Origin of the sequence: Pseudonocardia sp. NPDC046786 (assembly GCF_040645415.1) — a bacterium.
Lineage (GTDB): Bacteria > Actinomycetota > Actinomycetes > Mycobacteriales > Pseudonocardiaceae > Pseudonocardia > Pseudonocardia kongjuensis.
Genome location: NZ_JBEYYF010000018.1, coordinates 56,064 through 112,744, shown reverse-complemented (window position 1 = coordinate 112,744; position 56,681 = coordinate 56,064). Strand labels below are relative to the sequence as shown.

At 73.5% G+C, this 56,681-nt stretch carries 53 protein-coding genes (2 of these 53 cut by a window edge); 28 read left to right on the top strand and 25 right to left on the bottom strand.

Translation table 11 applies throughout. From position 1 onward, the window contains the following. A protein-coding gene (locus tag ABZ881_RS21485) for an acetyl-CoA C-acetyltransferase (protein WP_358487049.1) crosses the window boundary here: on the bottom strand, positions 1–433 show its 5' end (the start). The gene continues 788 nt to the left of window position 1, outside the view; only the first 433 of its 1,221 coding nucleotides appear in the window; its start codon is at positions 431–433; its stop codon lies beyond the left edge, outside the window. Between the two features lie 206 nt (positions 434–639). On the opposite strand from ABZ881_RS21485, the gene ABZ881_RS21480 reads away from it, so the two are divergent. Beyond that, entirely contained in the window at positions 640–1,377 is a 738-nt protein-coding gene (locus tag ABZ881_RS21480; protein WP_358487047.1) for a MerR family transcriptional regulator, read from the top strand. 29 nt (positions 1,378–1,406) lie between these two features. Next, positions 1,407–1,838, top strand: a complete 432-nt coding sequence (locus tag ABZ881_RS21475; RefSeq protein ID WP_344018265.1) for a thioesterase family protein — start codon at positions 1,407–1,409, stop codon at positions 1,836–1,838. Positions 1,839–1,847: 9 nt separating this feature from the next. On the opposite strand, the gene ABZ881_RS21470 is transcribed toward ABZ881_RS21475, so the two are convergent. Beyond that, a complete protein-coding gene (locus tag ABZ881_RS21470; RefSeq protein WP_358487045.1) occupies positions 1,848–3,053 on the bottom strand; it encodes a fumarylacetoacetate hydrolase family protein in 1,206 nt (401 codons plus the stop codon). A 189-nt stretch (positions 3,054–3,242) separates the two neighbouring features. Between ABZ881_RS21470 and ABZ881_RS21465 the strand changes: the two genes are divergently transcribed. Together ABZ881_RS21465 and ABZ881_RS21460 are read left to right on the top strand one after the other, a co-directional pair. Next, positions 3,243–4,331 carry an S-(hydroxymethyl)mycothiol dehydrogenase gene (locus tag ABZ881_RS21465; protein WP_344018270.1) on the top strand — a complete coding sequence of 363 codons (1,089 nt, stop codon included), beginning with the start codon at positions 3,243–3,245 and terminating at the stop codon, positions 4,329–4,331. Next, positions 4,331–4,969: an MBL fold metallo-hydrolase gene (locus ABZ881_RS21460; protein WP_358487041.1), complete on the top strand. Its 639-nt coding sequence runs from the start codon at positions 4,331–4,333 to the stop codon at positions 4,967–4,969. The genes ABZ881_RS21465 and ABZ881_RS21460 overlap by 1 nt, the downstream gene beginning before the upstream one ends. A 93-nt stretch (positions 4,970–5,062) precedes the next feature. On the opposite strand, the gene ABZ881_RS21455 is transcribed toward ABZ881_RS21460, so the two are convergent. Genes ABZ881_RS21455 through ABZ881_RS21445 form a run of 3 tightly spaced genes read right to left on the bottom strand, consistent with a single transcriptional unit; the run spans position 5,063 to position 8,697 of the window. After that, positions 5,063–6,232, bottom strand: a complete 1,170-nt coding sequence (locus tag ABZ881_RS21455) for an MFS transporter (RefSeq protein WP_358487039.1) — start codon at positions 6,230–6,232, stop codon at positions 5,063–5,065. A 22-nt stretch (positions 6,233–6,254) separates the two neighbouring features. Then, positions 6,255–7,265 (bottom strand): iron-siderophore ABC transporter substrate-binding protein, encoded by a 1,011-nt coding sequence (locus tag ABZ881_RS21450; RefSeq protein ID WP_358487036.1) that lies wholly within the window; start codon positions 7,263–7,265, stop codon positions 6,255–6,257. Between the two features lie 49 nt (positions 7,266–7,314). After that, positions 7,315–8,697 (bottom strand): carotenoid oxygenase family protein, encoded by a 1,383-nt coding sequence (locus tag ABZ881_RS21445; RefSeq protein WP_358487034.1) that lies wholly within the window; start codon positions 8,695–8,697, stop codon positions 7,315–7,317. A gap of 74 nt (positions 8,698–8,771) precedes the next feature. Here ABZ881_RS21445 and ABZ881_RS21440 point away from each other — a divergent pair, with 74 nt between their 5' ends. After that, on the top strand, positions 8,772–9,302 hold the full coding sequence (locus tag ABZ881_RS21440; RefSeq protein WP_344018280.1) for a PadR family transcriptional regulator: 531 nt from the start codon (positions 8,772–8,774) through the stop codon (positions 9,300–9,302). A gap of 91 nt (positions 9,303–9,393) precedes the next feature. On the opposite strand, the gene ABZ881_RS21435 is transcribed toward ABZ881_RS21440, so the two are convergent. The 6 genes from ABZ881_RS21435 to ABZ881_RS21410 form a co-directional block, all read right to left on the bottom strand. Next, entirely contained in the window at positions 9,394–10,554 is a 1,161-nt protein-coding gene (locus ABZ881_RS21435; RefSeq protein ID WP_358487032.1) for an amidohydrolase family protein, read from the bottom strand. 82 nt (positions 10,555–10,636) lie between these two features. Then, positions 10,637–12,325 (bottom strand): chaperonin GroEL, encoded by a 1,689-nt coding sequence (gene groL, locus ABZ881_RS21430; RefSeq protein ID WP_358487030.1) that lies wholly within the window; start codon positions 12,323–12,325, stop codon positions 10,637–10,639. Positions 12,326–12,489: 164 nt separating this feature from the next. Further along, a complete protein-coding gene (gene mimD, locus ABZ881_RS21425; protein WP_344018286.1) occupies positions 12,490–12,852 on the bottom strand; it encodes a propane 2-monooxygenase effector subunit MimD in 363 nt (120 codons plus the stop codon). Further along, positions 12,852–14,060 carry a toluene hydroxylase gene (locus tag ABZ881_RS21420; RefSeq protein WP_358487028.1) on the bottom strand — a complete coding sequence of 403 codons (1,209 nt, stop codon included), beginning with the start codon at positions 14,058–14,060 and terminating at the stop codon, positions 12,852–12,854. Before ABZ881_RS21420 ends, mimD begins: the two co-directional genes overlap by 1 nt. Then, a complete protein-coding gene (locus ABZ881_RS21415) occupies positions 14,057–15,118 on the bottom strand; it encodes a 2Fe-2S iron-sulfur cluster binding domain-containing protein (protein WP_358487025.1) in 1,062 nt (353 codons plus the stop codon). Before ABZ881_RS21415 ends, ABZ881_RS21420 begins: the two co-directional genes overlap by 4 nt. 212 nt (positions 15,119–15,330) lie before the next feature. Continuing rightward, positions 15,331–16,968, bottom strand: coding sequence for a methane monooxygenase (locus ABZ881_RS21410; protein ID WP_358487093.1), 1,638 nt, complete (start codon positions 16,966–16,968; stop codon positions 15,331–15,333). A gap of 463 nt (positions 16,969–17,431) precedes the next feature. On the opposite strand from ABZ881_RS21410, the gene ABZ881_RS21405 reads away from it, so the two are divergent. Genes ABZ881_RS21405 through ABZ881_RS21390 form a run of 4 tightly spaced genes read left to right on the top strand, consistent with a single transcriptional unit; the run spans position 17,432 to position 21,016 of the window. Beyond that, on the top strand, positions 17,432–19,321 hold the full coding sequence (locus ABZ881_RS21405) for a helix-turn-helix domain-containing protein (protein WP_358487023.1): 1,890 nt from the start codon (positions 17,432–17,434) through the stop codon (positions 19,319–19,321). 10 nt (positions 19,322–19,331) lie between these two features. After that, positions 19,332–19,592 (top strand): hypothetical protein, encoded by a 261-nt coding sequence (locus ABZ881_RS21400; protein WP_358487021.1) that lies wholly within the window; start codon positions 19,332–19,334, stop codon positions 19,590–19,592. Next, positions 19,589–19,864, top strand: coding sequence for a hypothetical protein (locus ABZ881_RS21395; protein WP_358487018.1), 276 nt, complete (start codon positions 19,589–19,591; stop codon positions 19,862–19,864). The genes ABZ881_RS21400 and ABZ881_RS21395 overlap by 4 nt, the downstream gene beginning before the upstream one ends. A gap of 48 nt (positions 19,865–19,912) precedes the next feature. Beyond that, entirely contained in the window at positions 19,913–21,016 is a 1,104-nt protein-coding gene (locus ABZ881_RS21390; protein ID WP_358487016.1) for a gamma-glutamylcyclotransferase family protein, read from the top strand. A 61-nt stretch (positions 21,017–21,077) separates the two neighbouring features. On the opposite strand, the gene ABZ881_RS21385 is transcribed toward ABZ881_RS21390, so the two are convergent. After that, positions 21,078–22,451, bottom strand: a complete 1,374-nt coding sequence (locus ABZ881_RS21385; RefSeq protein ID WP_358487014.1) for an MFS transporter — start codon at positions 22,449–22,451, stop codon at positions 21,078–21,080. Positions 22,452–22,628: 177 nt separating this feature from the next. On the opposite strand from ABZ881_RS21385, the gene ABZ881_RS21380 reads away from it, so the two are divergent. Together ABZ881_RS21380 and ABZ881_RS21375 are read left to right on the top strand one after the other, a co-directional pair. Further along, positions 22,629–23,534 (top strand): ATP-binding cassette domain-containing protein, encoded by a 906-nt coding sequence (locus ABZ881_RS21380; RefSeq protein WP_358487012.1) that lies wholly within the window; start codon positions 22,629–22,631, stop codon positions 23,532–23,534. Beyond that, a complete protein-coding gene (locus ABZ881_RS21375) occupies positions 23,531–24,721 on the top strand; it encodes an ABC transporter permease (RefSeq protein ID WP_358487010.1) in 1,191 nt (396 codons plus the stop codon). Before ABZ881_RS21380 ends, ABZ881_RS21375 begins: the two co-directional genes overlap by 4 nt. On the opposite strand, the gene ABZ881_RS21370 is transcribed toward ABZ881_RS21375, so the two are convergent. From ABZ881_RS21370 to pdxH, 4 genes are all read right to left on the bottom strand, one after another. Then, positions 24,702–26,093 carry a deoxyribodipyrimidine photo-lyase gene (locus tag ABZ881_RS21370; protein ID WP_358487007.1) on the bottom strand — a complete coding sequence of 464 codons (1,392 nt, stop codon included), beginning with the start codon at positions 26,091–26,093 and terminating at the stop codon, positions 24,702–24,704. The genes ABZ881_RS21375 and ABZ881_RS21370 overlap by 20 nt on opposite strands. Positions 26,094–26,288: 195 nt before the next feature. Continuing rightward, complete coding sequence (locus tag ABZ881_RS21365) at positions 26,289–27,599, bottom strand: citrate synthase (protein WP_358487005.1); 1,311 nt, start codon at positions 27,597–27,599, stop codon at positions 26,289–26,291. An 89-nt stretch (positions 27,600–27,688) separates the two neighbouring features. Further along, on the bottom strand, positions 27,689–28,981 hold the full coding sequence (locus ABZ881_RS21360; protein ID WP_358487091.1) for an MFS transporter: 1,293 nt from the start codon (positions 28,979–28,981) through the stop codon (positions 27,689–27,691). Between the two features lie 164 nt (positions 28,982–29,145). Next, on the bottom strand, positions 29,146–29,772 hold the full coding sequence (gene pdxH / locus ABZ881_RS21355; RefSeq protein WP_344018387.1) for a pyridoxamine 5'-phosphate oxidase: 627 nt from the start codon (positions 29,770–29,772) through the stop codon (positions 29,146–29,148). A 229-nt stretch (positions 29,773–30,001) separates the two neighbouring features. On the opposite strand from pdxH, the gene ABZ881_RS21350 reads away from it, so the two are divergent. Then, positions 30,002–31,135 (top strand): citrate synthase 2, encoded by a 1,134-nt coding sequence (locus ABZ881_RS21350; protein WP_358487002.1) that lies wholly within the window; start codon positions 30,002–30,004, stop codon positions 31,133–31,135. Positions 31,136–31,234: 99 nt separating this feature from the next. Here ABZ881_RS21350 and ABZ881_RS21345 read toward each other — a convergent pair whose 3' ends face one another. Both ABZ881_RS21345 and ABZ881_RS21340 read right to left on the bottom strand, forming a co-directional pair. Beyond that, positions 31,235–31,594, bottom strand: coding sequence for a hypothetical protein (locus tag ABZ881_RS21345; protein WP_358487001.1), 360 nt, complete (start codon positions 31,592–31,594; stop codon positions 31,235–31,237). Positions 31,595–31,952: 358 nt separating this feature from the next. Continuing rightward, on the bottom strand, positions 31,953–33,239 hold the full coding sequence (locus tag ABZ881_RS21340) for an MFS transporter (RefSeq protein WP_358487000.1): 1,287 nt from the start codon (positions 33,237–33,239) through the stop codon (positions 31,953–31,955). Between the two features lie 71 nt (positions 33,240–33,310). Between ABZ881_RS21340 and ABZ881_RS21335 the strand changes: the two genes are divergently transcribed. The 3 genes from ABZ881_RS21335 to sepH all read left to right on the top strand — a co-directional run bounded on the left by ABZ881_RS21335 (position 33,311) and on the right by sepH (position 37,694). Further along, positions 33,311–34,303: a helix-turn-helix domain-containing protein gene (locus ABZ881_RS21335; protein ID WP_358486998.1), complete on the top strand. Its 993-nt coding sequence runs from the start codon at positions 33,311–33,313 to the stop codon at positions 34,301–34,303. 66 nt (positions 34,304–34,369) lie between these two features. After that, positions 34,370–35,506 carry a phosphoserine transaminase gene (serC, locus tag ABZ881_RS21330; RefSeq protein ID WP_358486996.1) on the top strand — a complete coding sequence of 379 codons (1,137 nt, stop codon included), beginning with the start codon at positions 34,370–34,372 and terminating at the stop codon, positions 35,504–35,506. A gap of 445 nt (positions 35,507–35,951) precedes the next feature. Then, complete coding sequence (gene sepH, locus ABZ881_RS21325; RefSeq protein ID WP_358486994.1) at positions 35,952–37,694, top strand: septation protein SepH; 1,743 nt, start codon at positions 35,952–35,954, stop codon at positions 37,692–37,694. A 27-nt stretch (positions 37,695–37,721) separates the two neighbouring features. Here sepH and ABZ881_RS21320 read toward each other — a convergent pair whose 3' ends face one another. Then, positions 37,722–38,528 carry an RNA methyltransferase gene (locus tag ABZ881_RS21320; RefSeq protein ID WP_358486992.1) on the bottom strand — a complete coding sequence of 269 codons (807 nt, stop codon included), beginning with the start codon at positions 38,526–38,528 and terminating at the stop codon, positions 37,722–37,724. Between the two features lie 168 nt (positions 38,529–38,696). Here ABZ881_RS21320 and ABZ881_RS21315 point away from each other — a divergent pair, with 168 nt between their 5' ends. From ABZ881_RS21315 to ABZ881_RS21285, 7 genes are all read left to right on the top strand, one after another. Beyond that, the gene (locus ABZ881_RS21315; protein ID WP_358486990.1) at positions 38,697–40,184 is read left to right on the top strand and encodes a glutamate--cysteine ligase; all 1,488 of its coding nucleotides are present in this window, start codon (positions 38,697–38,699) and stop codon (positions 40,182–40,184) included. A 191-nt stretch (positions 40,185–40,375) separates the two neighbouring features. Further along, positions 40,376–41,443, top strand: coding sequence for a hypothetical protein (locus tag ABZ881_RS21310; protein WP_358486988.1), 1,068 nt, complete (start codon positions 40,376–40,378; stop codon positions 41,441–41,443). Next, the gene (locus ABZ881_RS21305) at positions 41,440–42,018 is read left to right on the top strand and encodes a hypothetical protein (protein ID WP_358486986.1); all 579 of its coding nucleotides are present in this window, start codon (positions 41,440–41,442) and stop codon (positions 42,016–42,018) included. The genes ABZ881_RS21310 and ABZ881_RS21305 overlap by 4 nt, the downstream gene beginning before the upstream one ends. After that, complete coding sequence (locus tag ABZ881_RS21300) at positions 42,006–43,100, top strand: hypothetical protein (protein WP_358486983.1); 1,095 nt, start codon at positions 42,006–42,008, stop codon at positions 43,098–43,100. Before ABZ881_RS21305 ends, ABZ881_RS21300 begins: the two co-directional genes overlap by 13 nt. Positions 43,101–43,111: 11 nt before the next feature. Further along, the gene (locus tag ABZ881_RS21295; protein ID WP_358486981.1) at positions 43,112–43,639 is read left to right on the top strand and encodes a hypothetical protein; all 528 of its coding nucleotides are present in this window, start codon (positions 43,112–43,114) and stop codon (positions 43,637–43,639) included. 15 nt (positions 43,640–43,654) lie between these two features. Further along, positions 43,655–44,569: a glycoside hydrolase family 16 protein gene (locus ABZ881_RS21290; protein ID WP_358486979.1), complete on the top strand. Its 915-nt coding sequence runs from the start codon at positions 43,655–43,657 to the stop codon at positions 44,567–44,569. A 77-nt stretch (positions 44,570–44,646) separates the two neighbouring features. Next, complete coding sequence (locus tag ABZ881_RS21285) at positions 44,647–45,576, top strand: glycoside hydrolase family 16 protein (RefSeq protein ID WP_358486976.1); 930 nt, start codon at positions 44,647–44,649, stop codon at positions 45,574–45,576. Positions 45,577–45,749: 173 nt separating this feature from the next. On the opposite strand, the gene ABZ881_RS21280 is transcribed toward ABZ881_RS21285, so the two are convergent. Beyond that, the gene (locus tag ABZ881_RS21280; protein ID WP_358486975.1) at positions 45,750–47,183 is read right to left on the bottom strand and encodes an NCS2 family permease; all 1,434 of its coding nucleotides are present in this window, start codon (positions 47,181–47,183) and stop codon (positions 45,750–45,752) included. Between the two features lie 65 nt (positions 47,184–47,248). Between ABZ881_RS21280 and ABZ881_RS21275 the strand changes: the two genes are divergently transcribed. Both ABZ881_RS21275 and ABZ881_RS21270 read left to right on the top strand, forming a co-directional pair. Then, on the top strand, positions 47,249–47,530 hold the full coding sequence (locus ABZ881_RS21275; protein WP_358486973.1) for a DUF2530 domain-containing protein: 282 nt from the start codon (positions 47,249–47,251) through the stop codon (positions 47,528–47,530). A gap of 23 nt (positions 47,531–47,553) precedes the next feature. Continuing rightward, positions 47,554–48,294: an SDR family NAD(P)-dependent oxidoreductase gene (locus ABZ881_RS21270; protein WP_358486970.1), complete on the top strand. Its 741-nt coding sequence runs from the start codon at positions 47,554–47,556 to the stop codon at positions 48,292–48,294. 4 nt (positions 48,295–48,298) lie between these two features. On the opposite strand, the gene ABZ881_RS21265 is transcribed toward ABZ881_RS21270, so the two are convergent. Continuing rightward, positions 48,299–48,508, bottom strand: a complete 210-nt coding sequence (locus ABZ881_RS21265; protein ID WP_358486969.1) for a hypothetical protein — start codon at positions 48,506–48,508, stop codon at positions 48,299–48,301. Between the two features lie 60 nt (positions 48,509–48,568). After that, on the bottom strand, positions 48,569–49,618 hold the full coding sequence (locus ABZ881_RS21260; RefSeq protein WP_358486966.1) for a UDP-N-acetylmuramate dehydrogenase: 1,050 nt from the start codon (positions 49,616–49,618) through the stop codon (positions 48,569–48,571). A gap of 22 nt (positions 49,619–49,640) precedes the next feature. Between ABZ881_RS21260 and ABZ881_RS21255 the strand changes: the two genes are divergently transcribed. Beyond that, positions 49,641–50,138 (top strand): DUF2505 domain-containing protein, encoded by a 498-nt coding sequence (locus tag ABZ881_RS21255; protein ID WP_344018364.1) that lies wholly within the window; start codon positions 49,641–49,643, stop codon positions 50,136–50,138. Next, the gene (gene purU / locus ABZ881_RS21250) at positions 50,138–51,016 is read left to right on the top strand and encodes a formyltetrahydrofolate deformylase (RefSeq protein WP_344018366.1); all 879 of its coding nucleotides are present in this window, start codon (positions 50,138–50,140) and stop codon (positions 51,014–51,016) included. Before ABZ881_RS21255 ends, purU begins: the two co-directional genes overlap by 1 nt. Positions 51,017–51,169: 153 nt before the next feature. On the opposite strand, the gene ABZ881_RS21245 is transcribed toward purU, so the two are convergent. Both ABZ881_RS21245 and lon read right to left on the bottom strand, forming a co-directional pair. Next, positions 51,170–51,574: a DUF559 domain-containing protein gene (locus tag ABZ881_RS21245; RefSeq protein ID WP_358486964.1), complete on the bottom strand. Its 405-nt coding sequence runs from the start codon at positions 51,572–51,574 to the stop codon at positions 51,170–51,172. 788 nt (positions 51,575–52,362) lie between these two features. Further along, positions 52,363–54,708, bottom strand: coding sequence for an endopeptidase La (gene lon, locus ABZ881_RS21240; RefSeq protein WP_358486962.1), 2,346 nt, complete (start codon positions 54,706–54,708; stop codon positions 52,363–52,365). Between the two features lie 422 nt (positions 54,709–55,130). Here lon and ABZ881_RS21235 point away from each other — a divergent pair, with 422 nt between their 5' ends. After that, a complete protein-coding gene (locus ABZ881_RS21235; protein ID WP_358486960.1) occupies positions 55,131–55,538 on the top strand; it encodes a hypothetical protein in 408 nt (135 codons plus the stop codon). Next, positions 55,531–56,466, top strand: coding sequence for a hypothetical protein (locus tag ABZ881_RS21230; RefSeq protein ID WP_358486958.1), 936 nt, complete (start codon positions 55,531–55,533; stop codon positions 56,464–56,466). Before ABZ881_RS21235 ends, ABZ881_RS21230 begins: the two co-directional genes overlap by 8 nt. A gap of 3 nt (positions 56,467–56,469) precedes the next feature. Here the strand turns inward: ABZ881_RS21230 and ABZ881_RS21225 are convergent, their stop codons facing one another. After that, positions 56,470–56,681: the final stretch of a YbaK/EbsC family protein gene (locus ABZ881_RS21225; protein ID WP_358487088.1), read on the bottom strand. 331 nt of this gene lie beyond the right edge of the window; only the last 212 of its 543 coding nucleotides appear in the window; its start codon lies off the right edge, out of view; the stop codon is at positions 56,470–56,472.

The window sequence follows — 56,681 nt, the reverse complement described above, 5'->3', positions numbered from 1 at the left end:
ACGCGGTGTCCGGGTCCATCGCCCAGGCCCCGCCGTCGGAGCCCATCGGCACCCGGCTCATCGCCTCGACGCCGCCGGCGATGACCATCTCCTCCATGCCGGAGCGCACCTTCTGCGCGGCCGTGTTCACCGCCTCCAGGCCGGACGCGCAGAACCGGTTGAGCTGGACGCCGGCGACGGTGTCCGGGAGGCCGGCGGCGATGGCGGCGGTCTTGGCGATGTCGCCGCCCTGGTCGCCGATCGGCGAGACGACGCCGAGCACCAGGTCGTCGACGACGGCCGGGTCCAGCTCGGGATTGCGCCTGCGCAGCTCGTCGACCAGGCCGACCACCAGGGAGATCGGCTTGACCTCGTGCAGCGAGCCGGACGCCTTGCCCCGGCCGCGCGGTGTGCGGATCGCGTCGTAGATGTAGGCCTCGGGGATCTCGCTCATCCGAACCTCTCGTGGGTGGTCGGTAGGCGTGACGCGTGGGGCGCCATCGCTCCTACTTGCTGGTAGCTTTTGCTACAGCAGCACTGTCACATGGTCAATACGCCCGACCGAGGATGTGACAGCAACGATGTCACACCAGCGGTGTCACACCAAGAATGTCACATCATCACTGTCACGTTCGAGGTCCGGGCCGTAACCTGCTCGCCATGTCCGCTCCGGCAACACCCGACCTGCTCACCGTCGACCAGCTGGCCGAGCGGACCGGGGTCTCGGTGCGCACGATCCGGTTCTACGCCGGCAAGGGCCTGCTCCCGGCGCCGCGGCTGCGCGGCCGCACCGGTCTGTACGACGCCGGGCACCGGGCCCGCCTCGAGCTGATCAGCGAGCTGACCGGGCTCGGCTTCACGCTGGCCGCGATCGAGCGGCAGCTGGAACGGCTCCCGCACGACGCCGGCCCCGAGGAGCTCGCGCTGCAGCGGGCCCTGCTCACCCCGTGGATCCCGGAGCACGGCGAGGACCTGACCCGCGCCGATCTCGACCGCCGAGCCGGCCGCCCGCTCACCGACGACGACGTCGACACCCTGGTGACCCTCGGCGCGCTCGTCCGGCACGACGACGGCCGGGTCCGGGTGCACGGCGCCACCGCGCTCGCCACCGCGCTCGCCGCGCTGGACTCCGGGCTCCCGCCGGAGATGTGGCAGCGCGCGCAGGCCGCGATCGAGAAGCACACCTCCGCGCTCGCCGAGGACCTCATGGCGCTGTTCCAGGACGAGGTGCTGCAGCCCTACCGGGACCGCGGCCGGCCCGCCGACGAGCGGAGCAGGCTGGCCGCGGCGCTGTCCCGGCTCAAGCCGATCACCGTGCAGGGGGTGGTCACCACGTTCGGCCGCGCGGTGAACCGGACGATCCGGGAGCGGATGGGCGGCACACCGCAGGACGGGTGAGCCGCGCCGGCCGGTCGTAGCATCACCGCATGGCGACCTTCGAGTTCCCGGTGCGGGTGCGCTACCACGAGGTGGACGCCCAGGGTGTGGTGTTCAACGCCTGGTACCTGGCCTGGTTCGACGAGGCGATGACCGAGTTCCTGGAGCACCGGGAGCTGACCTACCGGGCGATGCTCGACGCCGGATACGACGTCCAGCTGGTGCACACCGAGCTGGACTGGCGGGCCGGGGTCGGCTGGGGCGAGGACGTCGTGGTCGCGGTGTCCACCGCCCGGATCGGCCGGACCAGCTTCGCGCTGGACTTCGAGGTGCGGGCGCTCGACGACGCCGGGAACCGGGTCGTCACCTGCGACTGCCGCACCGTGTACGTGGTCATCGCGGTCGACGGCTCGGGCAAGCAGGAGGTACCGCCGCTGATCCGCAACGCGCTCGGCGAGGAGCGGCCGCTGCGCGGCGCGTGAGGCCGCCGGTCACGCCCCGCGGATCCGGCCCCGCACCTCACCCAGCGAGAGCCGTCCCCCGTCGCGGGCCGGCGCGGTCGCGGTGAGCACGATCTCGTCGTCGTCGGCCAGCCAGCAGCGCTGCGCGCCGCCGGGCAGGGCGACCGGGTCCCGGCCGTTCCAGGCGAGCTCCAGCATCGAGCCGAACTGTCCGCGGTCCGGGCCGGAGACCGTCCCGGAGCCGAGCAGGTCGCCCGCGCGCAGGCCCGCCCCGTTGGACGTCAGGTGGGCCACCAGCTGCTCCGGCGACCAGTACAGGTCGGCCGCGGGCGGGGTGGAGATCCGCTGCCCGTTCAGGTGCACGGCCAGCTCGACGTCCAGTCCCAGCGCCGGCGACGACGGCGTGAGATAGGGCAGCGGCTCCGGATCGTGCGGCGGCACCGGGACCCGGGCGGCGGCGAGCTCGTCGAGCGGGGTCACCCAGGCCGAGATCGAGGTGGCGAACGACTTGCCCAGGTGCGGGCCGAGGGGGCGGGTCTCGAAGCCCTGGACGTCGCGGGCCGACCAGTCGTTGAGCAGCACCACCCCGAACACGTGCTCCGCGGCGTCGTCCACCGCGACCGGCCCGGGCGCCGGGCCGCCGAGCACGAACCCGAGCTCGGCCTCCAGGTCGAGCCGGCGGGTCGGGCCGAAGTCGCCCGCCGCGCGCTGCCCGGCGGGCCGGACGACCGGGGTCCCGCTGACCCGGACCGTGCCGGCCCGGCCGTGGTAGCCGACGGGCAGGTGCCGCCAGTTCGGGGCGAGCGGCTCGGCGTCCGGCCGGAAGATCAGCCCGGCGTTGCGGGCGTGCTGCTCGCAGGCGTAGAAGTCGACGTAGTCGGCGACCGAGAAGGGCAGCAGCGGCACCAGTCCCTCGGCCGGGAGCCGGTGCGCGAACGCCCGCTCGTGGTCCTGGCGCCATCCGCGTAGCCAGCCGACGATCTCGCGCCACACCCGGGCGTCCGCCGCCAGAAGCCGGTCCAGGTTCGGCGCGGTGAGCAGCTCGGGGTGCGGGCCGCGCTGCGCGGTGGCGAGCGATCCGACGTCGAGCAGGCCGCCGTCGGGCAGCGGGCAGGCGATCCGGGAGCTGCCCGGACGACCCGCGCCGGCGACGACGCCCAGCGCGAGGCCGGGTGGCGGCTCGGTCGGCGGCTCGGTCGGCGGCTCGGTCGGCGGCTCGGTAGGCGGCACGGTCACAGCCGACGACCGTACGCGAGACCGTTTCGCAACGGTGCCGGCCCGCGGCACGACCTGCGGACAGGTGACTCAGAAGTAACACGTGATTCATCGGGGTTCGGGCGAGACAGCCGATGGGAACGCATGCCAGAGTCGCGATCTGAGCATCCGTCGGCGGACGTCGTCGACGACGACCGGAAGTAGGTATGTATGACACAACAGGTACGTGGCGTCGTGGCCCGCGCCAAGGGCGAGCCGGTCACCATCGAGACGATCAACGTCCCCGATCCCGGCCCGGGCGAGGCCGTGGTGAAGGTCCAGGCCTGCGGGGTCTGCCACACCGACCTGCACTACCGCGAGGGCGGTATCAACGACGAGTTCCCGTTCCTGCTCGGCCACGAGGCCGCCGGGATCGTCGAGTCGGTCGGCGCGGGCGTCGTCGACCTGGAGCCCGGCGACTACGTGGTGCTGAACTGGCGGGCCGTGTGCGGGGTGTGCCGGGCCTGTAAGAAGGGCAAGCCGCATCTCTGTTTCGACACCCACAACGCCACCCAGAAGATGACCCTGGAGGACGGCACCGAGCTGTCCCCGGCGCTGGGCATCGGCGCGTTCATCGAGAAGACCCTGGTCGCGGCCGGGCAGTGCACGAAGGTGAACCCGGAGGCGCCGGCCAAGGTCGCCGGCCTGCTCGGCTGCGGCGTGATGGCCGGGCTGGGCGCCGCCGTCAACACCGGGCAGATCGGCCGCGGCGACTCGATCGCGGTGATCGGCTGCGGCGGGGTCGGGGACGCCGCCATCGCCGGCGCCAAGCTCGCCGGCGCCACCACGATCATCGCCGTCGACACCGACCCGCGGAAGCTGGCCTGGGCGCAGGAGTTCGGCGCCACGCACACGGTGAACGCCAAGGAGACCGACCCGGTCGAGTTCATCCAGAGCGTCACCGACGGCAACGGCGCCGACGTCGTCATCGAGGCGGTCGGCCGCCCGGAGACCTACAAGCAGGCGTTCTACGCCCGCGACCTGGCCGGCACCGTCGTCCTGGTCGGGGTGCCTACACCGGACCTGCAGGCCCCGGAGATCCCGCTGATCGACTACTTCGGTCGCGGCGGCGCGCTCAAGTCGTCCTGGTACGGCGACTGCCTGCCCAGCCGGGACTTCCCGACCTACGTGGACCTGTACCTGCAGGGGCGGTTCCCGCTCGACAAGTTCGTGACCGAGGAGATCGGGATCGACGGCGTCGAGAAGGCGTTCGAGAAGATGCACTCGGGCGACGTGCTGCGTTCGGTGGTGGTCCTCTGATGGCCGCCCTCGACTCCGCGATCGGCCACGTCGTCACCTCCGGGACGTTCAACCTCGACGGCGGCAGCTTCGACGTCGACAACAACGTCTGGATCGTCGGTGACGACTCCGAGGTCTTCGTGATCGACGCCGCGCACGACGCCGACGCGATCGCGGCGGCCGTCGGCGACCGCCGGGTCAAGGCGATCGTGTGCACGCACGCGCACGACGACCACGTGAACCAGGCCCCGGCGCTGGCCGACCGGTTCTCGGCGCCGATCCTGCTCAACCCGGCCGAGCACGTCCTGTGGGACATGACCTGGCCGGACCGCAAGCCGGACGAGGAGCTGGCCGACGGCCAGGTGCTGTCCGCCGGCGGGATCGACCTGCGGGTGCTGCAGACCCCGGGGCACTCCCCCGGCTCGTCCTGCCTCTACGCCCCGGAGCTGGGCGTCGTCTTCACCGGCGACACGCTGTTCCAGGGCGGGCCGGGCGCGACCGGGCGGTCGTACTCGAGCTTCGACACGATCATCGAGTCCATCCGGACGACGCTGCTGACGCTGCCCGGCGACACCCAGGTCCGGACCGGGCACGGCGACTCGACGGAGATCGGCGACGAGGCCCCGCACCTGGAGGAATGGATCCGCAACGGATCCTGACCGGCTCCTGACCCGGCGCCACCCCGCCGAGATGCGCCCCGGTGCGAATTGTGGATCTCCACAGGACACGGGTGCGCATCTCGGCGCGCGATCTCAGCCGGACCGGCGCCGGACCAGCGGCGTGACGCCCAGCAGCAGCGCGGCCGCCGCACCGAACGCGGCGACGAAGCCGAACGGCTCGGCGATCGCGCCCAGCCCGGCCGCGCCGAGGCCGGTGCCGGCGTCGTAGGCGATGTTCCAGGCCGCGCTGGCCTGGCCGTAGTACAGCGGCCCGGCGGCCGCGAACAGCGCGACCAGCGAGTCGTTCTGCACGATCCCGAAGCCGATCCCGACCGCGGTCGCGCCGGCGACCAGCAGCAGCGGGGCGAGCGGCGCGGCCAGCACCCCGAGCATCCCGGCGCCGGCGACCAGGGTGCCGGCCGGCAGCAGCGCGCCGGGCCGTCCGCTGCGGTCGGTGCGGGCACCGGCGAAGCCGCGGCCGAGCAGCGCCCCGAGCGCGGTCGCGAACAGCGCGGCGGGGACGGCCGCCGGCGCGCCGGGGACGGCGAGCGGTGCGAAGGTGATCACCCCGCCCTGCGCGGTGGAGCAGGCCAGCATCGCCAGCACCGGGGCGGCGGGCAGCCGGTGCCGCGGGGCCCGCGGATGCCCGGTGAGCCCGCGGGACGCGGCGGGCCGGGCCGGCGCCCGGTCGGCGAGCCGCCCGCGCCGGGGCCCGCGGACGAACGCGACGACGAGTGCCCCGGCCACCGGCGCGATCCCGGCCGCCAGCAACACGCCGGTGAACCCGGTCAGGTCGACCACGGCGACCCCGGCCGGCAGCAGGGCCAACTGCGGCACGCCGATCGCGTAGCCGTACCGGGCCGACGCCCGGCCGTGCGCGGACGGCTCGACGAGCTCGGCGACCAGCGCGCTGCCGGCGACCGTCGCCATGCCGAACCCGACGCCGCGCACCGCGGAGATCGCCAACACCGGCGCGAGGTCCGCGGACAGCGCCAGCAGCGGGGTCGGCAGGCCGAGCAGCAGCGAACCGGTGACCAGCACGGCGCGGTGCCCGATCCGGCGCAGCATCGCCGGGACGAGCAGCTGGGTGCCGACGGTGACCGCCATCAGGACACCGGTGGTGAGCCCGGCGCCGAACGCCCCGGAGCCGCCGCGGGACACCCACAGCGGCACCACCGGCAGCAGCAGCGCGTAGCCGCCGAAGGCGAGCGCGGTCGCGGCCAGCAGCAACAGGAACGAGGGCGCGGACAGGGAGCGGGGCACGCCCCACCCTCGCAAGCCGCGATCAGCCCCTCGGCAGCGCCTGCTCCACCAGCGGGAGGATGCCGTCCAGCGCGGCGGGCAGGCTCAGCACGGTCTGCCAGGCGAACGCCAGCTCGGTGGCCCCCTCCAGGAAGACGGTGCGCCCCTCGCGGGACGCGGCCAGCCGGGACGCCAGCGGATCGGCCTCCACGGTGGCCCGCCCGCCCGGGGTGAAGGACAGCTGGTCCCACACCAGCAGGTCGTGGTCCAGCTCGTCGGTCTGCTCGAAGCTGAGGTCGGTGTAGAAGTTGTCCCCGGCCAGCTCGTCGAACCGGGCAGGCACGACGAACCCGAGCTCGGTGAAGAACTGCGAGCGCAGGTCGGTGGAGGCGAACACGCCGAGCTCGTCGGCGGAGCGGGTGGCGACGACGACCTCCCGGCCCTGCCACTGCGGATTGGCCTCGCGGGCCGCGGCGAACCGGGACTGCACCCCGGCGACGAGCTGCTCGGCCTGCTCGGAGCGGCCCAGCGCGCGCCCGACGAGCCGGGTCGTCTCGTGCCAGGGGACCCCGTAGTCGGCGAACCGTGCGGGGGCGGCGACGGTCGGCGCGATCGCGCTGACCAGGTCGTAGCTGCCCTGGTCGAGGTCGGAGTAGATGCCGATCACCAGGTCCGGCGCGACGGCGGCGATCTTCTCCGGGTCCGGCGTCTGCATGTTCAGGATCTGCGGCTGCGAGCCGGTCAGCCGGGCGGCCTCGTCGGCCCAGGGCTGGATCGCGTCGTCCTCCGCGCCGTACCAGTAGCGGATGCCGGCGACCGGCACGCCGAGCGCCAGCACCGCGTCGTGGTCGCTGTAGCCGATGGTCACGACCCGCTGCGGGGGGCGCTCGATCGTCGCCGTCCCGAACCGGTGCTCGAGGGTGACCGGGAATCCCGGGGCCGCCGCGGGGTCGGCGCCGCCGCCGGGGCCCTCGTCCCGGCCGCACCCGGCGAGCACCAGCCCGCCCGCCGCGACCAGTGATCCGACCAGCAGCCGACGCCGCGTGATGTCCATGTCCGCCTCCGTTCCGCGGCGGAATGGTAGATCGACTCCTCAGGTTTGCCTAGCCTTGCTCACCATCGGGGAGCCAGGAGCCGTGGAACCCGGACGGGACGCCGCGCGGCAGCGTCACCCGGGCCACCGGGGCGGCGGCGGGCTCCCGGGCGTCGAGCACCAGCAGCTCGGACGCCCGGCCGTCCCGGGTGGTGGTGACCGAGAGCAGCCAGCCGTCGTCCTCGGCGCGGTCCGCGCCGGCGGCCGGCACGAACACCGCCTCGCCGGCGACGACGTCCGAGCCGAGCTCGTGCGCGACCAGCTCGTCCCGGTGCCGGTCGTGCCGGAGCACGGCGGAGTACCGGGAGCCGGGCGGACCGGTGTCCGCGACGGCGTAGGTGTAGCGGTTCGGCCGGCCGACCACGGCGTCGTCGACGGTCGGGAACTCCAGGCCCGTCCCGGACAGCGCGGTCTCGATGACCGAGCCGGTCGCCGGGTCGAGCGTCCACCGGTGCAGGGTCGCCGTTCCGGTGGCGGCCGCCGACGCGGCGGGCCCGGCCGGGCCGTCACCGAGCGAGGGCCACATGACGGCGACGTCCGCCGGGGCGTAGCGGGCGCCGTCGACGACGATCCGGCCGGCGGTGTCGGTGTGCGCGTTGCCGACGTGGAACACGAAGCACGGGTCGATCCCGAACCAGCGGACCTCGCCGGGCCGGTCCAGCGGCATGACGCCCAGCCGCGCACCGTAGCCGTCGTCCCACCGGTAGGGCATGGCACCAACGAGCGCGTCCGCCATCCGGAACGTCATCGGCAGGTCGAGGAACACCGCGTGCCGGTCGGTGATCGCGAAGTCGTGCATCATCGTCGGCCCGGCGACGGCGACCTCGGCACTGGCGACCAGCTCGCCCGCCGCGGAGATCCGGTGGTAGGTCAGGTACGGCGGGACGAACCCGTAGCCGAAGCAGTGCAGGTCCCCGGTCACCGGATCGGTCTTGGGGTGCGCCGTCATCGCAGTGTGCAACCGCCCGCCGAAGTCGACCGCGCCGACCGTGTCCAGCTCCGGCGTCACCTCGTAGGGCAGCCCGGCCTCGACCAGCGCGAGGATCCGGCCCGCGTGCGGCACGACGTGCGTGTTCGCGGGCACCGCGGCCAGGTCGGGCGCGCCGCCAGGGGTGAGGTGCGGGCGCCCGTCGAGCAGCCGGGTGCGCACCCACCGGTTGCGGTACCACTCGGCGCGCCCCGCCCGGAGCCGGATGCCGTGCAGCATCCCGTGCCCGGCGAACCAGTGCCCCGGATCCTCGCCCGGCAGCGGATTGGGGCCGTTGCGCAGGTAGCGGCCGTCCAGCTCGGGCGGCAGCGCCCCGGTGACGGGCAGGTCGTGCACGGTGATCTCGTCCGGGACCGGGGCGAAGTGGCCCTGCAGGTACTCCGGGAGTCGGTCGGTCGTCGTCATGCCGACGAGCATCAGGGTTCCGAACCTGACATGTCAATACTGACATGTCGTTCTCGGTAGGTAAACTTCCCGGTGTGTCGCTCCCGCACGCCCTGCTCGGACTGCTCGCCCTGCGCCCGGCCACCGGCTACGACCTGGCCCGGGTGTTCGACACCGATCTCGGCCGCTACGCCTGGCAGGCCGGGCACACCAGCGTCTATCCCGAGCTCGGCAAGCTCGCCGCGCAGGGGCTCGCCGAGGTGACCGAGGAGGGCGCGCGCGGCGCGAAGACCTACACCCTGACCGACGACGGGCGCGCCGAGCTGCGTCGCTGGATGCTCGCCCCGCCGCAGCAGGGCAAGGTCCGCAACGAGCCGGTGCTGCGGATGTTCCTGATCGCCGCGCTCCCCCGCGACGACGCGCTGGCCGTGCTCGACCGGACCGCCGAGGACGCCGAACGTTCCCTCGCGGTTCTGCGCGCGGTCCGCGCCGAGCACCCCGACGACGCCCCCATGCTCGGCGAGGACGGCATGGGGCAGCTCGCCGCCGAGTTCGGCGTCCGGCAGTACGAGACGGTCCGCGACTGGGCCCGGTGGGCCGCGGAGCGGCTGCGCGCCGAGGCGTGAGAGTAGCTTTCGACCCCGCCCGGGCGACGGTCTCGCGTGCCACGCACCCAACCCGGTCGTGTCACCGGCCCCGCGACGAACCCCGGTCCGGTCAGCGCGCCCGCGGCGACCGGGAGAGCGCCACCGGCCCGGCCGGTCGCCGGCGCCCGGCCTGCGGCACCCGCGGATCGGCCAGCCGGTAGAGCCGGGAGGCGGTGCCCCCGAGCAGCGCCTCCAGCACCTCGTCGTCCAGCTCGGGATAGCGCCCGCGCAGCGAGTCCGGGTAACGGAAGGTCATCAGGTCCCGGATCAGCCGGGCCGGCCGCACCAGCGGATAGCCGCTGCCGAACATCAGGCGGTCCGGCCCGTAGGCGGCGAGCAGCTCGCCGAGCGCCTCGGCGGCCGGTTCCGGGTCGCGGCGCAGCGCGATCAGCAGGTCGGTGAGCAGCACGTAGACGTTCGGCAGCCGGGCCAGCCGGGTGAGTGCCGCGGTCGGCGCGGCGGCCGCGCCCAGCACGAACCGGACCCGGGGCAGCGCCGCGGCCAGCTCCCGTACCTCGGCGACGTCGACCGCGCCGGCCGGCAGCGGGCCCGGCGTCCGGGCCCGGACCGGCAGCGCCGACCCGGCGCGGACCGGCTCCGCCCAGGACGGCCAGCGCGGGCGCGGCACCGCCTCCCCGGCCTCGACGACGCCGGCGTGCGCCCACTGCGGGGCGGCGGCCGGCGGCCGCGCGGTCGGCGCCACCCCGATGTGGACGACGCCCGCCCCGGCCTGCTCCGCCCGGATCAGCGTCCGGCGCAGCCAGGAAGCGCGCAGCGAGACCGCGGTCTCCGGCCGCCGCGACGGGAGCACCGTGAGCGCGCGCAGGCCGCCCCGGGTGACCTGGGCGCCGATGCCGCGGGCCCGCTCCCGGTCGGCCGGGTCGAGCTCGCCGGCCAGCACCAGTCGGCCGGGATGCTCCTCGGCGAGCTCGGCGTGCCAGGCCGGGGCGGCGAACCCGAGCACGAACAGGTCGTCGAAGGTCGCCGGGACCAGCACCGCCCGGTCCACCGCGGACAGCACGTGCGCGGCCAGCGCCTCCCGGGTGACCAGCCCGAACGCGTCCGCCGACAGCGGCCGCGGGGACGGGTCGACCATCCGGTGCCGGTGGTGCAGGTCGGCGACGAACTGCTCACCGGCCGGGCCCGCCTGGTTGTGCGGACGCCCGTCCCAGCCGTGGACCTGGGCGTCCACGACGAACGAGACGCCGGCACCCCCGCAACACCGGTCCACCAGATCCACCTCTCCACTCTCACGGACCGGCCCGGCACGCGCTCGGCGTGCCGGGCCGGGATTGCGATGTGCCGTCCGCGACTCAGCCGACGGAGGGGCCGAGACCCATCGACTGCGGGGTGCTCGAGTCCGGGCTGGGCTGCGGGATGCCTTCGTCGAGCTCACCGAACTCGGTCATCAGCGCCTTGTTCCAGGGCGTGACCTCCTCGGCCACCAGCGAGTTGGTGGTGAGGATCAGGCCGGCCACCGACGCGCCGTTCTGCAGGGCGGAACGGACCACCCGGAGCGGGTCGATGATCCCCATCTCGACCATGTTCCCGTAGCGGCCCTCGAGGGCGTCGAACCCGGAGTCGGCGTCCAGCGCGCCGACCTGCTTGACCACCTCGTCGCCGTCGTAGCCGGCGTTGGAGGCGATCAGGTGCACCGGCTCGGTGAGCGCATGCCGGACGATCTCGACGCCGATCCGGTAGTCCCCGGTCACGTCGAGCTCGTCCAGCGCGGGCTCGGCGTGCAGCAGCGCCGCGCCACCGCCCGCGACGATGCCCTCGGCGACGGCGGCCCGGGTGGCCTGCAGCGAGTCGTCGACCCGGTGCCGGATCTCGCGGGCCTCGGCGTTGGTCGGCGCGCCGACCGAGATGATCGCGGCCTTGCCGGAGAGCCGGGCGATCCGGTCCGAGAAGAAGTCCTCGTCGGTGCCGATGGTCGCCCTGGCGAGCTCGGCGCGCAGCTGGGAGAGCCGGTACTCCAGCTTCTGCTTGTCCCCGTGCCCGCCGATGATGGTGGTGTTCTCGCTGGTCACCCGGATCTGGGTGGCCCGGCCGAGGTGGGTGACGTCGATCTGCTCCAGGGAGAACGACGAACTCTTCGAGTGCACCTGGCCGCCGCACAGCGCGGCCATGTCCTCCAGCAGGTGGATGCGCTTCTCGCCGAAGCCGGGCGCCTTGATCGCGACGGCCTGGAAGTGCCCGTTGACGTGGTTGTGCACCAGCATCTGCAGGGCGGTGCCCTCGACCGTCTCGGCGATCACGACGAGCGGGCGCCGCTCGTTGCGCATGATCCGGTCCAGGACCGGCATGATCTCCTGGACGTCCTTGATCCGGCCGGCCGAGAACAGGATGTACGGGTCGTCGACGACCGCCTCGAGCGTGCCCGGGTTGGTCACCATGTAGGGCGAGACGTAGCCGTTGTCGAACTCGAAGTCCTCGACGAAGTCGACCGAGACGCCGGGCACCGGGTTGTCGTCCACGGTCACCACGCCGTCGTCGCCGACGGTGTGCAGCGCCTTGGCGACGACGGTGCCGATCGACCAGTCGTCGTTGGCCGAGATGGCGGCGACGCGGGCGTAGTCCTCCTCGGTGCCCACCGGGTGCGACACCGTCTGCAGCCGGTCCACCAGCGCGCCGACCGCGATGTCGATGCCGCGCTTGACCAGCACCGGGTTGCCGCCGCGCTCGATGGCGAGCATGCCCTCCCGGACGATGGCCTGGGCCAGCACGGTGGCGGTGGTGGTGCCATCGCCGACGGTGTCGTTGGTCTTGACCGCGGCTTCCTTGACCAGCTGGGCGCCCATGTTCTCGAACGGGTCGCGCAGGTGGATCTCACGGGCGATCGTCACGCCGTCGTTCGTGACCTCGGGCGAACCCGTGATCTTCTCCAGGATGACGTTGCGGCCCTTGGGGCCGAGCGTGCTCTTGACGGCTTCGGCCAGCTGGTCGACACCGGCCTGCAGCAGGTGCCGGCCCTCGGCGCCGAAGCGGAGTTCCTTGGCCATGGTGGGAGTCCTCCCGGAGGGATGAGTTGGTCCAGTGCGCGGGTGCGGATCAACGCAGGTGCTCGGAGACCGAGCAGCGCCGCACCGCCCGGGCCGGGCGTGGGGTGTGGTGGCTCCGCGCCGGGTCGTCATCCCGGGCGGTGCGGCGCGTCAGGGCGAGGGCGTCAGTCCACCGGCTTCAGATCGAAGTCGATGTACTCGGCGGCGTCCTCGGGGTTGGCGAACATGATCGTCTTGTCGTCCAGGTGGACCATGCGCCCGTAGTGGGTCGACATGTTCTCCTCGAACTCGGCCGCGTCGAACCAGCCCTCTTCCTGGCCGGCCTCCTCGTCCATCTCGGCGTAGTCGACCTCGAACTTGCCGACCCCGTCGACCCGGATCATCGAGGGCAGGTGCTGGACGGTGACGTTGTCCTGACGGTCCAGGACGGTCGCCATGATGGCGCCGATCTGGTTGTTCATCAGGGTGAAGCCACACATGTTCGACGCGGTGCTGTCCTGCTTGAACGGCGAGTCGGTGCTCGTCATCACTGCTTCAGCTCCTCGGGGACATCGAGACCGAGATCGGCGCAGATCCCGGCGAAGCGGTTCTTGGCACGGTCGAGGGAGTCCTCGAACGTCGGCGGCTTCGAGTCGGACTGCGACCACATCGGCTGCATCTGCCGGGCCGCCTCCAGCGCCTGCGGCACGTAGGTCCGCAGCCAGCCGTTGAACAGCTCCCGGTTGTGGTCGGCGAACTCCTTGTCCCGCACCAGCGGCGCGAAACAGGCGATCGACCAGCGCAGGTCCCGCTGCGCGTAGTCGTACTCGCCGGCCCCCATCACCGTCGGGGTGACGAAGTCGCCGTTGGTCGCGGCGGACTGCATCACCAGGTTCGACCGGAACAGCTCCCCGACCAGCGGCTCGACGATGCAGTTCGTCGCGAAGATGGCCTCGCCCCAGTCGTCCTGGACAGCCGTGAGGGCCTCGGTCAGCCTCCGCGCGCCCTGCCACTCCGGCGCGTTGTCCCACGCGTCGAGGTGGGCCCGGCCGTCGAACCCGTCGATCTCCTCGGAGAGCGTCAGGTTGTAGAGCGCGAGGTCCTGGGCGAACCGGATCTTGCGGGTGGAGTTCGCGGCGAGCGCCGTGTTGTGCATGTTGGTCGGCGCGGACCGCTCGTTCGCGGCGAACACGTACAGCCCCAGGATGTGCTCGATGTGCATCCAGGCACCGACGTTGCGCTCGACGAAGCGCGTCCAGTTCGTGTTCCAGAGCTCGAACGCCTTGCCGTTGCGGGCGTTCTCGATGTTCTGGGTGAGCTGGCGGACGACGTTCGCGTTGTACCGGTAGAGGGACTGCTCCCATTCCTCGTTCGGGTCACGGAACTCGTGCCAGCCGTGTGCCGGCCAGTTCTTGACGGCCAGGCCGCCGGTGCCGATCCCGCGCTGCGGCTCGGGCTCGTCGACGCCCCACGCCTTCAGCTTCGTCCAGTGCAGCGGGTAGCCGCCCTCACCGTTGGCGAAGCCGTAGATCCAACCCTGGGTGAGGTAGTGCCGCGGGTCCGGCTGGACCTCGACGGTGGTGTCCTCGTACACGGTCTGCTTGCGCTTCGCCGGGCTGTAGTAGTTGTAGCGGCGCGCGTTCGAACTCGAGTCGGGAAACTCGCGGGCCCCGGCCTCGGCGTCGGTGAAGACAGGCTTGGGAACGCTGCGCTGCGAACCGGACGTCGCGTCGTCCGTGGTGGTGGACTGTGTCATGAGAGTCCGTCCTCGCCTTCTTGCTCACCGGTCGTGGTGAACTTGTCGTAGAAGATGTTGTCCTCGCTCACACCGAGTTGGGTCAGCGTCGCGATGGCCGCGTCGACCATCGGTGGCGGACCGCAGACGTAGGCATCGACTCCTTTCAGATCGGGCTCGTTCTTCCTGACCACATCGGTGATCAGCCCCGTCTCGCCGGCCCAGTCGCCGTCGGAACCGTCCGGTTCGGACAGCGCCGGCACGAAACGGAAGTCGGTGAGCTGCGGAGCGAGATCGGCGAGCTCCTTCTCGAAGCAGAGGTCCTTCGACGTGCGGGCGCCGTAGTAGAAGGTCGCCGGCCGCTCCACCCCGCCCTCGGCCATCGCGCGGAGCAGACCCAGCACGGGAGCCATCCCGGCCCCGCCGCCGACGAAGATCAGCCGCGAGCTGCGGTTCTGCCGCAGGGTGAAGGTGCCGAACGGGGCCTCGACGTCGAGCCGGTCGCCGGGCTTGGCCGTCTCGTCGAGCCAGGTGCCGAACAGGCCACCCGGGTAGACCTTGATCACGAACTCGAACAGGCCGTCCCGGTTGGGCGTGTTCGCCATCGAGAACGAGCGGCTCTCCTCGGTGCCGGGGCAGACCAGGTCCATGTACTGCCCCGGGAAGAACTTGATCTCGCTCGGCTCGACCAGCTTGACCGTCAGGTGCCGCATGTCGTGGGTGACTCTCTCGACCGACACCACCTCGACCGCACCCTTGGTGAGTGGCAGCCCGGACCGGATGATCTCCTCGTCGTAGTTGAGGAGCTCGATCACCAGGTCCTCGTACGCGTGCGCCCGGCAGAGGAGCGTCGAGCCCTCCTCCTTCTCGTAGTCCGGCAGCGCGAACGTCGAGTAGCTGTCGTACTCGATGTCCTCGCCCTCGAGGACGAACGACTTGCAGGCCGCGCACTGGCCTTCCTTGCAGCCGTGCATGAGCTGGACACCCTGCTCGGCGGCCGCGCGCAGGATGTTCTGGTCCTCGTCGACCTCGATCTCGATACCGACCGGTTCGAACCGCACGACGTGTTTGTCACCCACGGTCTACGGACCACCTCTCTTGCGTGAACAACACCGCGATATTGGTGTGAGAAAAGCGACGAATCGGACAAGTGAGCACGCGCAGAACCCCTGCGTCCCACCAGGGGACGGCCGGGTTGACCCGGCCGGGGAAGACGACCCCCCGGCCGGGCCGCGGAGAGAGGGCCCCGCTATGGACTAGCGGGATCCCTCCCCCCTCGCCTGACCCGCGCTCAGGCGTCGGTGGGCGCGGGGCGACCGGCCGGCCCCTGGCGGTTGTAGTCCGCCACGAACGCTTCGCGCTCGGAGTCGCTCATCTCGTTGAGGATGACGTTGGGGCTCGCCAGGTGCGGCATCCGCCGCATGTGGTCGAGCGTCCACATCTTCTTCGGGTCGAGATCCAGGTGCGGCTGGGCGGTCAGGGTCTTGCCGTCGTCACGGACGAAGCCCATGTCCTGGATGACGTCCGCCCAGTTCCAGCCGTGGTAGAGCGTCTCCCACTCACGGTGACCGACGAGCTTGCCCATGTTCGGGGTCTCGCGACCCTGGTACACGGGACGGAACGCCTCGGCGTCGGTCCAGCGGCAGACCTCGTGGCAGTACGTCCGCCACTGACCGTCCACCTTGTCGACGACCATGTCCTCGCGGACCAGACACGGGACCATGCAGGTCCAGCACCGGTGCGGGTACACGTAGTCGACGTCCTCGGCGACGATCGCGTGGTGACCGTTCGGCTTGGCGAGCCGGTTGTAGTTCTCCCACCACTTGCCGTACCGGTCGTACCAGCCCGGGTACTTGTACTCGAACCACTCGAAGTCGGTGTCCGTCATGCCGTCGATCCGCCAGTAGTTGGCGCACCAGCCGGTGGCGAAGAACTGCGCGACCTCGTGGACGTAGCCCTTGTTCCAGATCTGGTTCCAGGACTCCTCGACCAGGTCGTGCGGGATGACCAGGCCGTACTTCTCCAGCGGCAGCAGGTACGAGCGGTAGTAGTCGTCGTAGATCCAGCGACGCCACATCTCCGCGTAGGACTCGCGGTCCTTGCGGCGGTCCTTCGTGCCGTACTCGATGAAGGTACCGATCGCGGCGTCGACGACCCGGTGGTTGTTCCACCACGCGTAGCGCAGGTCGCGCTCGAGCAGCTGACGGTTGTCCTCGTCGGACAGGGCCATCAGCAGGGTCGCGTAGCCGTTGGAGATGTGCCGCGACTCGTCGGACTGCACCGAGTGGAACACCGTCGGCAGCAGGTAGTCACCGTTGGCCGCGGCTTCCGCCGGCATCGCCACGAACAGGGTGTTCGTGAACGCGGTCTCGGCGACGATCGTCAGGTAGATCGACGCCGCGGTGATCGCGTCACCGGTGATGAACCCCTCGGCGAACTGGCGGCCGATGGTGCCGCAGTAGTCCGACTGGAAGTTCCGCAGCGAGTTGTTGAAGCCCGCCGGGTCGATGTAGTTGTTCATGTACAGGCGCTTGAGGTTCTGCTGGATCGTGCTGTGCCGAACCTCGTCGATCATCTGGATCGCCTGGCCGTTGTGCAGCTCCGGGTTCGGAACCACGTGGAACAGCATCGGCATCGACCGCGCCGCCGAGATCTCCGGCAACGGGATGATCGACAGGAAGAGCTTCTGCCACTCCAGCCAGCGCTCCTGCACCTGCCGGAACATGTTGCCGCGGATGGCACCGTCCTGGGCGCCGTAGACGCGGTGGTCCTTCTCCTCCTCCATCGGGAAGTAGGACCGGAGGACCTGCTTGAGCGGGTCCTTCTTCGCGGCCTTCCGGAAGGTGTAGTCGGTTCCGTACTTCATGTACGGCTCGTGGTACTGCGGCTCCCAGGACAGCTCCTGGATCTTCTGGTGAGCCTTTGCCAAGCTCTGCCGACTCACGTCGTCTCCTCACGGTGGTGGGTGGTGGTCGGATTCGGTCCAACCGGTCGTGCGTCGTTCGCGGCGGTCGCCGGTGCATGCGCCCCGCGGGTCCCCGGGGTCCTCCCCCGGAGAGAGCGCCTGTCGTACGGGTCCGCCTCGCCCGACCGCCGGACCACGGGGCGAGCGCGGGTGCCCCGGGTGGAGATCGGTCGCGGGACCAGCGGCCTCCGGCGGCGCGAGTGGATCCCGCGGCTCCGGTGCCGTTCATCCCGTGCTGCGAATCACACCGGCTCGGCAGGTGGTCTGAGGTCTCAATATGAGACGCTGCAGAACGGTCACGTCTGGTGATCTTGCTCTCACGGCGCGTACCGTCGTCGTCACACCTTCTTCCGGAGCAGGTCACCGCTGCTCAGCCGTCGGTTGCGGGGTGTGGTTCCCGATCACGACGCAGGCGAGGAGGCCACCCGTGACATCCCTGCCCGATGGTGCGCAGGGCGGTACCGGATCGGTACGGACGACCGGCCCGCACAGCCCCGGCGGCGGCCCCTCGACGGATCTCCTGGCGGCGGAGCGGGTGGCGGCGGCCCGGGAAGCCTTCCTGCACCGCGACACCGTGTCGCCGGAGGCGGTCCGCGCCCCGATCCTCGCGTCCTGGATCCGGTCCCGCGACATGGACGTCCCGGCCGACTCGATCGATCTCGCCGAGCTGGAGTGCGAGACCGACGGGCCCCTGGCCAGGGCCGCGACGCCGATCGTGGCCGAGCTCGCCGACCAGTTCACCACCGAGCCGGTCAGCCTGATCCTGTGCGACCACGACGGCGTCGTACTGGACCGCCGCACCGGCGACTCCGCGCTGCGCCAGCACCTCGACCGGGTGTGGCTGGCGCCGGGCTTCTCCTACGCCGAGCGGCACGTCGGCACCAACGGGATCGGCACCGCTCTGGAGGGGCGCCGGCCGACCGAGGTCTTCGGGCACGAGCACTTCGTCGAGCACCTGGAGGACCTGGCCTGCGCCGGGGCGCCGATCCGGCACCCGGTGACCGGGAAGATCCTCGGCGTGGTCGACCTGACCTGCTGGCGGAAGGAGGCGAACGCGCTGATGATGGCGACCGCCGCCACCACCGCCCGCCGGATCGAGGAGGCGCTGCTGGCCGCATCCGGCCGGCACGAGCTGACCCTGCTGCACGACTACCTCGCCGCGGTCCAGCGGGCCGGCAACACCGCGGTCCTCGCGGTCGGCGACGACCTGGTGATGATGAACGACCGGGCCCGCGAGCTCATCGCGCCCGCCGACCAGGTCCCGCTGCTCGCCGGGGCCACCGAGGCGCTGCGCTCCGGGCGCAGCCGCCAGCTCGTCGTCGACCTGCCCAGCGGCGCGACCGCCCGGGTGCAGTGCCGGCCGAGCTGGGTCGACGCCGCCTCGTCGGGCGGGGTGCTGCAGGTGACGCTGACCCACCGGGAGGCGCCCGGCCCGCGCGCCACGCACCCGACCATCACCACCGCCCTGCCCACCGCCGTCGGCTCCGGCGCGCTGTGGACGAAGTGCGCCCAGTCGGTCGACCGGCACCTGCGCAAGAACGAGTGGGTGGTACTGGAGGGCGAACCGGGATCGGGCCGGACCACCCTCGCCCGGGCCACCCACCACCTGCACTCCCCCGCCGGGCACGTGCGGGTGCTGGACGCGGCCGATTTCTCGCCGCGCTGGCTGGCCGAGGTCACCGACGAGCTGGCCGGCGGCAGCGGCACGCTGGTGCTCCGCGAGGTCGACACGCTCCCAGCGGCCGCCGCGACCGCGCTGATCGAGGCGCTGGAGCCGCAGCGCGAGTCCACCGACCACGAGCGCCCCTGGGTGGTCGCCACCCGCGGCCCGGCGCCCGACGGCGGCACCGACAGCCCGGAGCTGACCGCACTGCTCGGCGCCTTCCCGCGGACCATCGAGGTCCCGCCGCTGCGCCACCACGTGGAGGACGTCGCCGAGCTCGTCCCGTACCTGCTGGCCCGGCTGACCCGCGGGGCCGACCTGACCTGCTCGCCGGAGGCGCTGCGGGTGCTGATGCGCAACCGGTGGCCGGGCAACGTCGACCAGCTCTACCAGGTCCTGCGCAAGGTCGTCGCCCGCCGCCGCACCGGGGTGATCCGGGTCGAGGACCTGCCGCCGGAGACCAGGGCGCTGACCCGCCGGGTGCTGACGCCGCTGGAGTCGATCGAGTGCGACGCCATCGTCGACGCGCTGCTCGACGCCGACGGCAACAAGGCCGAGGCGGCCCGGCGGCTCGGGATGAGCCGGGCCACGATCTACCGCAAGATCCGCGGCTACGGGATCGCGATGCCCGAGGGCGTGTCGGCCTCCGGGTAGCCTGCGCCGTATGTCCGATCCGGCCCGGCGCAACCCGCTCGTGCGGGCGCTGACGTTCCCGGCGGGCACCCCGCCGCCGCTGCTGCTGCTGGTCCTGCTCAGCAGCACGATGGTCGGGGTGTTCTTCGTGCCGCTGTCCCTGCCCGCGGGAACGCCGGTCTGGGTCCGGTCGCTCGTCGGGATGCTGGTGGTGTTCGGGCTGATGGTGGCGACCGCGGCGCTGCTCCGGCGCGCCGTGGCCCGCGGCCGGGAACGGGGGCGGGACTCGTGAGCGGGGCCGGCACGTCCGGGACCGGCTCCGCGCTCGGCCGGATCGTCGGCCTGCCCGCCGAGGTGCCCGGCTGGCAGCGGGTGCTCGTCGGCATCGGCTCGGCCGTGCTGGTGCTGGTCGCGGTGGTGGCGCTGGCCCCGGCCGGGACCCCCGCCTGGGCGTACGCCCTGGTCGGCTGGCTCGGCGTCCTCGGGCTGGGCGCCGCAGCCTCGGCGCTGCTGCGCCGCTTCCATCCGGCGGTACGCCGGGCGGACGACGACCGCACCGGTTGACCTCCCGGTGGGTGCGCGCTCCGGGATGTTGATCTACCGTCGCTCCGCATGGAACCGGACACCCCGTCGCCGTGGCCGGACTCCGCCTTTCCCGCGGACCCCTATCCCGGCGCCCGCCCGGGCGTCTCGTTCGTCCACGACGACGGCCTGACCCACCCGGTCACCGCCGATCCCGGCGCGCCGTCCGGCCGGCTCGTCGCCGGTCGCTGCCTCGACGGGTGGCTCGCCGAGCGGGGAGCGGCCCCGCTGGCCGGGCGGGTCCCGGTGCTGGCCTACGGATCGAACGCGAACCCGTCGAAGATCAGCTGGATGCGGGCGCACCGCGGGCTCACCGGGCCGGTCGTCGCGCTGCGGGTCCGGGCGGAGGGACTGGCCGCGGTGTGGTCGGCCGGCCGGCGGGTGGTGGACGACCAGCGTCCGGCCACCCTCGCCGCGGTCCCCGGCGCCGTGGAGGAGCACGCCGTCTGGCTGGCCGCACCGGAGCAGTTCAGCGCGCTCGACGCCGTCGAGGGACGGTCCGCCGAGCCGCCCCGCTACCGGCTGGCCCGGATCGCCACCGGCTCGGTCACCGTCCCCGGGACCGGGGAGGTGCTGGACCGGCCCTTCGCCTACGTCGCCCCCGAGCGGCCCACCGGCGACCCGCGCACCGACCGACGCCCGCTGCTGGTCGACGGCGGCCCGGTGCGGTGCGCCCAGCTCGGCCAGGCCGGGGCGGCGGCGCTGACCGGCGAGCCGGGCGCCGACGGGCTGGACGCCGGGACGGTGACCGGACGGCCCGAGCCGGACGCCTGGCCGTCCCGGATGTTCGTCTACGGATCGCTGATGCCCGGTCAGCGCGCCTGGCCGCTGGCCCGCGAGCACGCCGACCCGCACGGGCTGCCGCGGCCCGCGTTCCTGCCGGCCGGCAGCGTCGCCGACACCGGGCACGGCTATCCGGCGCTGAGCCTGGACGGCGGCACCGGGGTGCCCGGCTACGTCGTCGAGCTCGCCGATCCGGTGACCGCGCTGCCGGCGCTGGACGGTTACGAGGGGCCGGAGTACGAGCGGATCCGGGTGGTGCTCGACGACGGCGCCGTCTGCTGGGCGTGGCTGTGGACGGCCGCCCGGGACGGGCACGTGCCGCTGCCCGGCGGCTGGGCGGCACTACGCTGAACCGGCGCCGGGCCCGCCCCGGGCCTGCGGGGACGGGCCCGGCCCGATGCCGGCGGGCAGCTCAGGCGCGTGCCCGGGCGGCCTGCTTCGCCTCGTGCTCGGCGAGCCCCGGCAGCTCCCGGCCGCTCAGCGACGCCCCCTTCGTCTCGATCACGAAGTAGAGCGCGACCAGCCCGACGAGCGAGGCGCCCATCATGAAGTAGGCCGGGATCAGCAGGTCCCCGGTGGACTCCACGAGCGCCTCGCTGGCGACCGGCGCCCAGCCGCCGAAGATCGCCGTCGCCACGTTGTAGGAGATCGCCATCCCGGCGAACCGGACGTGCGTCGGGAACATCGCCGGGAACGTCGCCGAGATGGTGCCCAGCTGCAGCGCGTAGACCAGGCCCAGCACGGTGAACCCGACCACCGCCCAGCCGAAGCTGACGCCCATCAGCATGTACATCGGGATCGCCAGGACGAACACGCCGGTCATCGAGATCAGCCAGCAGGGTTTGCGCCCGATCCGGTCGGACAGCGATCCCGCCATCGGGATGAAGACCATCATCAGCGCGCCGCCGAGCACGCCGACCAGAGTGGCGTCGTCGGCGTTCATCCCGATCGTGCCCTGCAGGTAGGTCGGCATGTAGGTGAGCAGCACGTAGTTGGTCACGTTCAGCGCGATGACCAGGCCGAAGAGGGTGACGATCGGCTTGCGGTAGTCGACCAGCAGGCGCTTGAGCGCCCCGGTGGCCGCCGTCTCGGCCTGCCCGCTCTCCTCCAGCTCGCGGAACACCGGGGTGTCCTCGAGCTTGCTCCGGATGTAGAGCCCGATCAGTGCCAGCGGCAGCGCCAGCAGGAACGGGATCCGCCAGCCCCAGCTGGTCATCGCGTCGTCGCCGATCGCGGCGGTCAGGCCGAAGACGACCAGTGCGGCCAGGGTGAGGCCGGCCATCGTGCCGAACTCCAGGAAGCTGCCCCAGAAGCCGCGCTTGCGGTCCGGGGAGTACTCCGCCATGAACGTCGCGGCGCCGCCGTACTCGCCGCCGGTGGAGAAGCCCTGCACCACCCGCAGCAGGATCAGCAGGATCGGCGCGAGCACGCCGATCGTCTCGAAGGTCGGCAGGATGCCGATCAGGAAGGTGGCGACACCCATCAGGATGATCGTCATCGCGAGGACCTTCTGCCGGCCGATCCGGTCGCCCAGCGGCCCCCACACGATCCCGCCGAGCGGGCGCAGCACGAACGAGACGGCGAGCCCGAGGAGCGCGAACAGCCGCTCGTAGTCACCCGGGAAGAAGTTCGAACCGATGATCACCGCGACGTATCCGTAGACGCCGTAGTCATACCATTCGGTGGCATTTCCGATCGCCGAGGCGGCGACCGCCCGGCGCAGGATCGACGGCTCCACTTCACCGTGTGTGCCCTGCTGACCGGGGTCGGCCGGAACCGAGGACATTCGATGCACCCCCAATACCGAAATACGTTCCGCAACTCATGGACATATTTCGTTACACAATCGACACATTCTCGGACATTGCGCGGCCGGGAGCTTACAGAGCGAAATCCGGAACTGCTACCCCGCGCAACGATCACGCCCGGCCGGGCCGGGGGCGGCCGGTGTAGCGTCCCCGGCGTGCTGGCGATCGACGGGCTCGCCAAGCGGTTCGGCACCGCGACGGCCCTGCAGGACGTGACGTTCGAGGTACGGCCCGGGGAGCTGTTCGGCTTCGTCGGCGGCAACGGCGCCGGCAAGACCACCACGATGCGGATCGTGCTCGGCGTGCTCGACGCGGACGCCGGATCGGTGTCGTGGCAGGGCTCACCGGTGGACGCGGAGGTCCGCCGCCGGATCGGCTACCTGCCGGAGGAGCGCGGCCTCTACCCGAAGATGCGGGTCGTCGAGCAGCTCGTCTACCTGGCCCGGCTGCACGGCGTGCCGCGGGCGGCCGCGGTCGCCGCCGCCGAGCACTGGACCGGGCGGCTCGGCCTCGCCCGGCGCCGCGGCGACGAGGTCCAGAAGCTCTCGCTGGGCAACCAGCAGCGGGTGCAGCTGTGCGCCGCGCTGGTGCACGACCCGGACGTCCTGGTGCTCGACGAGCCGTTCTCCGGGCTGGACCCGGCCGCCGTCGACACGATGAGCGACGTGCTGCGCGAGCGGGCGGCGGCCGGCACCCCGGTGATCTTCTCCTCGCACCAGCTGGAGCTGGTGGAGCGGCTCTGCGACCGGGTCGGGATCATCTCCGCCGGCCGGATGGTCGCGGTCGGCTCGGTCCGCGCGCTGCGCTCCGGCGGTGGCGACCGCTACGACGTGACCGGGCCGCCGCCCGGCTGGGCGGACGGGCTGCCCGGCGTGACGGTGCTGGAGAGCGCGGGCGACCGGACCCGCGTCGAGCTCGCCCCCGGCGCCGACGACCAGGAGCTGCTCTCCGCCGCGCTGGCCGCCGGGCCGGTGCGCGCGTTCGGGCCGTACCTGCCGCCGCTGACCGAGCTGTACCGCGACGCCGTCGCCGACCGGGTCTCGGGCGGTGCCGCCGCATGACCGGACCGGCCGCCACAATCGCCCTGGTCGCCCGCCGGGAGATCACCACCCAGGTCCGCTCGCGGACCTTCCTCGTCGGGCTGCTGCTGATGCTGCTGGTGTTCGGCGGCTACGGCGCGGTCTTCGCGTTCGTCGGCAGCCAGACCTCGGAGTCGTCGCTGGTGGTGCAGGGGCAGGCCGCCGAGCTGCGGGCGGACCTGCAGGCCGGCGCCGACCGGCGGGGCATGCAGCTGCGGCTCACCGAGGCCGGCGACCGGGCCACCGGGGAGTCGATGGTCCGCTCCGGCGAGGCCGACGCGATGCTCACCGGCGGGCCGGGCAGCCACCAGCTCGTCGGCCGCGACGACGTCGGCGCCGGACTGCGCGCACTGGTGACCGAGGTCGTCGAGCAGCGGATGGTGAACGACGCGCTGACCGCGGCCGGCGCCGATCCGGCGCAGGTCACGGCGCTGTCCGCGGTCGGCGTCCGCACCCTGGAGCCGGTGGACGCCGAGCGCGGCCAGCGGATCGGCATCGCGCTGGCGGTGACCCTGCTGCTGTTCTTCTCGGTCACCGCCTACGGCGCCGCCGTGTCGCAGGGCGTGGTGGAGGAGAAGTCCAGCCGGGTCGTCGAGGTGCTGCTCGCCACCGTCCGGCCCGGCCACCTGCTCGCCGGGAAGGTGCTCGGGCTGGGCCTGGTCGGCCTGCTGCAGCTGCTGATCCTGGGCGGGATCGGGACGACGATCGCGCTCGCCACCGGCGTGCTCGCGGTGCCCGCGCTGCTGGTCGGGATGCTGCCGTCGATCCTCGCCTGGTACCTGGTCGGCTTCTTCCTCTTCGCGACGCTGTACGCGGCGGCCGGCGCGCTGGTGTCCCGGCAGGAGGAGCTCCAGTCGGTGACGGCCCCGATCGCGGTGCCGCTGCTGCTGCCGTTCCTGCTCGCGGTCGCGATCCTGCCGACCGACCCGCGGAACACGGTCGCGACGGTGCTGTCGTTCGTGCCGTTCTTCTCCCAGACGCTGATGCCGGCCCGGACTGCGCTGGGCGTGACCGCCTGGTGGGAGCCGCTGGTCGCACTGCTGATCGCGCTGGCGGCGCTGGCGGGGATGGTGGCCCTCGCCGCGCGGGTCTATCGGAACTCGATCCTGCGGACCGGCGCCCGGGTGACCTGGCGGGAGGCGCTGCGGGTCACCCCCGGGCGTTCTTGACGAGCTCGTAGCGGTCCAGCGCGTCCTGCCGCTCGGCGCGGTGGTCCACCATCGGCTCCGGGTAGCCGTCCGGGATGCCGCCGGGCAGCTTCCACGGCTGGTGCACCGCCTTCCCGGCGATCCCGGCCAGCTCCGGCACCCACTGCCGCACGTAGTCGCCGTCCGGGTCGAAGCGCTCCCCCTGGGTGATCGGGTTGAAGATCCGGAAGTACGGCGAGGCGTCCGTCCCGGAGCCGGCCGTCCACTGCCAACCGTGCTGGTTGGACGCCAGGTCGCCGTCCACCAGCAGCGTCATGAAGTGCCGGGCGCCCCACCACCACGGCAGGTGCAGGTCCTTCACCAGGAACGACGCGACGACCATCCGCAGCCGATTGTGCATCCAGGCGGTGGCGCGCAGCTGGCGCATCCCGGCGTCGACGATCGGGAACCCGGTTCGGCCCTCGCGCCAGCGGTCGAAGTCGGCGTCGGCGGCCGTGCCGGTGCGCAGCGGAAGGTGGTCGAAGGCGGTGTCGTAATTGCCCCGGGCCGAGTCCGGGCGCCGGTACAGCACATCGGCGTAGAACTCGCGCCAGGCGATCTCGGTCCGGTAGGTCGACACCGAGTCGCCGCGCCGCCGCCCGAGATCGGCGAGCAGCGTGCGCGGGTGCACGCAGCCGTACTTCAGGTACGGCGACATGCCCGACGTGCCTGCCTTCGCCGGGACGTCGCGGTCCGGCCCGTAGCGCTGCACGGCGTCGTCGAGGAACTCCGCCCAGCGCGCCAGCGCCGCGCGCTCCCCCGGCTCCGGCAGCTCGGCGTCGCACGGTTCGTCGTCCGGGATGCGGACCGCGCGCGGCCCGCCGTCCTTGTCCGCCGGGTCCAGCCAGGTCACGCTGGAGGCGTCGGTGGCGGCCGGGGCCCGCCAGCCGTGATCGGCCCAGGCCCGGCTGAACGGGGTGAACACCTTGAACGGCCCGCCGGTCCCCTTCTCCACCCGGCCGGGCGCGACCGCGTACGGCGAACCGGTGCGCACCAGCTCGGCACCGCCGTCGGCGAGCGCCGTCGCCACCCGCTCGTCGCGCTCGCGGCCGTAGGGCCCGAAGTCGGCCGCGACGTGCACCGTGCCGGCACCGGCCACGGCCGCCACCCGCGGCACCACGTCGGCCGGGTCGCCCCGGACGATCAGCAGCCGCCCACCGAGCGCCTCGTCGAGCTCGCGCAGGCAGCCGTACAGGAAGTTCGTCCGGGCCGCGCCGGAGGGCTTGAGCAGCGCCGGGTCCAGCACGAACAGCGCCAGCGCGCGATCGGCCGCGTCCGCGGCGGCGAGGAACGTGGGCTGGTCGGCGACCCGCAGGTCGCGCCGGAACCAGACGACAGCAGTGCTCGGCGCCATGACGGTCGACGCTAGCGCCGCTGCCGCCGCCCCGCGCGGCGACGACCACGGCCGCACCGGAGCCCGCGCCCCCGTCACCCACCACGAGGTGCGACGCGGGACGTGGCTCGACCCCGAAGCGGCACGCCGCACCCCGGGCACACGAACGGCCCCGCCGGAACCCGGCGGGGCCGTTCGAGCTGCGTCGCTACGCGGTCAGCGGCTGCCGACCGGGACGTAGAGCCGCTCCGCCGAGCCGGTGTACAGCTGGCGCGGGCGGCCGATCTTGTTCTGCGGGTCGCCCATCATCTCGCGCCAGTGCGCGATCCAGCCCGGGAGCCTGCCGAGCGCGAAGAGCACGGTGAACATCTTCACCGGGAAGCCCATCGCCCGGTAGATGACACCGGTGTAGAAGTCGACGTTCGGGTAGAGCTTGCGCTCGACGAAGTAGTCGTCGGCCAGCGCCTTCTCCTCGAGCGTCATCGCGATGTCGAGCAGCGGGTCGTTGACACCGAGCTTCTTCAGGATCGTCTCGGCCTGCTCCTTGACGATCTTCGCCCGCGGGTCGTAGTTCTTGTAGACCCGGTGCCCGAAGCCCATCAGCTTCGCACCCTGCTCCTTGTTCTTCACCCGGTCGACGAACGCGTCGACGTTGCCGTCCTCGACGTCGCGGATCCGGGTCAGCATCTCCAGCACGGCCTGGTTGGCGCCACCGTGCAGCGGGCCGAACAGCGCGTTCACGCCGGCCGAGATGGAGGCGAACAGGTTCGCCTGGCTGGAGCCGACCAGCCGCACCGTCGACGTCGAGCAGTTCTGCTCGTGGTCGGCGTGCAGGATCAGCAGCGTGTCCAGCGCCCGGGCCATGTCCGGGTCGACCTCGTACGGCTCGGCCGGGAAGCCGAACGTCATCCGCAGGAAGTTCTCCACCAGGCCCAGCGAGTTGTCCGGGTAGAGGAACGGCTGGCCGACCGACTTCTTGTAGGCGTAGGCGGCGATCGTGAAGACCTTCGCCATCAGCCGGACGGTGGAGAGCTCGACGGCCTCCTCATCGTGCGGGTCGAGGCTGTCCTGGTAGAACGTCGACAGCGCGCTGACCGCCGAGGAGAGCACCGGCATCGGGTGCGCGTCCCGCGGGAAGCCCTCGAAGAAGCGCTTCAGGTCCTCGTGCAGCAGGGTGTGCCTGCTGATCCGGGTGGTGAACGCCTCCAGCTTCTGCGGCGACGGCAGCTCGCCGTAGATGAGCAGGTAGCTGACCTCGAGGAACGTCGAGTTGGTCGCCAGCTGGTCGATGGGGTATCCGCGGTAGCGGAGGATGCCGGCGTCACCGTCGATGTAGGTGATCGCCGAGGCACAGGCGGCGGTGCTCGTGAAGCCCGGATCGAAGGTGACCAGACCGGTCTTGCCAAGGAGCTTGCTGACGTCGACGGCCTGCGACCCCTCCGTCGGGGTGTGCACCGCCATCTCGAACTCGCCGCCGGAATGCTTGAGGACGGCGGAGTCGGAGCGGGCGGCGGTCTCGTCGGACATGTGGAGGTTCCCTCTCACAGCTGGGTCATATGGGTTCAGCCGCACACGCTAGCCCGCCTCGCCGGATCCGCAGAACGCGGCGACGAGGGTCACCCCGAATCGCGCCCGGCGACCGGCGCGCGGTACCGCCAGAACTCCGGGAACCGGGTCACCACGACGAGGGTGCCGACGATGACCGCGATCCCGCCGACGACGGCGCTCGTCCCCGGCCCGATCGCGTCCGCCGAGGCGCCGTGCCACATGTCCGCGAGCCGCGGGCCACCCGCGACGACCACGATGAACACGCCCTGCATGCGGCCGCGCATCTCGTCGGTGGCGACGGTCTGCAGCATCGACGATCGGTATACCGAGCTGACCAGATCGCCCGCCCCGGCGACGGCGAGGGCGAGCACCGCGAGGAACAGCGAGCCGGTGAGACCGAACAGGACGATCCCGCCGCCCCACACGCAGATGGCGACGACGACGGCGACGCCCTGCCGTTGCACCCGCTGCAGCCAGCCGGACAGCACCCCGCCGACGACCATCCCGATCGGGATCGCGGCGAACAGCAGGCCCAGCGCGAAGCCGCCGCCGGGCGGGTCACCGAAGGTCCGCTCGGCCATCTCCGGGAACATCACCCGCGGCATGCCGAAGCCCATCGCGATCACGTCGACCAGGAACGAGACCAGCAGGATCCGGTGCATGCCGACGTAGCGGAAGCCGTCGACGACGGCCCGGAACCCGACCTTCGGCCGGGGCCCGCCCGCCGCCTGCGCCGAGCTGGGCAGCGACGGCAGCCGCCAGGTCGCCCACAGCGTCGCCAGCAGCGCGATCGCGTCCAGCAGGTACAGCATCGGCAGCCCGATGATCGGGATCAGGATGCCGGCGAGCAGCGGGCCGAGCACCGCGCCGATCTGCACGACGGTCATGTTCAGCGCGTTCGCGGCGGGCAACTGCTCGGCGGGCAGCAGCCGCGGGATGACGGCGCTGCGGGTCGGCTGGTTCATCGCGAGCATCGCCGACTGGACGGCGAACAGCACCAGCACCACCCAGACGTCGCCGACCCCGCTCGCCGAGACCACCCAGAGTGCGAGCGAGGTCAGCGCGATCCCGGAGCCGGTGAACAACAGCATCACCCGGCGGTCGACGGCGTCGGCGATCGCGCCGCCCCACAGCCCGAACACGATCAGCGGGACCAGGCCGAACAGCCCGGTCAGTCCGACGTAGGCCGACGACCCGGTCATCTGGTAGATCTGCGTCGGGACGGCGACCACGGCGAGCTGGGCACCGATGACGGTGACGATCCCGGCCGTCCACAGCCTGCGGTAGGCGGGCGTGCGCAGCGGCGTGGTGTCGGCGAACGCGGATCGCAGCGCGCCGGTGAACCGCCCGCCGGCCCGCACCCGGCGGGTCGGTGCGTCGGCGGAGCCCCCGTTGACGACCGGGCGGGTGGGCGAATCCCGGCCCCCGCCCGGCACCGGCTGCGTCGGCCCGTCGCCGGGGTCGTTGCGCTTGCTCACGGGACCACGTCTACACGGGGCTCCCGCGGCGCGCCTCGGGGTTCCCCTTACGGGGCGAGCCTGCGGACCGACCAGCGGTCGTCCCGGCCGACGTCGAACCGGAGCCGGTCGTGCATCCGGTCGGTGCGGCCCTGCCAGAACTCGACCTGCCACGGCACGATCCGCCAGCCGCCCCAGTGGGGGGGCCGGGGGATCCGCTCGACGTCGTCGAACCGGGCGGTCACCCCGGCCAGCGCCTGGTCGAGCACGTTGCGGCCGGCCACCACGGTCGACTGGGCGGACGCCCACGCCCCGAGCTGCGAGCCGCGCGGCCGGGTCGCCCAGTAGGCGTCGGACTGGGCCTCCGAGCAGCGCTCGACCCGCCCGGCGAGCTGGACCTGGCGGTGCATCGGGTACCAGGGGAACGTGACGGAGGCGACCCGGGTGCGGTTCAGGTCATGGCTCTTCGCGGACGTGTAGTTGGTGTAGAACACGATGCCGCCCGAGTCGAGGCCCTTGCACAGCACGGTCCGCGACGCCGGCGTCCCCTCCGGGTCGGCGGTGGCGAGGACCATCGCGTTCGGCTCGGCCAGGCCGGCCTCCCGGGCCTCCTCCAGCCACGCGGCGAGCTGCTCGTGCCAGGTCGGGGCGAGATCGGGCACGTCGAACGGCCGGCCGGCGTAGTCGCTCCGCATCCTCTCCAGTTCGGGCGCGTCCGTCATGGGTCCCCTTCCCGTCGTGCACCCCCGCCGGGTGTCGCAGGCCCGACCGTAGGCGGCGGGTGGTCGCCGGTGCACCCGCCGAACGGCGTGTTCCCCGGCGCGCCGGGCCCGTGACCGATCACACCGGTGCCGCCCGTTGCCGACGCGCGCCCTGCCGGAGAGGGTGACCGGCGAGGCCCGAGCCGAAGGAGACCCGGTGACCGTGACCGAACCGTCCCACGACGTACCTGCGCCACCTCCCGGATTCCGGTCCGGTCTCGAGGGGCACGTCGCGTTCCGCACCGAGATCGCCGAGCCGGACAAGGACGGCGGCTCGCTGCGCTACCGCGGGGTCGACCTGGAGGACCTGGCGGGCATCGTCACCTTCGGCGACGTGTGGGCGCTGCTGGTGGACGGCCGGTTCGGCCAGGGCCTGCCGCCCGCCGAGCCGTTCCCGATCCCGGTGCACACCGGTGACGTGCGGGTGGACGTGCAGGCGGCGCTGGCGATGCTCGCGCCGTACTGGGGCTACCGCCCGCTGCTCGACATCGACGACGCCCAGGCCCGCGACAACCTGGCCCGCGCCTCGGTGATGGCGCTGTCCTACGTGGCCCAGTCGGCCCGCGGGATCGGCGTGCCGGCCGTCCCGCAGTCCCGGATCGATGAGTGCTCGACGATCACCGAGCGGTTCATGACCCGCTGGCGCGGCGAGCCGGACCCGCGGCACGTCGCCGCCGTCGACGCCTACTGGGTGTCCGCCGCCGAGCACGGCATGAACGCCTCCACCTTCACCGCCCGGGTGATCGCCTCCACCGGCGCCGACGTCGCGGCGTCGCTGTCCGGTGCGATCGGCGCCATGTCCGGCCCGCTGCACGGCGGCGCGCCGGCCCGGGTGCTGCCGATGATCGACGAGGTGGAGCGGACCGGGGACCCGGCGGCGCTGGTCACCGGGCTGCTGGACCGCAAGGAGAAGCTGATGGGCTTCGGGCACCGGGTGTACCGGGCCGAGGACCCGCGGGCCAGGGTGCTCCGGCGCACCTGCCAGGAGCTGGGCGCGCCCCGGTTCGAGGCGGCCGCCGAGCTGGAGCGGACCGCGCTGTCGATCCTGCGGGAACGACGCCCGGACCGCCCGATCGAGACCAACGTCGAGTTCTGGGCCGCCGTCATCCTCGACTTCGCCGAGGTGCCGCCGCACATGATGCCCGCGATGTTCACCTCGGCGCGGACGGCCGGCTGGTCGGCGCACGTGCTGGAGCAGAAGCGCGAGGGCAAGCTGGTGCGGCCGTCCGCGCAGTACATCGGCCCGGGCCCGCGGCGCCCGCAGGACGTCGAGGGCTGGGACCTGATCGCGGGCTGACCCGCACGGCTCGGCTGCCCCCGCCTCGATGGGCGGGGGCAGCCGGTCTCAGCCGACCACCAGCGTGCCCTCGACGAGGAAGGTGTCGTCGAGGAACGGCTAGTCGCCGGCGGGCGCGTCGAACGTGATCCGGGCGGTCGTCCCGGGTGCGACCTTCTGTGCCACTCCCAGCTCCGGGACCAGGAAGGTCAGCCCGATCAGCACCCCGGCCGCCGGGCCGAGCCACGGCGCCCACGCCAGGCCGAGCGGATTCGGCACCGCGGCGAACGCCCCGGCGGGGCCCGGGGCGAACGCGCTGAACACCGCGATCAGGACGAGGACGCCTGCCACCGGCGCACCGAACCGGGCGGCGGCACCGGACCGGAGGACGACCGGCAGCAGCAACGCGGGCAGGAAGACTGGCACCCACGTCCAGGTGGCCAGCCAGGCCGCGGCGGCAGCGCAGGGCGCACCGCCCACCTCCGCCGACCACACTGCGTAGGCCCCGCCACCGCCCCGACGGCGATCGGGGCCGCCCGAGCAGGACCAGACCGGTCCGCCGGTCCCGGGCCACCACGGCGGCGCCGACCGTCGGCCCCAGCACGCTCGGCCAGAGGTCGGCGAGGTGCAGGTTCGTGGTGTCCCGCAGCCCGCCGACGGTGCCGGCGTGCAGGACCAGCGCGGCGACGGCCAGCGCGAGGGAACCCACCGCGACCGGCCAGGCGAGCACGGTCGCGGGGACGGGAAGGGCACGCGGACGGATCCGGAGCACCGCGGAAGGATCCCAGGCGCGATGTCCCGCTGACCAGGGACGCGCGGCCCGGACCGGCCGGGCGCCTCACCCGGCCGGCAGCGGCTCCGGGACACGCCGGCGCCGGATCGCGATCGACAGCACCGCCGCCACCAGGCACAGCACCGCCCCGCCGTACCAGGCGGCGTCGTACCCGCCCAGCGCGTCGCGCACCAGCCCGGCGGCGAGCGCCGCGACGGCCGCGCCCACCTGGTGCGCGGCGAAGATCCACCCGAACACCACGGCCGAGCGGGCGCCGAACTCGGCCCGGGCCAGCGCCATCGTCGGCGGCACCGTGGCCACCCAGTCCAGCCCGTAGAACACGACGAAGGCGAGCATGCTGGCGTTCAGGTCGGTCCCGAACAGCGCGGGCAGCGCGAACAGCGACACCCCGCGCAGCGTGTAGTAGGCGGCCAGCAGCACCCGCGGATCGAACCGGTCGGTCAGCCAGCCGGAGAAGACCGTCCCGACCAGGTCGAACACGCCGACGACGGCGAGCAGCGACGCGGCCGTCGTCGCGGGCATTCCGTGGTCGTGCGCGGCCGGGACGAAATGCGCCTGGACCAGGCCCGCGGTCGTCGCACCGCAGATGAAGAAGCCGGCGAACAGCAACCAGAACGTCCGGTTCGCCGACGCCTCGACGAGCGAGCGCAGCGCGAGCGCGGCGGCGCCGGTGCGCTGCGCGGGGACCGCGTCGGCCTCGGTGCCGCCGTACGGGGGCAGCCCGAGATCGGCCGGCCGGTCGCGCAGGAACAGCAGGACGACCGGTACGACGGCGAGCGCCGCGACCGCCGTGACCAGCGCCGCCGGCCGCCAGCCCGCCGACTCGACGATCATCGCGACCAGCGGCAGGAACACCAGCTGCCCGGTCGCCGACGCCGCGGTGAGGATCCCGGACACCAGGCCGCGGCGGGCGACGAACCACCGGTTCACCACGGTCGCGACCAGCGCGAGGGCCATCGAGCCGGTACCCAGCCCGACGATCACGCCCCACAGCAGCACCAGCTGCCACACCTGCGTCATGAACACGGTGCTGCCCGCGCCGGCCGCGACGAGCAGCAGCGCGACGGTCACCACCCGGCGCACCCCGAAGCGTTCCATCAGCGCCGCCGCGAACGGCGCCGTCACCCCGAACAGCGCGAGATTCACCGCGATCGCGAACGAGATCGCCCCGATCGACCAGCCGAACTCGGCGTGCAGCGGCTCGACCAGCACCCCGGGCGTCGACCGGAACCCGGCCGCGCCGAGCAGCGCGAGGAACGTCGCCCCGGCGACCCACCAGGCCGGGTGCACCCGGCGTGCCCGTCCCGCCGCGCGCAGGGGTGCCTCCGTCATGGAGATCAGACTGCGCGGTACCGCCCGCCCAGGAAAGTGGCCGAAGGGACGATATGTGCAAAAATCCGGCCATGGCCGTCCCACCGCACCGGGTCGGGGTGCTCGCCGTCGACGGGGTGATCACCTTCGAGCTGGCGATCCCGGAACGCATCCTCGGCACCACCACCGGCACCGACGGCACCCCGCTCTACGACGTGCGGGTCGGCTCCGTCGACGGCGGCCCGGTCCGCACGAGCTCGGGTTACCGGCTGCTCCCCGAGCACGGTCCCGAGGTGCTGGCGGACGCGCAGACCCTGGTCGTCCCGGCGATCGCCGGTCCGCACTCGCCCGGCCCGGCCGGTGGCCCGGAGCAGGAGACGGACCGCCGGGTGCTCGACCTGCTGCACCGGGTCACCGGCCGGGCGCGGATCGTCGGGATCTGCACCGGCGCCTTCGTCCTCGCCGAGGCCGGCCTGCTCGACGGCCGCCCGGCGACGACGCACTGGGCGCACGCGAACCGGCTCCGGCGCCGGTTCCCGCAGGTGCGGCTCGATCCGGACGTCCTGTTCGTCGACGACGGCGACCTGCTCACCTCAGCCGGTGTCGCCGCCGGGATCGACCTGTGTCTGCACCTGGTGCGCCGCGACCACGGGGTGGAGATCGCCTCCACCACCGCGCGGCGCAACGTGGTCGCACCGTGGCGGGAGGGCGGGCAGGCCCAGTTCGTCGAGACCCGGATGCCGGAGGGGTCCGGCACCGACACCGCGGCGGTGCGCCGCTGGGCGGTCGAGCACCTGGACCGCTCCCCCGGCGTCGACGAACTCGCCGCACGGGCATCGATGAGCGTGCGCACCTTCACCCGCCGGTTCCGCGCCGAGACCGGCACCAGCCCGGGCCGCTGGCTCGCCGCGCAGCGGCTGGACCGGGTACGGCGGCTGCTGGAGACCACCGACCTGCCGGTCGGGCAGATCGCCGCGCGTACCGGCTTCGGTACGACCGCCGCGCTGCGGCACCGGTTGCACGCCGAGATCGGGATGGCCCCGCTGGCGTACCGGCGCGCGCATCGGCCCCCGCGCGCGGGCTGAGCGTACGGGTGTGGCCCGGCGCACCGTCGCCGCTGCGGGGCCGCACGGTCCTGCGACACTGGCAGCGTGACCTCTCCTGCCGACCTGAAGATCCCTGTCGATCTCCTGCCGTCGGACGGCCGCTTCGGATGCGGTCCGTCCAAGGTGCGCCCGGAGCAGCTCTCCGCGCTGGCCGCGACCGGCGACTCCCTGATGGGCACCTCGCACCGGCAGAAGCCGGTGAAGAACCTGGTGGGACGCGTGCGGGCCGGGCTCACCGAGCTCTTCTCGCTGCCCGAGGGCTACCAGGTCGTCCTCGGCAACGGCGGGTCCACCGCGTTCTGGGACGCGGCTGCCTTCGGCCTGATCCGCCGCCGCTCGCTGCATTTGGCCTACGGCGAGTTCTCGCAGAAGTTCGCCGACACCACGACCGGGGCGCCGTTCCTGGCCGATCCGGTGGTCGTCTCGACCGAGCCGGGCACCGCGCCAGCTCCGGTCAGTGACCCGTCGGTCGACGCGATCGCCTGGGCACACAACGAGACCTCGACCGGCGTCGCGGTGCCGGTGCAGCGGCCCGCCGACGCGACCGACGACCAGCTCGTGCTCATCGACGCGACCTCGGGCGCCGGCGGCCTGCCTGTCGACGTCGCGCAGTCGGATGTCTACTACTTCGCGCCGCAGAAGGGCTTCGCCTCCGACGGCGGCCTGTTCATCGCCCTGATGAGCCCGCGAGCCCTGGACCGGGTCGCCGAGCTGAAGTCGGCCGGCGACCGGTGGATCCCGCCGTTCCTCTCGCTGGCCACCGCCGTCGACAACTCCGGCAAGGACCAGACGTACAACACCCCGGCGGTCGCCACCCTGTTCCTGCTCGCCGAGCAGATCGACTGGCTGGGCGGCCTCGGCGGGCTGGACGGCGCCGTGGCGCGCACCCGCGACTCGTCCGGTCGGCTGTACTCGTGGGCCGAGAACAGCGCGTTCGCGACACCGTTCGTGACCGACCCGGCGCACCGCAGCCAGGTGGTCGGCACGATCGACTTCGACGACGCGGTGGACGCCGCCGCGGTCGCCGCCGCGCTGCGGGCCAACGGGATCGTCGACACCGAGCCGTACCGCAAGCTGGGCCGCAACCAGCTCCGGATCGGCATGTTCCCGGCGGTCGAGCCGGCCGACGTGTCGGCGCTGACCGCGAGCATCGACTGGGTCGTGGAGCAGCTCGGCACCTGAGCAGCTCGGCACCTGAGCAGCGCAGCTCCTGGGCCGCCCGGCTCCCGGGCGGTCCGGCTCCTGCTCATCGCCCGGGCTCGTCCCGGGCAGCTCGACCTCCGGACCGTCCGCCCCCCGGACAGCACCCGCCGGCCGGGTCCCGCAACCTGCGGGGCCCGGCCGTCGTGCGTCCGGTACCGGTGGGCCCGGTCGGGGTTGCCTCGCCGCGGCGTCCGTTGCTCGATCGATAGACACTCGTTGTAGTCACAGGAGTAACATCTGCCCCACTTGCATCGTGTGTCACGCGTCATGGAAGCCTGGGCACGGTGAGTGAGACCGTCTCGCAGATCCGTCTGCCAGGTGGATGTCGTCGACCAGGCAGAACTCGCACGGCGCGCCTCACCCGGCACAGAGCTGCAGGCATCTACCGTCACCCGGACGGGGACGACAGCAGGAGGATTGATCGATGCGCGCGTTGCGGGTCGTGGGGGTGACCGGGGACGGCTCGGTCGTCCTCGAGGACCCGGGGCGCCGCGAGCGCTACACGGTGCCGGCCGACGAGCAGCTCCGCGCTGCCGCACGTGGTGACGTGACCCGGCTCGGCCAGATCGCGATCGAGTTGGAGAGCCAGTTGCGCCCACGGGAGATCCAGGCCCGCATCCGGGGCGGCGCGTCGGTCGACGAAGTCGCCGCCGCGGCGGGCGTCCCGACCCAGAAGATCGAGCGGTTCGCCTACCCGGTCCTCCTCGAGCGTTCCCGCACCGCCGAGCTCGCCCAGAGCGCGCACCCGCAGCGGGCCGACGGCCCCGACTCGCGCACCCTCGGCGAGACCGTCGCGCACACCTTCGGCCTGCGCGGCCAGGACTTCACCGCGGCCGGCTGGGACTCCTGGAAGGGCGAGGACGGCAAGTGGGTCGTCGTCCTGACCTGGCAGACCGGGCGGTCCGACAACGCCGCACACTGGTCGTTCCAGCCCGGGGCGCACGGTGGCACCGTGTCCCCGCTGGACGAGCACGCCTCTGATCTCGTCGAGGGCCTCCCGGCGCGGCCGCTGCGCCCGCTCGGCTCGGTCGTCGACATCGCGCGCGACGAGGAGCCCGTCGGGGACCACCCCACCGAGGCCACCCCGGCCCGGGCGGTCGCGGGCGGCCAGGCGCACCCGCCGGCCGAGTCCTGGGGCCGCGGTATCGCGCCCGAGCAGCGGCGCGCCAGCCCGCCGCCGCGGCCGCGGGTCGAGGCACCCACCCGGGGCAGCACGACGCGGCCCGACGAGACCCGGGCACCGGCCGCCGCCGCACCGACGATCCCGCGGGTCGAACCCGCCGAGCCCGAGCACGCCGCCGGTACCGGGGCGGCCGACGGCGCCGCGGCCTCCTCCGCCGAGCCGATGCCCGGTGACGGGACCGCCTCCGTCGATGACGTCGACGGTGCCGGCGGGGCTGCGGCCGAGGCACGGGCCGCGGTCGCCGCGGACGGTGGCGCGGCGGGGCAGGCCACCGTTGGCGGGGAGCAGGGCAGCGACCCGGCACCCGGCGGCGGCACCGCGACCGACCGGGCGAGCACAGCACGCGACACGATCGCCGATGCCACGACGGGCCGCGACACCGCAGACCGGGGCATCGGCACCGGTGACGCAGCGCGCGGTACCGGTGGGGCGGACGACGGACCGGACACCGGCGCGCCGGCCGGTGACACGGCGAGCCGCGCCGTTGAACTCGACGGCGCCTCCCACCGGAACAACGCGACCGGCAACGCCGCGACCAGGAACACGCCGGCCGGCAGCGCAGCGAGCGACGGCACCGGCGGTGCCCGGTCCGGCGCGGCGGCGACGGACGGGAAGCCGAACCCGGGGGCGTCGGCGGCCGGTGACGCGGCGCCGGGCGCCGCGACGGCGACCGACACCACGGCCGGGGCCACCGGAGACCGACCGGACTCCGCCACCTCACCCACGGCCGACCGCACCGGCGTCACCGACTCCGACACCGAGCCCCACGCCCGGGCCGGCGCCACCGACTCCGACTCCGACTCCGATCAGAGCGCCGGCGCGACGGAGCAGGGTGGCGACACCTCGGAGCGACAGGACTCGACCACCGGGGCCGCCGACCAGTCGTCCCGCCAGCGTGGCGCGGCGTCCCGGCGGACCAAGAAGGGCAAGCCGGTCATGCCGTCCTGGGACGAGGTCCTCCTCGGCGTCCGCGGACAGCGCTGATCCGTTCGCCCAGCGCGCCGCCGACGCTCAGCCGGCGGTCACGGCGTGGAACGCGACCGCGGCCGCGGTGGCAACGTTCAACGAGTCGACCCCCGAGACCATCGGGATCCGGATCCGCCGGTCCGCGGCGGCCAGCGCCTCGTCACTGAGGCCCGGCCCCTCGGCTCCGAGCAGCAGCGCGACCCGGGTCCCGGCAAGCCCCGCGGTCGCCAGCGGCTCGGCGTCCGCCGCGGGGGTCAGCGCTGCCACCGTGAAACCGGTGTCACGCAGCGTGTCGAGCGACGCAGGCCAGCTGCCGGCCAAACGAGTGAACGGCACCCGGAGTACGTGGCCCATCGAGACCCGGACGCTGCGCCGATAGAGCGGGTCGGAGCAACCCGGCCCGAGCAGGATCCCGTCCACCCCCAGCGCGGCCGCGTTGCGAAACAGTGAACCGAGGTTCTCGTGATCACCGACGCCCTCGCAGACTGCGATCGTGCTGGCCCGCTCCAGCAGTCCGGCGACCGGCGGCTCGGGGACCCGGTCGGCGACGGCGAGGACGCCGCGATTGAGGTGGAAACCCACCGCCCGGGCCATCGTGTCCGCGTCCGTGGAGTAGGCCGGTACGTCCACCCGGTCGAGTTCGTCGGCGAGCTCCGCCAGGCGTCGCGGCACCCCCAGCAGCGAACGCACCGGGTAGGCCGATTCCAGCAACCGCCGCACGACGACGACGCCCTCCGCGATCACCAGTCCGCGCCCACCGGGCCGATCCGGGCGCCGATCGGCGGTGGTGAGGTCGCGGAAGTCGTCGATCCTGGGGTCGTCCGGGATGTCAACCGGCGTGAGTATGGCCACGAGAGCCGATCGTCCCACGTCACTGACCGTTCACCGCGCCCGGTCGCCCGGTCAGCCGGTACCGCCCGGTCCGGCGATATGTCACCGTGTACTGCCTCTCCCTTCGAAACCGGGCCTGGTCCGGGAGGGTGAGGAGGCGCTCCCCGTTCGATGGAGGTCGGTTCACGCATGGGTCAGGTGGTCGACCGGACGACGTTCACCCGGCGCGACCGCCAGCGATACCGGATCAAGGTGCAACGCTGCCTGGACTCCCTGGCGGACATGCTCCGCACCTACCCCTTCCCCGAGACCGAGCCGATGACCGGGGTGGAGGTCGAGTTCAATCTCGTCGATCCGGAGCTGGCGCCGTCGCTGAACGGTCACGACGTCCTGGAGACGATCAACAGAGGTGAGTGGCAGACCGAGCTCGGCCGCTGGAACCTCGAGCTGAACCTGCCGCCGCGGCCGTTGCCCGGCGACCAGTGGCGCCAGCTCGAGCACGAGCTGCTCGACCTGCTCGCCGGCGCCGGCGCCAAGGCGGGCGACCTGCGCACCCAGCTCGTCATGATCGGGATCCTGCCGACCCTCGACCCGGGCCACATGGTCGGGGATTCGATCACCGCGGACGACCGCTACCAGGCGTTGAACGACCAGATGCTCAACGCCCGGGGCGAGCCGATCCGGATCGACATCGCGGGCTGCGAACCCGACGAGCGGGTCAACGCCGATTTCGACACGATCATCCCGGAGGCCGCCTGCACCTCACTGCAGCTGCACCTGCAGGTGGCGCCGTCGGAGTTCGCCCGCTACTGGAACGCCGCGCAGTGCCTGGCCGGCGTCCAGCTCGGGCTGGGCGCGAACTCGCCGTTCCTGCTGGGTTCCCAGCTGTGGGCGGAGACCCGGATCCCGCTGTTCGAGCAGTCCTGCGACGTCCGCACCCCCGAGTTCCACAACCAGGGCGTACGGCCACGGGTCTGGTTCGGCGAGCGCTGGATCGACTCGGTGCTGGACCTGTTCTCCGAGAACGCCCGCTACTTCCCGGCCCTGATGCCGCTGACCACCGACATCGACCCGGTCGCCCAGATGCGTGATCACGGCTTCCCCGAGCTGCCCGAGCTGACCCTGCACAACGGCACGATCTGGCGCTGGAACCGGCCGATCTACGACAGTACGGGGCCCACCCCGCACGTCCGGCTGGAGAACCGGGTGCTCCCGGCCGGACCGACCACCGTCGACATGGTCGCGAACGCGCTGTTCTTCTACGGGCTGCTGCGCACGCTCGTCGAGTCCGACCAGGAGCTGTGGCGGTCGGTGTCGTTCGAGGCCGCCCGGGAGAACTTCCAGACCGCCGCCCGGCACGGCATGCAGGCGCCGCTCTACTGGCCGGGTACCGGCTGGATCAATCCGGACGAGCTGGCGCTGCGCAAGCTGATCCCGCTGGCGCACGAGGGTCTGGCCCGCTGGGGCGTCAGCGAGGCCGTCTGCGACCGCTACCTGACGGTGCTGGAGCGACGGTGCGTGACCCGGCAGACGGGGGCGTCCTGGCAGCTCGACACCGTCGCGGCGCTGGAGGCCCGCGGCGCGGACCGGATCACCGCACTGCACGGGATGCTCGAGCGCTACCTGCCCCGATCCGCCGCCAACGAGCCGGTGCACACCTGGGAGATCCCCGCCTGATCCCGGGCTGAACCGCCGGACCCGCTTCGCCATCGCGAAGGGTCTCCTGCCGAAGCGACCCGGCAGGGGCCGCTGCTCCCTACCGTCCTCCACCGCGCGACCGCCCCGGGCGCGTGAGGAGGTCGGAGCGCCATGTCCGTGCAGCAGCCGCCGGGACCGCAGTGCGGTCCCGCCCACCGGTGACGCAGCCGATGTCCCGGTTCCGCCTCTTCGGCCGCTCCGAGCCGGTCGACGACGGCCCCGATCCCTGGCTGGACGATCCGCCGCCGGTCCCCGGCCCGCCGCCGTCGACCCGACCCGCGACGGCCGCGGCCCGGCCCGCGCTCTGGACACCCAGGCGCCCGGCGCAGGATCCGCCCGCCGATCCGGAGCCGGTGACGGACCCGTTCGGGTTCCCGGCGCTCCGGGCCCGGGGTGCCGCCGAGACCGGCACCGAGGGTGCCGGATGGGGTCCGCCGGTCAGCCCCGCAGCCGATCCGCCGCTGGTGTTCACCGCACCCGCCCGCTCCACCTCCGACGGCCCGGCGCCCGCGCCGGGGACGGCGCCGCCGGAGCCGGACGCCGGGCCGGCCACCGGGCCCGATATCGGGACGCGGCGTGCGCCGACGACCGCACGCGCCGACACGCTCACGCCCGGCACCGGGGCGCTCCCCCCACCGGAGACCACACCCACCGGCCCCGACTCCACGCCCGGGCCCCCGCCGACCACCCCGCCGTCCGACGGGGCGAACCCCGTCCCTCCCCCGGCGACCACCCCGGACGACGCGGACCACACGGACCCGGTCGACCCCGCCGCGGCCGCCGCCCTGGCCGGGGCGTTCGCCGCCGACCTGCTCTCCTGGGACGAGAACGATCCCGACCGGCGCGGCCGCGCGCTCGGCGCCCACCTGTCGTCACCGGTGGGAGCGGCCCTGCTCGGCTGGACCGGGACCGGCCGCCAGCGCGCCGATCTGGTGCTGCCCGGCCGCATCCGGCGCGAGGGCGGACGGGTGCTGGTCGAGGTCCGGGTCCGGGTCGTCCCGTACCGCCGGGTGGATGCCCGCACGCCCGGCGCACCCGAGCCGGAGCCCGAGCGTCCGCTCGGCGAACCGGCTGCCGCACCCGCCCCGTCGGCCCGCGGCTGGCGCGGGCTGGCGGCCCGCTGGGTGCGGATCGAGGTGACCGTCGCCCGGGACGGTGACCGGCTCGTCGTCGACGCGGGCCCGGAGCCCGGGCAGCGCACGCCGAGCCCGCACGATCTCGCCGGACGGCCCCGGTGAGCGGCGGGACCGGGGCGGCCGGACTGACCGGGCCGGCCGGGGTGACCGGGGCGCGCCGCGTCCCCGCGGTCGGCGGGCTCGCCGGCGGCGTCGGCACCACGACCGTCGCGCGCGCACTGCGGGCCCGCGATCTCGGCGTCGTCGGGGGCACCGATCTCCTGCCGGACGTGCTGCTGTGCCGGGACACGGTGGCCGGGCTCGCCGCCGCCGCCCAGGTCGCGCCGCGGCCGGGCCCCGGCGCACCGGTACTCGCGCTGCACCCCGGACGGACGGAGCCTGACGGGTTCGACGCCGCCGCGGGCCCCGGCTGGGCGGCCGTCGTTGCGCTGCCCGCGGTGCCCGGCTGGACCCGATCGCCCGATCCATGGTCGGACGCCGGCACGGTGTTCATCCGTTCCGCGCCGTCCACCGCGGTCCGCCGGTACGCCGAGGCGCTCGGCCGGATCGTCGCCGCACTGGCCGCCGGGGACCGGCTCGCGCACCCGCTGGTCGCCGGCACCGGCGGCGGACTGCGCCCGCTGCGCGGCGCCGTCCCGCTCCCCCGGACCGGGCCCGGTGACCCGTGCGACCGCTGATGCTGGTGCCCGCCCTGCTCGCCGCCCTGCTGACGGTGCCCGCCCCGGCCGCCGCCGCGGAGCCGCCCGGATCGTCCGGGATCGACGTCGACCGCGTCCCGGAGGTCGCCCGGCCGCACCTTCCGCTGGTCACCGAGCTCACCACCGAGGGGTGCCCGGAGCTGCCGCCTGCCTGGGTCGTCGCGCAGGTGCAGGCCGAGTCCGGCTGGGACCCGGAGCTGCGGACCGGCTCCGCGACGGGGTTGCTGCAGGTGTCCGAGCGGACCTGGACCGCGGCGGGCGGCGCCCCCTGGCCGGATCCGGCGCTCACCGATCCCGCGGCGCACCTGCGCACCGTCGTGCCGTGGCTCTGCGCCACGCTGCGGGCCGCCGCGGGGCACCTGGCGACCACGCCGAAGGACGTCGCGGTGCTCGACGCGATGCTGGTCTGTCATATCGCGGGCTGCCGCCGGGTTACCGGTTCGGCGTCCGGCGTGCCGGTCGCCGGCGAGGCCGGCTGCTCGCAGGCGTGCGCGTCGGCGGTCCGCCGCTACCTCGACGCGGTGCACGACCTGGTTGCCGACTACTCGACCGGCAGCCCGGCCGCTCCCCCGGCAGCCGTGTCGCCCGCCGATCCGGCGTCGGCCCCGGCACCGGCCTGGACCGGCGGGCCGACGCCCTGCCGGGAACCCGATCCGGTCCGCCCGGACGGCTGCCTCACCGGCGCCACCGCGCACGGCCTCGCCGCGGTCCGGGCCGCGTTCGGGCCGGTGATCGACACCGTCGGCTGCTGGGACGAGCACCGGCACAACCCCCGCTCCGACCACCCGAAGGGACGCGCATGCGACCTGTTCACCGGTCCGGCGGGCCGCTTCCCGGAGGAGCCGGACCTGGCGGAGGGCTGGCGGATCACGCACTGGCTCGCGGCCAACGCGGAACCGCTGCGGATCCGCTACCTGATCTGGCAGGGCCGCTACTGGGACCCGTCGGTGCGCGACGACGGGACCGGCTGGGGCCGCCGCTACACCGGTGGCGGGATCTACGACACGTCCGACCCGACCGGCGGTCACTACGACCACATCCACATCAGCTTCGCGGAGTAACGATCGCGCTCGTGCTGCTCGCCCCGGTGACGGTGCTGCTGCTCGTCGTCGCACCCGGTTCCGCACCGCCGGACGGCGGCGTGCTGACCGTGGACGACCGGACCGCACTCGGCGATCCCGGCCCGGATCGCGGATCGGATCCGCCGGTCCCGGCCGTGCTGCCGGCGTCCCCGGAGGCGGTCGCCCGCGCCTACCTGGCGGCGGCCCACGGCGGCGCCCCGGGCAGCGCCGGAACGACCCGCCGGGACGCCGCCGGGTACGCGATCCCGGGCGGCGCGGGCTTCCCGGTCCTCGATCCGCCCGGCCCGGGCGGGCGGCGGATCGCGGTCGTCGAGGCACTCGAACCGGCGGGGAGCGACCCGGTGCGCGGGCGGGTCGCGTTCGTCGCCGGGATCCGGGCGACGACCGCGGCGGTCGGCGCCCCGCCGCGCACCGAACGGTGGCGGACCCGCGTCGTGCTGCACCGCGGTCCCGCGGGCCGCTGGCTGGTCGCCGCCGACACCCCGATCACCCCCGACACGCCCGACGTGGGCGACTGACCCGAGGAGCGGGCGATGACCTCCGGCGAGCTGGAAGAAATGATCAAGACTCTGGTCGCGAAGGGGGTGACGGTGCTGCTGCTGGTGCTCGGCCCCGGCGGCGAGCTGATCGGGGTGACGCCCGGCGACGACGGCCCGGTGCCCGCTCCGGGCATCTCCGAGCAGGTCGCCGCACCGGACCGGACCTCCGGGCCGGACGATTCGGGCGGCTCCGGCGAAGACCCGGCACCATCGCGGGATGACATCGCGGACGGCGGGACCGGCGAACAGGTGAGCAGAGCAGAGGGCAGCGGCAGCACCGCCGCCGAACGGCACGGCTGGGGCGAGCCCGTCCGCTCCGACGACTTCGACGACGGCCTCTCCGGCTGGAACATCTACGACGGCCCCGGCCACGCGGGCAACGGCCGCCGCACCCCGGACGCGGTGAGCGTCGCCGACGGCGTCCTCACGATCACCGGCGACGCCGACGGCAACACCGCCGGGATGGCCTGGACCGACGGCAGCCAGCAGTACGGCCGTTGGGAGGGCCGGGTGCGTGCGCCCGCGTCCGACCCGTCGTACAACGCCCTGCTCCTGCTCTGGCCGACCGCGGAGAACTTCCCGGTCGGCGGCGAGATCGACTTCATGGAGATGATGGACCCGACCCGGCAGAAGACGAACATCTTCGTGCACTACGGGCCGGACAACTCCCAGATCGACGGCGCGGTCGAGATCGACGGCACCGGCTGGCACAACTGGGCGGTCGAGTGGACCCCGGACCGGATCACCGCCTACGTCGACGGCGAGCAGTGGTTCGAAACGACCGACCCGACCGTCCAGCCGCCCGGCCCGATGCACCTGTGCATCCAGCTGGACTGGTTCCCGAAGGGTGGCCCGGTGCGCGAGTCGCGGATGGAGGTCGACTGGGTCCGGCAGTACCCGCTCGGGTGATGCCCGCAGCGGCTCTCAGCGTCGCCACAGGCCGGCATCCCTAGCGTGTTGCGCGTCGCCACGAGAAGGAGGACGGCGTGCAGCAGGAGGCACCCGAGCGGGCACGGCACCGCACGCCGGATCCCGAGGCGCCCGGCCGGCGCCGGTGGCCGACCGTCCTCGGTGCGCTGCTCGCGGTCGGTGCGCTGGCCGGCGTCGTCGGCGTCGCCGCATCGGTCGACCTGACCGGCGGCTCCGGCCGGGACACCCCGCCGGCCGCCGCACCGGCGCCCGAGGAGTCCCCCGGCGGCATGCACGACCAAGAGCGGCCGGACCAGGTCGCCGCGCTGGACCCGGCGTCGCGGTCCGAGGCCGAGGCCGGCGTCCGGCACGGCTGGCGGATGATCGCCGGTGACGAGTTCGACGGCGCCGAGCTCGACCTGGACCGCTGGGCCCCCTACACCGGCGAGACCACCGGCGGCGTCGGCAGGCACATGGCCGAGAACCTGTCGGTGCGCGACGGGCGGCTGCTGCTCACCAGCCGCGGCCTCACCTCGGCCGGCCTGCACTGGAAGGGCGGCATGCAGTACGGCCGCTGGGAGATCCGGGCCAAGACCAACCCGGGCACCGGCTACGGCGACGTCGCGCTGCTCTGGCCGGTCGCCGAGGACTGGCCGGTCGGCGGCGAGCTGAACTTCATGGAGATCCCGAAGGGCGACCGCTCCGAGACGCACACGATCGTCCACTACGGCGAGGACAACAGCCAGGTCGGCAAGACGATCACCGGCGACTTCACCGAGTGGCACAACTACGCCGTCGAGTGGCTGCCGGACCGGGTGGTGTTCTACATCGACGGCGTCGAGGTCTTCCGGACGATGGATCCCGACCACATCCCGCCGCGCCCGATGCACCTGGCCATGCAGCAGGACATCGGCCCGTACGGCAAGGACTGGATCGCCCCGCTCGACGAGACCTCCCCCGACGAGCTCGACTTCGAGGTGGACTGGGTGCGCATCTACGCGCCCTGATCGGCGGAGCACCGTCCTCGCTCGGCGGCGGGACGGTGTGACTGGGGAAAGAAGGAGGCCCCGGCTCCTGTGGGAGCCGGGGCCTTCTCCTGTCCCGAACTGACGCGCCGCTCCCACCACGAAGCGACGAGACGTAAGTTAGCTCAGGCTAGCCTTACTTGACAAGTGAATTCCTAGCCGAGCAGCTCGCGCAACGGTCCCACGCCGAAGTACCCGACGAACAGCACCGCGACCACCCACATCAGCGGGTGCACCTGCCGGGCCCGGCCGGTCAGCGCGGCCAGCACCACGTAGGAGATGAAGCCGGCGCCGATCCCGTTCGCGATCGAGTACGTGAACGGCATGACGACGACGGTGAGGAACACCGGGATCGCCGTGCGCAGATCGTCCAGCTCGATCCCGGTGACCTGCCGGAACATCAGCGCACCCACCACGACCAGCGCCGGTGCGGCGGCCTCGACCGGCACGATCGCGTACAGCGGCGTGAAGAACATCGCCAGCAGGAACAGCAGACCGGTCAGCACGTTCGCCAGACCGGTCCGGGCGCCCTCGGCGATCCCGGCCGCCGACTCCACGAACAGCGTGTTCGACGACGACGAGGCCGCGCCCCCGGCGACCGCGCCGGCCCCCTCGACGACCAGTGCCCGGCCGACGTTCGGCAGCTTGCCCTGCTCGTCATTGAGCCCGGCCTGCCTGCCGAGCCCGGTGAGCGTCCCCATCGCGTCGAAGAAGTTCGCCAGCACCAGGGTGAAGATCAGCAGGACGACGGTGATGATGTCCAGCCGGGCGAAGGCGCCGAAGGACACCTGGCCGACCAGCGACAGGTCCGGCATCCCGACGATCTGCGACGGCAGCTCGGGCACCGCCAGCGACCAGCCACCCGGGTTGTCCGGCCCGCCCGGCCCGACCTGCGCCAGCGCCTCGACGAGGATCGCGATGACCGTGTTGAGCACGACGCCGATCAGGATCCCGGCCCGCACCCCGCGCGCGACGAGCACGCCGACGATCAGCAGGCCGAGCACGAACACGAAGGTCGGCCAGGACGCGATCGACCCGTCGATGCCCAGCCCGACCGGCACGGTGGTGTTGGCCTCGTCCGGCAGCCGGCGCACGAAGCCCGAGTCGACCAGTCCGATCATCGCGATGAACGCGCCGATGCCGACCGCGATCGCCGTCTTCAGCTCGGTCGGCACGGCGTTGAAGACCGCGGTGCGGAAGCCGGTGACGGCGAGGATCACGATGATCAGGCCGTTGATGACGACCAGGCCCATCGCCTCCGGCCAGCTCATCAGCGGCGCGATGGTCACGGCCAGCAGGGTGTTGATCCCCAGCCCGGTGGCGATCGCGAACGGGTAGTTGGCGAGCACCCCGAACAGGATCGTCATCACGCCCGCGACCAGGGCGGTCACCGCGGCGACCTGGGCCAGCGGCAGGATGCCGCCGAGCGCGTCGGTCTTCGCCGACGGGTCGGTCGCGGTGACGCTGCCGAGGATCAGCGGGTTCAGGACGATGATGTAGGCCATCGCCATGAAGGTGACGAGTCCCCCGCGCAGCTCCCGGGGGATCGTGGACCCGCGCTCGGACACGCGGAAGTAGCGCTCGATCACGGCGACACCCTAGACGCGGCGCAACGCTGCGCCGTCCGGCGGTACGCGTCGTTACAGTGCAGGATGTGACGGCATCCCACGACGGCGACCCGCCGCCCCCGCCCGCGTTGCCGTCCCGGTTCTACGAGTCACCGCCGGTGCTCATCGGCGGGATGGCCGTGTGGGCGATCGCCGCCGGGATCGCGCTGTGCAGCGGGTTCGTCGCCGGAACCGGCCCCGGCGAGGTGTTCTGGACGTGCATCGCCGGCCTCGGCGTCGGCCTGTTCGGTGCGCTCGTGTTCTCCGTGCAGCGGGCGGCCGCCCGCCGGGGCGACCGCTCCGCGCAGCGCGGGGTCGAGCCCGGCTGACACCGGCCACCTAGGCTCGGGGCATGACCGCCGAGCACAAGACCGCTGTCGTCACGGGCGCCTCCTCCGGGATCGGCGCCGCCACCGCCCGCGCACTCGGGAAGGCCGGGTTCCACGTCGTCCTCGGTGCCCGCCGGGTGGAGCGCTGCCAGGAGATCGCCGACGAGATCGGCGGCACCGCGCTGCCGCTGGACGTCACTGACGCCGACTCGGTCCGCGCCTTCGACGAGGCCGTGCCGGAGGCCGCCGTCCTGGTCAACAACGCGGGCGGCGCCAAGGGCCTCGACCCGGTCGAGCAGGCCGACGAGGAGCAGTGGCGCTGGATGTGGGAGACGAACGTGCTCGGCACGCTGCGGCTGACCAAGGCGTTCCTGCCGAAGCTGCGCGCCTCCGGCGACGGGCACGTGATCACCGTGACCTCGATCGCCGCGCTCGACTGGTACGACAACGGCGCAGGCTACACCGGGGCCAAGCACGCCCAGGCGATGCTGCACCGGACGCTGCGCGGCGAGCTGCTCGGTGAGCCGATCCGGGTCACCGAGATCGCCCCCGGCATGGTCGAGACCGAGTTCTCCGAGGTGCGTTTCGACGGCGACGCCGAGAAGGCCGCGAAGGTCTACCAGGGGCTGACCCCGCTGACCGCCGACGACGTGGCCGACACCATCGTCTTCGCCGCGACCAGGCCGTCGCACGTCAACCTGGACCAGATCGTGCTCAAGCCGCGCGACCAGGCGTCCGGCACCCGGCGGCACCGGCGCGGCTGAGGCGCTACAGGGTCTCGTCGGACCGGCGGCGCTGCTCGGCGTCGTCGGCCGGTTCGTCACCGGCGGCCGCGCCCGCGATCCGCTCCTCGGACTCGCGCAGGATCTCCTCCGCGCCGTCCCGGTCCGGCGCGCCGGTGCCCTGCTCCTCCGGGAGCGGGGTGGCCCGGGCCTCGGCGCGGTCGGTGGGGACGTCCGGGTTCTGCGGGGCGCTCATGCCGGGTGCGTACCCGTTCCGGGCCGGTTTCTCACGGGCGCCCGGCGCGCACCCGACCGCTCAGAGCGCGCAGCCGACCAGCACCGGCTCCGGGTGCAGGGCGACGCCGAACCGGGCCGCCACCCCGTCGCGGACCTCGCGGGCCAGCGCGAGCAGGTCCGCCGTCGTCCCGCCGCCGCGGTGGGTGAGCGCCAGCACGTGCCGGGTCGACAGCGACACCCGGCCGCCCGGCCCGGCGTGGCCGCGGGCGAACCCGGACTGCTGGATCAGCCCGGCCGCGGACAGCTTCACCCGGCCCTCGCCGGCCGGCCAGGCGGCGATCCCGTCGGTGGCCGGTGCGTCGGCGGCGTCCAGGATCGGGTTGGTGAAGAACGACCCGGCCGACCAGGTGTCGTGGTCGGCGGCGTCGAGCACCATGCCCTTGCCGCGGCGCAGTGCCAGCACCGCCTCGCGGGCCGCCGCCGGATCGACCCGGGTCTCCGGTTCGACGCCGAGGGTGCGGGCCAGCTCGGCGTAGCGGATCGGGGCGGAGCGGCCGTCGGCGTGCAGCGTGAACCGGGCCCGCAGCACGATCGCGTCGTCGTTGCCCTTCAGCACGCTCGTCCGGTAAGCGAGGCCGAGCGCGGCGGCCGGCACGTGCTCGCGGACGGTGCGGGTCCGGCGGTCGTAGAGGTCGACGTCGACCAGCAGATCGGCGATCTCGACGCCGTAGGCGCCGACGTTCTGCACCGGGGTGGCGCCGGTGCGGCCGGGGATGCCGGACAGGCACTCGAGCCCGCCGAGCCCGTCGGCGACGGTGGCCGCGACGACGTCGTCCCAGTCCTCACCGGCCTCGACGGTCAGCAGCACCGCCCCGTGGCGCCGCTCGTGGACGATCCCGTGGCCGGCCAGCAGCACCGCGGTGCCGTCGAACCCGTCGTCGGCCACCACCAGGTTGGAACCGCCGCCGACCAGCAGCACCCGCTCCCCGGCGGCGTCCGCCGACCCGACCGCGTCCACCACCTCGGCGGCCCCCTCGGCGCGCACGATCCGGGCGGCCGGCCCACCCAGCCGCAGCGTGGTGTGCGCGCTCAGCCGGGGATCGATGGTCGTCGAGGCGGGGGAGCTCACCCGTCAACGGTAACCTGCGCGCATGCCGCGCTCGCTCGACTACCGCGCCACCTCCGTGCACCCGGCGGAGAAGGTCTACGCCGCGATGGTGGACCGTGACCTGCTGGAGCAGCAGCTGAAGCACCTCGGGGGTCCGGGGGCCGCGATCACCGCCTACGAGACCGAGCCGGGCGGCGTCCGGTACACGCTCCGGCACGGCATCTCCGCCACCGACCTGCCGTCGGTGGTCACCTCGTTCATCCCCGGCGGCGACCTGAAGATCGACCGCACCGAGCACTGGCGGTCCGGCGGGGCCGGGCGCTACGACGGCACCGGCTCGGTCGAGGTCGTGGGGACGCCGGCGACCGCCCGGTCGGTGATGCGGATCGTCGACGTCGACGGGGGCTCCGAGGTCATGATCCGGGCCGAGGTGACCGTGCGGGTACCGCTGATCGGATCGCGGATCGAGGAGGCGGTGGCCGGGCAGATCGAGAAACTGCTGGCCGCCGAGACCGAGTTCACCCTGAAGCAGATCTCCTGATGACCGGCCGCCGGTACGTCATCACGCTGTCCTGCCCGGACCGGACCGGGATCGTCGCGCGGATCGCGTCGTTCCTCGCCGGCCTCGGCGCGTCCATCACCGAGGCCGCCTACCACGCCGACGTCGAGGCCGGGGTGTTCGCCACCCGCCAGGTCGTCGACGCCGCGTCCGTCCCGTGCGACGTCGAGGAGCTCCGCGAGCTGTTCGCCCCGGTCGCCGCCGAGCTCGGCGGGGAGCACCGGATCTCCGACACCGGGACCCGCAAGCGCGCCGTGCTCCTGGTGACGCGCGACCAGCACTGCCTGCACGACCTGCTCGGACGAGTGTGGACCGGCGAACTGCCGGTGGAGATCACCCGGGTGATCGGCAACCATGCGTCGCTGGAGCCGATCGTGACCGCGCACGGGGTGCCGTTCCATCACGTGCCCTTCCCGGCCGCCGGCGACCGGTTCCGCGAGCAGGGCAAGGTCACCGCGTTCGAGGAGATCCGCAAGCTGGTCGACGCCGACGACCCGGACGCCATCGTGCTGGCCCGCTTCATGCAGATCCTGCCCGCGCACCTGTGCGAGGCGTGGGCCGGGCGGGCGATCAACATCCACCACAGCTTCCTGCCGTCGTTCGCCGGGGCCCGGCCCTACCACCAGGCGCACCGGCGCGGGGTCAAGCTGATCGGGGCGACCTGCCACTACGCCACCGCCGATCTGGACGCCGGCCCGATCATCGAGCAGGACGTCACCCGGGTCGACCACGGCGACACGGCCGCAGACATGGTGCGCCGCGGCCGCGACATCGAGCGGCTGGTGCTGGCGCGGGGACTGCGCTGGCACCTGGAGGACCGGGTGCTGATCCAGGGCAACCGCACCGTCGTCTTCCACTGATCCGGCCGCCACACGCCACGCCACGCCCGCGCCCCGCGCCACGCCCCACCCACGCCACGCCCCGCCACGCCACGCACCCCGCCGCGCCACGCACCCCGCCGCGCCCGCGCCCCGCCCGCCCCACCCGCACCCCGTCACCCGCCGAGATGCAGATCAGCGGGGATTGTGGATCTTTCCGGCCCGCTGAGCTGCATCTCGGTGGGTCGAGCCGAGAGCGTGCCGGACCTCCGCGACGATCCGGCCGGGAGCGCGGCGCATGTCCTGAGCGGTGTAGCGCAACACCCGCCACCCCTCGGCGACGAGCCGGGTGTGCCGGCGGGCGTCGGCCCGGGCCGCCTCGGGCGTGGCGAAGTGGCCGCCGCCGTCGTACTCGACGCCCAGCAGCGCCGCCGGATAGGCGAGGTCCAGCCAGAGGATCTCGTTGCGCCCGTCGACGACCGGATGCTGCGGCACCGGCCACGGCAGCCCGGCCCGCACCAGGATCAGCCGGAGACGGGTCTCCGGCGGCGAGCCGGACCGGGCGTCGGCCCAGCACACGGCGTCGAGGGCCTTCCGCACGCCGCGCAGTCCCGGATGCCGGGCGGCGAACTCCCGCAGCAGGTCCGGGGCGAACGCACCCGCGGGCCAGCGCGTCCACCGCGACGACGCCCTCGACCGGTGGGAGCCGCCGGGCCAGGTCGAACGCCGTCCGGATCCGGCCGGTCGCCCGGACGCCGCCGAGCTCGGTGACGTCGTCGGGATGCAGCAGGTCGCGCCGGACCCGGACGACGCCCGCGCGGCTCCGCGGCCCGGCCCGGACCGCGGTCACGGCGACCTCGGCGGGCGCGTCGCGCGGTGCGCACGAGGCGCCGAGCAGCTCGGCCGCCGAGTATCCACAGAGGATGGCCCCGGGTCCCGCCCAGGCGTACGCGGCGAGTGACCGGAGCCGCAGATCGGGCGGGCACGTCTCGGCCCGGACGTAGGTGTCGGGTAGCACCCGGGTGAACTGCGGCCCGCGCAACAGATCGGGGGTGACCAGGCCCGAGGCCACCGCCACCGTGCCGCGGAACACCTCGGGCAGACCGGGAACCGTCATCCGTGGACGGTCGCGCGCCACCCGGACCCGCCGCTGCCGAACCCCGGCACCCGGTCGCGATCGCGAACCTCCGACCCGCGCAGCCCGCACCCCGTCACTCACCGAGATGCAGATGAGCGGGCCGGAAAGATCCACAATTCCCGCTGAGCTGCATCTCGGTGAGTGACGGGGTACGGGGCGAGGCGCGACGCGGGGCGAGCGCGGCGGGGCGCGGGGCCGCGAGACGCAGAGCGCCCGCCCCGCGGGTGCGGGACGGGCGCTCGGGCGCGGGTCAGGCGGCGCGCTGCTCCGCGACCACCGGCTCCAGTGCGATCTCCAGGACCTCGGCGACATCGGCGACCGGGTGCACCCGCAGCTCACCGCGCACCGACTCCGGCACGTCGTCCAGGTCGGGCTCGTTGCGCTTCGGGATGATCACGTCGGTCAGCCCGGCCCGGTGCGCGGCGAGCAGCTTCTGCTTCACCCCGCCGATCGGCAGGACCTTGCCCTGCAGGGTGACCTCGCCGGTCATCCCGACCGAGCTGCGGACCGGCCGCCCGGAGGCGAGCGAGGCGAGCGCCGTGGTCATCGTGACGCCCGCGGACGGGCCGTCCTTCGGGACGGCGCCGGCCGGGACGTGCACGTGCAGCTTGCGCTGCGCCAGATCCCCGGCGAGCCCCTTCGACCGCAGGTAGGACAGCGCGATCGAGACGGACTCGGTCATCACCTCACCGAGCTGCCCGGTGATCTGCAGGCCGGGCTCGCCGTCCATCGCGGTCGCCTCGATGAACAACACGTCCCCACCGGCACCGGTGACGGCCAGCCCGGTCGCGACCCCGGGGACCGAGGTGCGCTCCGCGGTCTCCGGCGTGAACCTCGGCCGGCCGAGGTAGCCGACGAGCGAGTTGGCGTCGACCGTGACCGGGCCCTCGGCGCCGCCGTCCAGCTCGACGGCGACCTTCCGGAGCACCTTCGCCAGACCGCGCTCCAGCTGGCGGACGCCGGCCTCCCGGGTGTACTCGGCGGCGATCATGGACAGCGCGACATCGGTGAACTCGACGTCGTCCGGCTCCAGACCGGCCGAGGTGATCTGCCGCGGGAGCAGGTGGTCACGGGCGATCGCGACCTTCTCCGGCTCGGTGTAGCCGTCGAGCGTCACGACCTCCATCCGGTCGGCGAGCGGACCGGGGATCGCCGAGCCGTCGTTCGCGGTGGCCAGGAACAGCACGTTCGACAGGTCGAGGTCGACCTCCAGGTAGTGGTCCCGGAACGTGTGGTTCTGCGCCGGGTCCAGCACCTCCAGCAGGGCCGCGGTCGGGTCGCCGCGGAAGTCGCTGCCGACCTTGTCGATCTCGTCCAGCAGCACGACCGGGTTCATCGACCCGGCCTCCCGGATGGCCCGGACGATGCGGCCCGGCAGCGCGCCGACGTAGGTGCGCCGGTGCCCGCGGATCTCCGCCTCGTCCCGGACGCCGCCGAGCGCGACCCGGACGAACTTCCGGCCGAGCGAGCGGGCCACCGACTCCCCCAGCGACGTCTTGCCGACGCCGGGCGGGCCGACCAGGGACAGCACGGCGCCGGAGCCGCGCCCGCCCACGGTGTCCAGGCCCTTGCGGGTACGCCGGGACCGGACGGCCAGGAACTCGATCAGCCGCTCCTTGACGTCGTCGAGGCCGGCGTGGTCGGCGTCCAGGATCCGGCGCGCCTCGACGAGGTCGTCGGAGTCGGTCGTGGTGGTGGTCCACGGGATGTCGAGGACGGTGTCGAGCCAGGTCCGGATCCATCCGGACTCGGGGCTCTGGTCGGAGGCCCGCTCCAGCTTGCCGACCTCGGTCAGCGCGGCCTTGCGGACGTTCTCCGGCAGGTCGGCGGCCTCGACCTTGGCGCGGTAGTCGTCGTCGGCGGCGTCCGGGTCGCCCTCGCCGAGCTCCTTGCGGATCGCGGCGAGCTGCTGGCGTAGCAGGAACTCGCGCTGTTGGCGCTCCATGCCCTCGCGGACGTCGTTCGAGATCTTCTCCGAGACCTCCTGCTCGGCGACGTGCTCCTTCGTCCACTCCAGGAGCTTCTCCAGCCGCACGGTCACGTCGGTCTCGGCGAGCAGCTCGGCCTTGTGCGCGACGTCCAGCCAGGACGCCCATCCGGCCAGGTCGGCGAGCAGGCCGGGATCGGAGGTCTGCTGCACCGAGTCGATGACCTGCCAGGCGCCCCGCTGCTGCAGGATGCCGACGACCAGCGCCTTGTACTCCTTGGCGAGCTCGTGGGTGCGCCCGGTCGGCTCGGCCTCGGTCAGCGGCTCGGCCTCGACCCACAGCGCGGCACCGGGCCCGCCGACGCCGCTGCCGATCCGTGCGCGGCGCTCGCCGCGCACGACGGCGGCCTGGTCGCCGTTGGGGAGCCTGCCGATCTGCTCGAGCACGGCGACGACGCCGACGGAGCCGTAGCGGCCGTCGATCCGGGGGACGACGAGCACCCGCCTGCCGTCGTCGCGGTCACGGTCCTCGCCGGCGCGTTCGCCTGCGGTGGCCGCGTCGACGGCGGCACGGGTGTCGGGTGCGTCGAGCCGGACCGGGACCACCATGCCGGGAAGCACGACGGCGTCGTCGAGGGGCAGAACGGGGAGGGTCAGCACGTCTGTCATGTCCTGGCCAACGCTTACACCGTTGCGCCCAATCCGCTGTCCGCTCACGGCGAACGGCACCGCCCCGCAGCGTAACGCCGCGCAACACCACGACGAGTGCGGCAGCAACGGGCGGGGCCATCCGGTGGCCCGCAGGGAGGTGTCCGATGCGCCGCGTCGTGCCCGCCGTCGTCTGCGCCGCGGTCCTCCTGCTCGCCGGGTGCGGCGGGGCGCAGGCCGACGATCCCGTCGTCGCCGCCGGCGGGACGGGTGGCAGCGGTGCCGGCGATCCGCCTCCCACGGGTACCGGCGCGTCCGGCAGCGATCCGGGCGACAGTGATCCGAGCGACAGCAGTGATCCGAGCGACAGCAGCGATCGGAGCGACAGCAGCGATCCGGGACGGATCGGAGGTGCTACGGGCGGCGCCGCACCGGAGGGTCCGGTGAGCCGTCCCGGTGGCGAGGTCGGCCGGGTCCCACCGCGCCCGGGCGGCCAGCCACCCGGCGGCTACATCCCCGAGCAGGTCGGCGGGGACACCCCGCAGAGCGAGTTCCGAGCGCTCCTCCGGGACGAGTGCCGGCCCGCACCGGGCGACTGCGTCATCGTGGTGTCCGAGCCTGCCGACGCCCCGGGCCACTGGATCGTATGCGCCGTCGAACCAGGATCGCGTACCCTGCTGGCCGCCGTGACCGGGCCGATCACGCTCACGGTCCGCGACGGCGGCTGCGCCGACGACGACGACGACGGGAGCAAAGGTCCGGACGCGGGAGCAGGTGGGCCGGGGGCAGGTGGGCCGGGGGCAGGTGGGCCGGGGGCACCGGCTGCCCCTGGCGAGGCAGGTGATGGCTGAGCCCGGCCGCCGCAGGCCCGGCCTGCGGCGGCCGCCGCAGGCACCGGTCGACGGTCCTGCGCCGGCGGCCGCGCCCACCGGCGGCACCGCTGACGGCCTGCCCCGGTCGCTGCAGGTGCTCGCCTCGATCGTTGCCCCGGCGACGCTGCTCACCGGGCTGCTGCTCTACTTCGGCCGCCGGCACGCGTTCGGGTTCTTCGACCACTTCGGGGTCTCCTACACGATCATGGACCTCACCCCGGCCGACTACCTGGTGCGCAGTGCCGACGGGATGATCCCGCCGCTGGCGGTGGCCGGTGCGGCGGTACTGCTCGGGCTCTGGGCGCGGCAGCTGGCCCCGGCGCTGCTGTCCCCGGCCGCACGGACCCGGCTCCGCCGGGTCACGGTCCCGGGCCTGGTGCTCCTCGGCGGCGCCGCGGCGGCCCTCACCGTCGTCGACACCGTGCGCGGCACCCTGCTCCCCGGTGTCCCCGAGCTGCGTGGGCTCGGCCTGTGCACGGCAGCGCTGGCGCTGCTCGCCGCTACCCGCCTCGCCCGCGGCACGGCGGGCCCGGCGGCGGTCACCGAGTGGGGCGTCACGTTCGTACTGGTCGGCGTGGGGCTCTTCTGGACGGTGGGCGCGTACGCCGCCGGCGTCGGTGCCGGCCGCGGCGCGGAGTTCGAGCGGAGCCTGCCCGCGCTGCCCGACGCCGTGCTGTTCAGCGAGACCGAGCTCGGCCTCACCGGCCCCGGCGTCACCGGTACCGCGTGCGGTCCGGACCGCTTCCGCTACGACGGGCTGAAGCTCGTCATCCAGTCCGGTGGGCAGTACCTCCTGCTTCCCTCCGGCTGGACGGTGGCCGACGGCGCGGCCGTCCTGCTGCCCCGCACGGGGGGCCACCGGTGGGAGTTCGCGGCCGCCGGCACGGTGACACCGGGCCGGTGCTGAGCCTCAGCGCGCCAGGTCGTCGACGACGACCGCGTTCGGCAGCACCGCCAGCAGCTCGCCGGGGACGGCGAGTTTCCCGCCGCGGGTGCCGCTGCCGATCACGACGGCGTCGGCGGCTGCCACGGCGGGTGCGATCCACACCGGCCAGCCGGAAGGCAGCCCGATCGGGGTGATCCCGCCGTAGGCCATGCCGGTCAGTGCGACGGCGTCGTCCA

Bases quoted from the DNA above. Each gene is read 5' to 3' on its own strand.
- ABZ881_RS21480 (WP_358487047.1), top strand. From the start codon at position 640: ATGTCCGCTCCGGCAACACCCGACCTGCTCACCGTCGACCAGCTGGCC.
- ABZ881_RS21475 (WP_344018265.1), top strand. From the start codon at position 1,407: ATGGCGACCTTCGAGTTCCCGGTGCGGGTGCGCTACCACGAGGTGGAC.
- ABZ881_RS21465 (WP_344018270.1), top strand. From the start codon at position 3,243: ATGACACAACAGGTACGTGGCGTCGTGGCCCGCGCCAAGGGCGAGCCG.
- ABZ881_RS21460 (WP_358487041.1), top strand. From the start codon at position 4,331: ATGGCCGCCCTCGACTCCGCGATCGGCCACGTCGTCACCTCCGGGACG.
- ABZ881_RS21450 (WP_358487036.1), bottom strand. From the start codon at position 7,265: ATGGACATCACGCGGCGTCGGCTGCTGGTCGGATCACTGGTCGCGGCG.
- ABZ881_RS21445 (WP_358487034.1), bottom strand. From the start codon at position 8,697: ATGACGACGACCGACCGACTCCCGGAGTACCTGCAGGGCCACTTCGCC.
- groL (WP_358487030.1), bottom strand. From the start codon at position 12,325: ATGGCCAAGGAACTCCGCTTCGGCGCCGAGGGCCGGCACCTGCTGCAG.
- mimD (WP_344018286.1), bottom strand. From the start codon at position 12,852: ATGACGAGCACCGACTCGCCGTTCAAGCAGGACAGCACCGCGTCGAAC.
- ABZ881_RS21420 (WP_358487028.1), bottom strand. From the start codon at position 14,060: ATGACACAGTCCACCACCACGGACGACGCGACGTCCGGTTCGCAGCGC.
- ABZ881_RS21400 (WP_358487021.1), top strand. From the start codon at position 19,332: ATGTCCGATCCGGCCCGGCGCAACCCGCTCGTGCGGGCGCTGACGTTC.
- ABZ881_RS21390 (WP_358487016.1), top strand. From the start codon at position 19,913: ATGGAACCGGACACCCCGTCGCCGTGGCCGGACTCCGCCTTTCCCGCG.
- ABZ881_RS21385 (WP_358487014.1), bottom strand. From the start codon at position 22,451: ATGTCCTCGGTTCCGGCCGACCCCGGTCAGCAGGGCACACACGGTGAA.
- ABZ881_RS21375 (WP_358487010.1), top strand. From the start codon at position 23,531: ATGACCGGACCGGCCGCCACAATCGCCCTGGTCGCCCGCCGGGAGATC.
- ABZ881_RS21370 (WP_358487007.1), bottom strand. From the start codon at position 26,093: ATGGCGCCGAGCACTGCTGTCGTCTGGTTCCGGCGCGACCTGCGGGTC.
- ABZ881_RS21365 (WP_358487005.1), bottom strand. From the start codon at position 27,599: ATGTCCGACGAGACCGCCGCCCGCTCCGACTCCGCCGTCCTCAAGCAT.
- pdxH (WP_344018387.1), bottom strand. From the start codon at position 29,772: ATGCGGAGCGACTACGCCGGCCGGCCGTTCGACGTGCCCGATCTCGCC.
- ABZ881_RS21340 (WP_358487000.1), bottom strand. From the start codon at position 33,239: ATGACGGAGGCACCCCTGCGCGCGGCGGGACGGGCACGCCGGGTGCAC.
- ABZ881_RS21335 (WP_358486998.1), top strand. From the start codon at position 33,311: ATGGCCGTCCCACCGCACCGGGTCGGGGTGCTCGCCGTCGACGGGGTG.
- sepH (WP_358486994.1), top strand. From the start codon at position 35,952: ATGCGCGCGTTGCGGGTCGTGGGGGTGACCGGGGACGGCTCGGTCGTC.
- ABZ881_RS21315 (WP_358486990.1), top strand. From the start codon at position 38,697: ATGGGTCAGGTGGTCGACCGGACGACGTTCACCCGGCGCGACCGCCAG.
- ABZ881_RS21310 (WP_358486988.1), top strand. From the start codon at position 40,376: ATGTCCCGGTTCCGCCTCTTCGGCCGCTCCGAGCCGGTCGACGACGGC.
- ABZ881_RS21290 (WP_358486979.1), top strand. From the start codon at position 43,655: ATGACCTCCGGCGAGCTGGAAGAAATGATCAAGACTCTGGTCGCGAAG.
- ABZ881_RS21270 (WP_358486970.1), top strand. From the start codon at position 47,554: ATGACCGCCGAGCACAAGACCGCTGTCGTCACGGGCGCCTCCTCCGGG.
- ABZ881_RS21265 (WP_358486969.1), bottom strand. From the start codon at position 48,508: ATGAGCGCCCCGCAGAACCCGGACGTCCCCACCGACCGCGCCGAGGCC.
- ABZ881_RS21255 (WP_344018364.1), top strand. From the start codon at position 49,641: ATGCCGCGCTCGCTCGACTACCGCGCCACCTCCGTGCACCCGGCGGAG.
- purU (WP_344018366.1), top strand. From the start codon at position 50,138: ATGACCGGCCGCCGGTACGTCATCACGCTGTCCTGCCCGGACCGGACC.
- lon (WP_358486962.1), bottom strand. From the start codon at position 54,708: ATGACAGACGTGCTGACCCTCCCCGTTCTGCCCCTCGACGACGCCGTC.
- ABZ881_RS21230 (WP_358486958.1), top strand. From the start codon at position 55,531: ATGGCTGAGCCCGGCCGCCGCAGGCCCGGCCTGCGGCGGCCGCCGCAG.